We start from the raw sequence: 56651 nt of genomic DNA on the forward strand, positions 1-56651 counted from the left end.
GCCGCTGGGTGCACGTGGCCGGCCTCGGTCCCGGTGGCACCCCCTCGACCGCGTCGTCCTCGGCGGGCGCCGAGGACGACGACCTCCTCGCCCGCGCGGTCCGCAGCGGGGCGGTGGTGCGGGTGCTGGCCGTGGAGCCGGCGCACGTGGTCGCCGGCTACCGCGCCGCGACCGCGGCCCTGGTGGCCTGCCGCGACGACGCCGTGCTGGTGCTCGGCGCGTCCGGCCGCAGCGAGCGCCTCCTGGCCAGCTCCGACGGCGCCGTGCGCACCACCGCGCACCACCTCGTGACGGTCCTGGAGGCCGCTTCCCCGCTGTCCTCGTCCTCCGCCGCAGCGGCGGGCCTGGCGGTCACGGGCTCCGTCGAGGGCCCGGTGGTGGACGAGCTGCGCGCCCTGCACGCCGTCCAGGAGCTCACCGGCGCTCTGCGCCGCTCGCCCTCGGAGGCGGTGGAGCGGGTGGCGCACGTGCTGCTCGACGCGCTGGGCTGCCGGCTCGCGGCGGTCTGGCTCGACGGCGGCCCCGCCGCCGTGGTGCGCAGCGCCACCCCGCCGCCCGGGGGAGGCGAGGGCAGCAGCGCCCTCGAGCGCTCCGACGACGCCGCGGTGCTGGCGGCTGCCCGTGCCGCCGTCGCCGGCCCGGCGCCCGCCGCCGGCGGCGGGCCAGCTGGCGCCCCGCTGCGCCCGGAGGACGGCGCCGTGGCCGTCCTCGTGCTGCCGCTGGGCGGGGCCGAGCACCCCGGCGGACCCACGGGCGGGGTGCTCGCCGTGCGCGCCGGCGCCAGCGCCCAGCCCTTCAGCCCGCTGCGCCGCCGCATCGCCACCCAGCTCGTGCACACCGCCGGAACGGTGCTGGCGGTGGTGCTGGCCCGCCAGAAGGTGGAGCAGCAGCTGTCGGACACGCGCCTCCAGCTCGGCCGCGACGCGCTCACCGACGTCGGCAGCCGCCACCGCTGGGACTCCGAGCTGGCCGCGGCCCAGGGCCTGGTGGACGCCGGCGTGCCGGTGGCGGTCGCCCTGCTCGACCTCGACGACCTCAAGCGCGTCAACGACTCCCACGGCCACGCCGCCGGCGACGAGCTGCTGCGCACCTGCGGCGCCGCCCTGCGGGCCTGCCTGCGCGACAGCTCCGACGTGGTGGCCCGGGTCGGCGGCGACGAGTTCGCCGTGCTCGTGCCCCGCGTGGGCGACGTCGACGCGCTGGTGGCCCGCCTGCGCGCCGGGGTGGAGGCCGCCCGCACGGCTGACGGCATCCCGCTGCGCGTCTCCGTGGGCGCGGCGCGCGCCGAGCCGGGTCGGACGGTCGCCGAGGCGGTCACCGCGGCGGACGCGGCCATGTACGAGGACAAGCGCCGCCGCCGGGAGCAGCGCGCCCGCTCCGGAGAGCGCTCCGGCCGGTGAGGGCGCGGCTGCTGCTCGCCGCGGCCGTGGTGCTCCAGCTCGTGGTGCTCTACGCGCCCCGCGCGCCGTCCACCGACCAGGTGCCGCTGGTGGGCCCGGTGGTGGACAAGGCCGTGCACCTGGCCGTCTTCGCCCTGGTGGCGTGGACGGGCCGGCGGGCCGGCCTGCCGGTGCGCGTGCTCGTCGTCGTCCTGCTGGCGCACGCGGTGGTCTCCGAGCTGCTGCAGCACTGGGTGCTGCCGCACCGCAGCGGCGACCCGCTCGACGCGCTGGCCGACGCCGCTGGCGTCCTGGTGGGGCTGCTGCTCGCGGCGCGGCCGGGCACACGACGGGGCAGACTGGGCGCGTGACGCTCGGGAAGGGCGAGGAGAAGGCCGGTGCAGGGGTCGACGGGTGGTCGATGACCGGCCGCCTGCTCGTGGCCACGCCCGCCCTGACCGGCGAGGAGTTCCGCCGCAGCGTCGTCCTCCTGCTCGACCACACCGCTGACGGCGGCGCCTTCGGGGTGGTGGTCAACCGCCCGACAACCACGGCCGTCGACGCCGTCCTGCCGGACTGGCAGCCGTACACCACCGCCCCCGGCCAGCTCTTCCGCGGCGGGCCGGTGGGTCTCGACTCGGCGCTGGGCCTGGTCCGCGCCCCCGGCGACGACGCCGAGCCGCTCGGCGTGCGCCGCATCGTCGGGTCGGTCGGCGTGGTCGACCTGGACGCGCCCCCGGAGGTGGTCGCCCCCGGCGTGGCCGGTCTGCGGATCTTCGCCGGCTACGCCGGCTGGAGCGCCGGGCAGCTCGAGGAGGAGGTCGCCGAGGGCTCCTGGTACGTCCTCGACGGCGAGGCGGGGGACGCGTTCACCGCCGCCCCGCAGGACCTGTGGGCCGCGGTGCTGCGCCGGCAGGGCGGCAGGCTCGCCTGGGTGGCGTCCTACCCCTCGGACCCCGCTCTCAACTGAGGCTCATGCGCCGCCGTTGATGGAGGTGCTCTTCAGGGCGCCGCCCGCCACGTCGTACTTCTTGAGGATCCTGTCGTAGGTGCCGTCGGCGATGGCGTCCTGCAGCGCCCGCTGGAGGGCGTCGCGCAGCGCGGTGCGGTCCTTGGCGAAGCCGTACCCGTAGGGCTGGGGCTGCAGCTGGTCACCCAGCACCTTGATCTTCCCGCCGGAGTTCGCGGCCAGGTAGACGGCCGCGGGGAGGTCCTCCACGCCGAAGTCGGCCCGTCCTGCGAGCACCTCGTCGACGCTCTTGGTGTACGGCACGTCGACGAAGGTCACCGGAGGCTGGCCCGCCCGGGCGCACAGCTGCGACTGGGCGAGGATGATGTCGCCGTCGGTGGTCCCGCCGGTGCTGGCGCCCCGCCGCCCGCACCAGGAGGACGGCGAGGTGAGGTCCGGACCGTCGGAGGCGACGAGCACCTGGGCGCCGGCCACGAAGTAGTCGACGAAGTCGACGTCGGCCTGGCGGTCCGCCTTGTCGGTCATCGAGGAGCCGACCACGTCGATGGTGTGGGCGGCTGCGGCCGGGCGGAGGTCGGCGAAGGCCACGTCCTCGAACTCCGCCTTCAGCCCGAGCCGCTTCGCGAGGTCGGTGAGCAGCTCCGCGTTGACGCCCTCGAGCTGGCCGCCCTCGCGGTACTCCATGGGCGGGTAGGTGGCGTCGATGCCCACGGTCAGCACGCCGTCCTGGACGAGCTGCAGGTCAGCCGGCCTCGTGTTCGCCGGGGCCGCCCCAGCGGACCCGCCGCAGGCGGAGAGCGGCAGGACCGCGGTGACCGCGAGGACGACGGCGGTGAGGGCGCGCGGACGGTGGGTGCGGATCACGGGGTCCTCCTGGAGCGTCGGCGGGGTCGTGGCGGAGGGCTGGGCGGAGCGCTGGGAGGTCGGTGGCGTGCGCATCAGACGGTGAACTTCTTCAGCTCGGTCTCCAGGGAGGCCGCCGCCGAGGCGACCCGCTGGGCGGTGGCTGCGGCCGTCCCGGCGTCTCCGGTGGCGAGGTCCGCCTCGGAGGCCATGGCGGAGATGGTGCGGGTGACGTCGACGGAGCCGTTGGCGATCTCGTCGATGTTGCGGACCATCTCCCGGGTCGTGGCGGTCTGCTCCTCCACCGCGGAGGCGATGGTGGCCTGCAGCGCGCTGATCCTGTCCACCACGTCGCTGATCTGCGTGATCGCCGCGCTGGCGGCGGTGGCGTCCTGCTGGGCGGCCGCCACCTTGGCCACGATGCCCTCGGAGGTGCGCGCCGACTCGGTGGCGAGCTCCTTGACCTCGGTGGCCACCACGGCGAAGCCCTTGCCGTACTCCCCGGCGCGAGCGGCCTCGATGGTCGCGTTGAGGGCCAGCAGGTTGGTCTGCTCGGCGATCGAGGTGATGACGCGCACGATGTCGCCGATCTCCGCGGAGCTCTGCGCCAGGCCCGCCACGGTGCGGGTGGCGGCCTCGGCGGCGCGCACCGCGTCGGCGGCCACGGTGCTGGCCTCCTCCGTGGCGGCGGCGATCTGCTCGATGGCCCGCGACATCTCCCCGCTGGAGTCGGCGACGCTGCGGATGGTCACTGAGATCTCCTCGGAGGCCGCCGAGCCGGCGGCGGCCTGGGCGGCGGACGTGCCGGCCCGGGACTCCAGGGAGCCGGAGACCTGCGTGAGGTCTCGGGCGGAGGCGGCCATGTCGTCGCTGGCGCGCGCCACCTGCGACATGAGGCGGCTGAGGTGGTCGAGCGCCGTGTTGAGGGAGCTGACCATCTGGCCCACCTCGTCCTGGGCGCCCACGTCGCCCCGGCGGTCCAGGCGGCCGTCGGCGACCTCCCGGAGCAGGCCGACCGTGGCCTGCAGCCGGCGCCGCAGGGAGCGGCGCAGGGTGAGGGAGACGCCGGCGAGCACGGCGGCCGCCAGCAGCGCGGCGATCGCCGTCTGCCACAGGGCGGCCGACCGGGCGCCTGCTGCCTCGTCGAGGGCCGCCTGGCGCGCGGCCGAGGCGGCCTCGCGCAGGGCTGGGACGGCGCCGCTGACGGCGTCCGCCTGCGTGGTGAAGGCCGGCAGGGCCTTCCGGGCGGCCACCTGCTGCGGGTCGGTGACCTGGAGGTTGGCGAGGGAGACCACGCGCTGGGCCAGCGTGACCAGCTGCTCGGTCTGGGCGAGCAGCTGTGTGGTCTGCTGACGGGTGCTCCCGGTGGACGAGCCTTCGAGCTGGCGCAGGGCGTCGCGCAGCTGGGTGGCGTCGGCGCCCAGGGCGGCGATGGCCGCCGCACGCTGCTTGACGTCGTCGGTGACGAGGGGGACCACCACGTCGCCGCGCAGCTTGGCCTGACGGGCGTCCACGGTCTCGGCCAGCGCAGCGGCGCGGTCGGCGCGGACCAGCGCGGTCTGCGCGGTGCCCTGCCGGTCCAGGCCCTGCAGACCGATGAGGCCGACGACGACGACGCCCGCCACGCCGGTGGCGGCGAGCACGAGCAGGCGCGCGGAGATGCTGGTGGCGCGGCGTGCGGCCGGCACGGCGGTGGCCGGGGCAGCAGCGGGCGCGGGGCTCGACGTCACAGGCGTGTCCTCACGGGTCGTGCGGCGGCGCGGTCGGCTCCACGCTCCTCCCGGGGATCGGCACCCGCGGGGGGTCGCTTGAGGGGTCCGGGGCGCGGATGCCCACCACGTCCGGGACGTACGCTGGGGGCATGAGCGAGCCGCTGTCGGACCCCAGCGCCAGCCCCGCGACGGCGGACCCGCGGACCTCCTCCTCGGGCACCGCCCTGCTCGACCGCGAGCTGGTGGAGCAGCCCGTCGAGCCGGGCGACCACGAGCGCTACGCGCACTACGTCCGCAAGGAGAAGGTGCTCGAGTCCGCCCTCACCGGTGAGCCGGTGATCGCGCTCTGCGGCAAGGTCTGGGTGCCCGGACGGGACCCGAACAAGTTCCCGGTCTGCCCGATGTGCAAGGAGGTCATCGAGGGCATGCGCTCCCGCGAGGGCGGCTCCGGCGGCAAGGGCTCGGGCGAGGGCTCCGGCGCCGGGGAGTGATCCGCGGCGAGCTGCGGGTCGCGCTCGCCGGCATCGTCGCGCTCGTCACGCTGGTCGCCTTCGAGGCGATGGCGGTCAGCACGGCCATGCCCGTGGTCGCCGACGAGCTGGGCGGCCTGAGGCGCTACGGCCTGGCCTTCTCCCTCTTCCTCACCGCCAGCCTGCTCGGCACGGTGCTGGCCGGCGGCTGGGCCGACGCGCACGGACCGCGCACCCCCGTGGTGGGCGGCCTGCTGGCGTTCGCCGGAGGTCTCGTGCTGTGCGGCACCGCCCCCACCTTCACGGTGCTGCTGGTGGGCCGGGCCGTCTCGGGGCTCGGTGGCGGCCTGCTGGTGGTGTCGCTGTACGCCGTGGTCGGCGCGGTCTTCGAGGAGGCCGTGAGGCCCCGGGTCTTCGCCTGGATCAGCTCGGCCTGGGTGCTGCCCGCCGTCATCGGTCCGCTGGCCGCGGGCTGGCTGGCCACCGCCTGGAGCTGGCGGGCGGTGTTCCTGCTCGTCGCGCCGCTGGCCGTGGTGGTCGGAGCCGTGCTCCTGCCGCGCCTGTGGCACCTGGGCGCACCCGCGCCCGAGGCGGGCGCGCCGGAGCGTCCGGGACTGCTCAGCCAGCGCGCCCGGGCGGTGCGCGGCCTGGGCGTGGCCGCCGGCGCGGGCCTGGCGCAGGCCGGGGCCGCCGAGCTGGTGCCGCTGCGGGTGCTGCCGGTGGTGTCGGTGCTGGTGGGCGTCGTCGCCGTCCTGGTCGCCCTCCCCGCGCTGCTGCCCGGGGGCACGCTGCGGGCGGAGCGCGGGCTGCCCAGCGTCATCGCGGTGCGCGGCATCATGACCGCGGGCTTCTTCGGGGCGGAGTCGTACGTCCCTCTCATGCTCGTGCTGGAGCGCGGGCTGCCCGTGACGCTCGCCGGGCTGGCCCTCACCGGCGCGGCGATGGGCTGGACCCTCGGTTCCGCGCTGCAGGGCCGGCAGGGGCTGCGGATGGACAGGTCCCGGCTGATGGCGGTCGGCGGGCTGCTCGTCGCGTGCGCGGTGGGCCTGCTCGTGCTGCCGTCGCTGCACCTGCTGCCGGGCATGGCCGTGCTGGCCGTCTGGGCCGTGGGCGGGCTCGGCATGGGCCTGACCCTGTCGAGCACCAGCGTGCTCACCCTGTCGATGAGCCCGCCGGACCTGCGCGGCCGGCACAGCGCCGCGCTGCAGCTGTCCGACGCGCTCGGCGCGGTGGTGGGCATCGGGGTGGCCGGGGCGGTCTTCGCCGCCCGCCTGGGCTCCGCGCCCGACCTCCACGCCACGGCCGCGACCGGGGACCTGGCCGGCGCGAGCTCCGACGGCGGTGTGACGTTCGCCCTGGTCTTCGGCGGGCTGTCGCTGGTGGGACTGCTGGCTGCGGCCGTGGCGCTGCGGGTGCGCCCCGCGGGCGGCTGGGAGAACGGCCCCGGGACGGGCGCGCGAGCGGCTAGCGTGGCCGGGTCGTGAGCACCTCCCCGCTCCAGCGAGCACGTCTGACCGCCTCCGCGCACCTGGCCGCGGAGGCCCCGGGCGACCCCGGCGCGGTGGTCGGGCCGGTGGAGTCCCACGGCGGCCGGCCGCTGCGCGCCTGGCAGTCGGAGGCGCTGGGCCGCTACGAGGCCGAGAAGCCGACCGACTACCTCGTCACGGCGACGCCCGGCGCCGGCAAGACGACGTTCGCCCTGACGCTGGCGGCCCGCCTGCTCGCCCGGCGCGAGGTGGCGCGCGTCGTCGTCGTCGCCCCCACCGACCACCTGCGCACGCAGTGGGCCGAGGCGGCCCACGCCGCGGGGATCGTGCTGGACCCCACGCTCACCAACGCCGTCGGGCCCGTGCGGGCGGGCACCAGGGGCTACGTCACCACGTACGCGCAGGTGGCGGGCAAGCCCGCCCTGCACGCCGCCCGGTGCACGGCCGCCAAGACGCTCGTCATCCTCGACGAGGTCCACCACGCCGGTGACGGCCTGAGCTGGGGCGAAGCCGCCGAGGAGGCCTTCGACAGGGCCGCCCGCCGCCTGTGCCTCACGGGGACGCCGTTCCGCACCAAGCCGGGGGAGCGGATCCCCTTCGTCAGGTACGCGGAGGTGCCCGACGGAGAGCCGGGAGAGCTCCGGTCGTCGGCGGACTACACCTACGGCTACCGCGAGGCCCTGCGCGACGGCGTGGTCCGCCCGGTGGTCTTCGCCGCGTACACGGGCACGGCTCGCTGGCGCAACAGCGCCGGCGAGGTGGTCGCGGCGTCGCTGTCCGAGCCGAGCACGAAGAGCGTCGAGGCCAACGCCTGGAAGACCGTGCTGGACCCCAAGGGCCAGTGGGTGCCGCACGTCATCGCCGCCGTCGACGAGCGCATCACGCACCTGCGCGCCCACGGCATGCCCGACGCCGCCGGCCTGGTGCTGGCCAGCGACCAGGACGACGCGCGCGCCTACGCCGCCATCGTCAAGAAGGTCACCGGCCAAAAGCCCGAGCTGATCCTCTCGGACGACCCGAAGGCCTCGCAGAAGATCGAGAAGTTCGGCGCGGGCACCACGCGCATCGCGGTCTGCGTGCGCATGGTCTCGGAGGGCGTCGACGTGCCGCGCGCCGCCGTGCTCGCCTGGATGACGAGCTACCGGACGCCGCTGTTCTTCGCGCAGGCGGTCGGCCGCGTGGTCCGCAGCCGCGGTCCGCACGAAGCCGCCACGGTCTTCCTGCCCGCCGTGCGACCGCTGCTCACGCTGGCCGCCTCCATGGAGGAGGAGCGCAACCACGTCATCCCGCCGCCCGCGGAGCCCAGCGAGGACCTCGACCCGCTGCCGCGGCCCGAGCGCGCCGCGGCGGAGACCCGCGAGTGGCGCGCGCTCGACGCCGACGCCCAGTTCGCGCACGTCCTGCACGGCGGCCGCGCGGTGCTGGCCGGTGCCGCGCCGGCGCTGACCGAGGAGGACGGCGAGCACCTCGGCCTGCTCGCGGGCATGCTCACCCCGGAGCAGACCGCCGCCCTGCTGTCCCAGCGCGACGACGAGCACCGCCGCGCCGCGGCCGCTGCCGCCGTGCAGGACGACCTCTTCGGCGGACTGGGCGACGACGACGGCGGCCTCGGCGGCCGCGGTGCTGCCGGAGGCGAGACGGGGCGCTTCGAGCCCGATGAGGGGCAGGCCGGCTGGCGCGCGGCCGCGGAGCTGCGCCGCGAGGTGAACCAGCTGGTGGCGCGGGTGGCGTCGCGGTCCGGCGAACCGCACGCCCGGGTGCACGTGGCGCTGCGCAAGGCGGTGCCGGGGCCGGCGTCGGCGTCGGCGTCGGTGGAGGTGCTGGAGAAGCGCCGCGACTTCCTGCTCGCCCAGCTGTGACGCCGGTCGAGGAAAGTACTTGCCAGTGTGGAAAGTAGTTGCCACACTCGTGGCATGAGCGAGCACGCCCCCCTCACCGCTGACCAGGCCCGCGCCGCCCTTGCGGGCGCCGACACCGCGCGCCGCGGCCTCACCGCCCGGGGACGCTGGCTCGCCGGGTACTTCGGCGCCTTCGCGGTCGGCAGCGTCGTCGTCGTCCTCCTCATCGGGCTCGGCGGGGACACCGGGACGACGCTGGCGATGATCGGCTGGGTGCTCCTCGTGTCCCTCGGCGTCGGGTACGCCGCCACCCGCCCGGTGCGGCTGCGCCGCGAGGGACGGCTGCACGCCCTGGCCTGGCTCTCCTGGGGCGTCGTCTACGCCGTCGCCCTGCTGGGGGGTCACCCCCGGCACGGCGAGCTGGCCTACTGGCTGCCCGCAGCCCTGGTCACCGCGGTGCCGCTGCTGGCCACGGCGGTGCTCGCCCTGCGGTGGTCGCGCCGATGACGAGCGCGAGCAGCACGAGCAGCGCAGGAGCGCACCCCCGCCACCAGCTCGACGACGTCATCCACTCGCCCGTGCGCCTGTCGGTGGTCTCCGCCCTCTCCGGTGTCGACCGCGCGGAGTTCGGCGAGGTCCGCGACGCGGTGGAGGTCTCCGACTCGGTGCTGTCCAAGCAGGTCGCGGCCCTGGAGGCCGCGGGCTACGTCGAGGTGACCAAGGGGCGGGTCGGGCGGCGCCCCCGCACGTGGCTGGCGCTGACGGAGGACGGCCGAGCGGCGCTGAGGGCCCACCTGGACGCCCTGCGTGCGCTCCTGGGCCACGGCCTGGGCTGACCGTCCCGGTGCGCGGGGTGGCGCACCGCGCCCTCGCCCCGCCCCCGGGAGTGCGCTTCGCCCGGCCCTCGCCCACAGTGGACCGGTGCCGACGATCGAGGCCTCCACCGACCTCCCCGGCGACGTGGCCACCGTGCTCGCGGTCTCCCTCGACCTCGACGTCGAGCGAGCCGCCGGTCGGCGACACCGGGTGCGCCCGGTGCCCGCGGGGCCGGGGAGCCGCACCAGCGGCCGGATCGGCGCGGGGGAGCGGGTGCGCTGGTCGCTGCGCCTCCACGGCCTCGTCCCGCTGCGCCACACCACCGAGATCCTCGAGGTGGACGAGGCGACACCTGGCGGGGGAGCGCGCTTCGTCGACGCGATGGTCTCCGGTGCCTTCGCCGCCTTCCGCCACGAGCACCTCTTCGACCCGCTGCCGCCCTCGCCGACCGGTGCGCCCCGCACCCGGTCCACGGACCGGATGACGTGGACGAGCCCGCTGGGGCCGCTCGGGCGGGTCGCCGACGCGGTGCTCGTGCGGCGGACGCTGGAGGGCCTGCTGGCGGACCGGAACGCCGAGATCGCGCGCCGGCTCAGCGCCTGAGGCCAGCGCCGCAGGTCAGCGGCTGAGCGATCCTCGGGCGGCGGCGTCGGCGCGGACCGCCCCGGCCACGAGCGCCGCGGCCCCGAGCACCGCGCCCCCCACGACGACGGCGGCGAAGGGGCCCGGCGCGCCGGTGGTCGCGCCCACCACGAGCGCACCGAGCCCGGACAGCGCGAGCAGCGCGCCCGCCACCGCGGCCCAGGGGCGCGCGGCGGCGTGCCCGGTGCGCCAGCCCGCGTCACCGGCGAGGGTGGCGGGGGTGCGCACGCCCACCCAGCGGTTGCGGCGCAGCCGCCCCGCGGCCGCGCGGGCCACCACGTAGGGCACCAGGCCGCCCGCGGCGAGCAGGACGGCGCCCACCAGCACCACCGTCCACACCGGCACCGAGTCGTCCACGCGCCGAAGGGTACGCGGGGCGCACGGGGACCCCGGCCGTCTGGGAGACTGGCGCGCCGCGGGGCTCGACCCGTGACCGGGCCGGTGGACAGGAGCGGGTGTGGAGCGGGTGCGGGTGGCGCTGCTGGGCTGCGGCTCGGTGGGCAGCCAGGTGGCGGTGGCGCTGGCGCCGGGCTCGGAGAGCGTGGCCGAACTGTCGGCCCGCGCCGGGGTGGCGATCGAGCTGGTCGGGATCGCCGTGCGCGACGCGAGCGCGCCGCGCGAGGGCGTGGACGGGGTGCTCGACCGCGCGCTGCTCACCGCCGACGCCGATGCGCTGGTGACCCGCGCCGACGTCGTCGTCGAGCTGGTGGGGGGTCTGGAGCCGGCGCGCAGCCTGCTGCTGCGGGCCTTCGAGCACGGCGCGAGCGCCGTCACCGGCAACAAGGCCCTGCTGGCCGCCCACGGGCGCGAGCTGCACGCCGCCGCTGACGCCGCCGGGGTGGACCTGTACTTCGAGGCGGCCGTGGCCGGCGCCATCCCGATCATCAGGCCGCTGCGGGAGTCGCTCGCCGGCGACCGCGTCGAGCGGGTGCTCGGCATCGTCAACGGCACCACCAACTACGTGCTCGACCAGATGGACTCCCGCGGCGAGACGTTCGACGCCGCCGTGGCCCGCGCGCAGGAGCTGGGCTTCGCCGAGGCCGACCCCACCGCGGACGTCGACGGGTGGGACGCCGCCGCCAAGGCCGCGATCCTCGCGACGCTCGCCTTCCACACCCCTGTGACCATCGACGACGTGCACCGCGAGGGGATCCGCTCCGTGTCCGCCGAGGACGTGGCGGCGGCCCGCGAGGCCGGCGCCGTGGTGAAGCTGCTGGCCGTGGCCGAGCGCACCACCGGCGTCGACGACGCCGGGAACGAGGTCGAGGGCGTGCAGGCCCGCGTGCACCCGGTCCTGCTGAGCCGCGAGCACCCGCTGGCCAGCGTCCGCGGCGCCTACAACGCGGTCTTCGTCGAGGCCGCCGGAGCCGGTGACCTCATGTTCTACGGCCAGGGCGCGGGCGGGCGGCCCACGGCCAGCGCCGTCCTGGGCGACCTCGTGACGCTCGCGCGCCACCGCCAGGACGGCAGCCAGGGCCCTCGGGTGCTCGGCCACGCCGACCTGCCGGTGCTGCCCACGGACGCGGTGCGCACCCGCTACCAGGTGCGCCTCGTGGTGGCGGACCGCCCCGGGGTGCTCGCCGCGGTCGCCCAGGTCTTCGCCGCCCACGGGGTCTCCATCGAGACCGTGCGCCAGCGGCCGTCCGCGGGAGCGGTGGCCGGCGAGGGCGGGTCGGCCTCGCTGGTCGTCGTGACGCACACCGCCGCCGACGCCGCCCTGGCCGGGTGCGTGGCGGACCTGTCGGAGCTCGACGCCGTGGCCTCGGTGGCCTCGGTGCTGCGTGTGGAAGGGGACAGCTGATGGCGCACCAGTGGCGCGGGGTGGTCGAGGAGTACCGGGAGCGCCTGCCCGTCGTGGCAGGAGCGCCCGCGGTGACGCTCGGCGAGGGGGGCACGCCGCTCGTGCGCGCCCGCCACCTGTCGGAGCTCACCGGCTGCGACGTCCGGCTCAAGGTGGAGGGCTGCAACCCCACCGGCTCCTTCAAGGACCGCGGCATGACGGTGGCGATGACGCGCGCCGCCGCCGACGGCGCCCGGGCCGTGATCTGCGCCTCCACGGGCAACACCTCCGCTTCGGCGGCCGCCTACGCCACCGCCGCGGGCCTGTCCTGCGGCGTGCTCGTGCCCGACGGCCGCATCGCCATGGGCAAGCTCAGCCAGGCGGTCGCCCACGGCGCGACGCTGCTGCAGGTGGACGGCAACTTCGACGACTGCCTGCGGCTCGCCCGCGAGCTCGCCGAGGCCTACCCGGTGGAGCTGGTGAACTCCGTCAACCCGGCGCGCATCGAGGGGCAGAAGACGGCGGCCTTCGAGGTGGTGGACGCCCTCGGCGACGCCCCCGACGTGCACTGCCTGCCCGTCGGCAACGCCGGCAACATCACCGCCTACTGGCGCGGCTACACGGAGTACGCAGCCACCTCGGGCCAGCCGGGCCCCGCCACCCGGCGTCCGCGCATGTGGGGCTTCCAGGCCGCCGGTGCCGCGCCGATCGTCGAGGGGCGTCCGGTGGAGTCGCCCGACACCATCGCCACCGCCATCCGCATCGGCAACCCCGCCTCCTGGGACCAGGCCGTCGCCGCCCGCGACGAGTCCGGTGGCGTGGTCGAGGCGGTGACCGACGAGGAGATCCTCGCGGCCCACCGGCTGCTGTCCTCCCGTGACGGCGTCTTCGTGGAGCCCGCTTCCGCCGCAGGCGTCGCCGGTCTGCTCAAGCGCCACGCGGCGGGTCTGGTGGAGCGGGGGCTCACCATCGTCGTCACGGTGACCGGCCACGGCCTCAAGGACCCCCAGTGGGCCCTGCGCGAGGCCGACGGCAGCGAGGTCCGCCCCGTCCGGGTCGGCGTCGACGCCGACTCCGCCGCGGGTGCGCTCGGCCTGGAGCGGGCGCGGGCGCTGGCGTGAGCACCCCGGTCCTCGGACGCCGGGTGCGCGTGGTCGTCCCCGGCTCCAGCGCCAACCTGGGGCCCGGCTTCGACGCCCTGGGGCTGGCGCTCGGACTGCGCGACGAGGTGGTCGTCGAGGCGCTGGCCGGGACGGCGCGCGGCGGCGACGAGGCGTCCAGCGCGGAGGTGGAGGTCAGCGGCGAGGGCTCCGGCTCGATCCGCGGCGGTGAGGGCAACCTGCTGGTCAGGTCGGTGAGGGCGGCGCTGCACGCCGCCGGCGTCGCCGCCGCCGACCAGCCGCGCCTGCGCGTGACCAGTCGCAACGGCGTGCCCCACGGGCGCGGCGTGGGCTCCTCGGCCGCCGCGGTGGTGGCCGGGGCGGCCGCCGGGTCGGCGCTGCTGGACGAGCCGCTGCCCCGCGAGGTGCTGCTCGACCTGGTCTGCGGGATCGAGGGCCACCCCGACAACGCGGCGGCCTCCCTGCTGGGCGGCCTCACGCTCGGCTGGCGCGAGGGCGCCCACGGCCCCTGGCGCGCGGTGCGGGTCGACCCCTGTGCTGACGTGGTGCCGGTGCTCTGCGTGCCCGACGTCGAGCTCTCCACCGCCCGCGCCCGCGCCATGCTGCCGCTGCACGTCACCCATGGTGACGCCGCCCACACCGCTGGCCGCGCAGCCCTGCTCGTGGAAGCCGTCACCCGCCGGCCGGACCTGCTGCTCGCCGCCACCGAGGACCGCCTCCACCAGGAGCAGCGGGCGGCCGCCATGCCCGCCAGCGCCTCGCTGCTCGGCGACCTGCGCGCCGCCGGGCACGCCGCCGTCATCTCCGGCGCGGGCCCCTCGGTGCTCGTCCTCTGCGCGGGCGACGCAGCGGCCGCCGGTGCTCGTGCGCTGGTGGGAGCCCGTTCCGGCTGGCTCGCGCTGGAGCCCGGAGTGGCGCGCGAGGGCGTCGCCGTGGAGGTGCTGGCCGGCTGACGGCAGGACCCGTCGCCGCGAACACCTCAGAGAGCGCAGTGGTGCGCCGATGGGACGTGCGGGGACACCGGAGGGCTTCGCGGCCGTTCGGGTGGTGTCTCGACGACGCCGGAGCTGCCGCTTCGAGCACGAGGCGGCTGCTCTGACCGGGTGCTAGTGTGGGTCCAGCCCTGCTGGCCTTCGCGCGGCGCCGCTGTCGCCGCCATCTGCTGGCCCCACGGGTCGACACATCTGCCGTGGAGATCCACGGGCCCTCTCCGCTCTGCCGGACCTGCGCACCGCGCATGTCTGCGATCGGAGTCCCGCACGGCGTCACTCCGCACCGGCCTCTGCCCGGTGACCCGCCTCTGGTGTCCACCGAGGCGCTGACGAGGGGGAAGGACCTTCGTGACCGACACCACCGAGATCGCCGCACCGGCGCAGTCCGGCGCAGCGACCGAGCCCGGCGCGCGCCGCGCCGGGCTCACCGGCCTCCGCCTGCCCGAGCTGCAGGCGCTGGCGGTGCAGCTGGGCGTCTCCGGAACGGCCCGGATGCGCAAGAGCGAGCTGCTCGACGTCATCAAGGCCGCCCAGGCCGGCGGTCAGCCCAGCACCGGGACCGGCGCCGCTGCCGCTGCTGGTGGCGAGGCCGCGCCCGCCACCCGCACCAGCGCCGTCCGCCGCCAGCGCCGCTCCCCGGAGCAGTCGCCCGCCGAGACCGCTGCACCTGCTGCCTCCGCCGCCGAGATCGTCGCCGAGCCGGCAGCTGCGCCGGTCGTGGAGCCCTCCGCGCCGGCCGCCGAGGCGCCCGAGCAGCGCAGCGACGAGCGTCCCGCCCGTCGCACCCGCGCGCCTCGCGAGCGCGTCGAGCGGTCCGCTGGTGCCGACCGTGTTGAGCGCGCTGACCGTCCGGAGCGCGTCGAGCGGTCCGCTGGTGCCGACCGTGTTGAGCGCGCTGACCGTCCGGAGCGCGTCGAGCGGTCCGCTGGTGCCGACCGCGCTGAGCGCGCTGACCGTCCGGAGCGCGTCGAGCGGCCCGCTGGCGCCGACCGCGCTGAGCGCACCGACCGTGCTGCGCAGCCCGCCGCCGACGCCCAGGCGCTGCTGCCCGACCTCGCCGAGCTGGCCGAGGCGCGCGTCGAGCGCACGGACCGCGTCGAGCGCACGGACCGCGTCGAGCGCGCGGACCGCGCCGACCGGGTCGAGCGCCCCGAGCGCTCGTCCCAGCGCGACGCCCGCGACCGCGCCGAGGAGGTGCGCCTCGACCTCGACCGCGCCCTCGCCGAGCGCAGCGAGCGCAACGACCGCGCGCGTCGTGAGCGCGGGGAGCAGGTCCGCACCGAGGAGCGCTCCGCACCCCTCCAGCGCACGTCCGTCCCGCCGCAGCAGCGCCTCGACCAGGCCGTCCCCGGCGAGGACGAGGACGACGACGACCTGCGCGGACGCCGCGGACGCCGTGGGCGCTACCGCGACCGCGACCGCAAGGGCCGCCGCGGGCGCACCGATCCGGGCCTGGAGGCCGAGGCTCCCGTCGAGGTCTCCCCGGACGACGTGCTCGTCCCGGTGGCGGGCATCCTCGACGTGCTCGACAACTACGCGTTCATCCGCACCTCCGGCTACCTCGCCGGCCCGAACGACGTGTACGTGCCGCTCGGCCAGGTGAAGAAGTCCGGGCTGCGCCCGGGCGACGCCGTCACCGGTGCCGTCAAGGCCCCCCGCGACGGTGAGCAGGCGCAGCAGCAGGCCGCTGGCGGGCGCGGGGCGCAGAAGTTCAACGCGCTCGTCCGCCTCGACAGCGTCAACGGCATGTCGCCCGACGAGGCGCGCCGCCGTCCGGAGTTCAGCAAGCTCACGCCGCTGTACCCGAACGAGCGCCTGCGCCTGGAGACCGAGCCGGGCATCACGGCGACGCGCATCGTCGACCTGGTCGCCCCCATCGGCAAGGGCCAGCGCGGTCTCATCGTCTCGCCGCCCAAGGCCGGCAAGACCCTGATGATGCAGGCGATCGCCAACGCGATCAGCATCAACAACCCCGAGGTCCACCTCATGGTCGTGCTCGTCGACGAGCGCCCCGAAGAGGTCACGGACATGCAGCGGACCGTGAAGGGCGAGGTCATCGCCTCGACCTTCGACCGGCCCGCGTCCGACCACACCGCTGCCGCCGAGCTCGCCATCGAGCGGGCCAAGCGCCTGGTGGAGCTGGGGCACGACGTCGTCGTGCTGCTCGACTCGCTGACCCGCCTGGGCCGCGCCTACAACCTCGCCGCGCCGGCGAGCGGGCGCATCCTGTCCGGCGGTGTCGACGCTGCCGCGCTGTACCACCCGAAGAAGTTCTTCGGTGCTGCCCGCAACATCGAGAACGGCGGCTCGCTGACGATCATCGCCTCGGCGCTCGTCGAGACCGGCTCGAAGGCCGACGAGGTCATCTTCGAGGAGTTCAAGGGCACCGGGAACATGGAGCTGCGGCTCGACCGTCGCCTGGCCGACAAGCGGGTGTTCCCCGCCGTCGACGTGAACCCCTCCGGCACGCGCCGCGAGGAGATCCTCCTGGGCCGCGAGGAGCTGGCGGTGATGTGGAAGCTCCGCCGGGTGCTCACCGCGCTCGACAGCCAGCAGTCCCTCGAGCTGCTGCTCAGCAAGATGCGCGACACGAAGAGCAACACCGAGTTCCTCATGCAGGTGAAGGCGCAGACCCCGACGGCCGGCGGCGCCCGCCCGCCGGCGAAGGACTGACCTCCACCGCTCAGGGGACGCCCCTGGTGCAGCAGACCCCGCGGGAAGCCCCGCGGGGTCTGCTGCGTTAGGAGGAGTGCCAGTCCTGCTGGCAGACTGCTCGCCGGCTCCGGCTCACGTGCGCTCCGTTCCGAGGGGGCAGCACGACCCGGCGGCCACCGACACTCGAGGAGATGCTGTGAAGAGCGAGATCCACCCGGACTACCACGAGACCACCGTGACCTGCACCTGCGGGAACACGTTCACCACGCGCAGCTCCGCGCCCGGCACGGAGATCCGCGCCGACGTGTGCAGCGCCTGCCACCCGTTCTACACGGGCAAGCAGAAGATCCTCGACACCGGCGGCCGCATCGCGCGCTTCAACCAGCGCTACGCGAAGAAGAGCTGACACCGGCTCCCTCGAACGCCGGCCCGCCCCGAGCAGGGGAGGGCCGGCGTTCGTCGTGCCACCCCCACGCAGCACCCCCCACACGCCAGGAGACCCCGTGACCAGCCCCACCGGTGGTGAGCGGTCACCCGACCGCCTCAGCGAGATGCTCGCCGAGCACGCCGAGGTCGAGCGCCAGCTCGCCGACCCCGCCGTCCACGCCGACGCCTCCCGCGCCCGCGCGCTGGGGCGCCGCTACGCCGAGCTGGGGCGGGTGGCCGTGGCCGCCGCCGCCCGGGAGGCCGCAGAGGAGGACCTGGCGGCGGGCCGCCAGCTGGCCGCGGAGGACCCCGCCTTCGCCGAGGAGCTGCCGGCGCTGGAGGAGGCCGAGCGCACCGCCGCGGACCGCCTGCGCGAGGTGCTGGCGCCGCGCGACCCGGAGGACGGCTCCGACGTCATCCTGGAGGTGAAGGCGGGGGAGGGCGGTGAGGAGTCCGCCCTGTTCGCGGGGGACGTGCTGCGCATGTACCTGCGGTGGGCCGAGCGGTCGGGCTGGCGCACCGAGGTGCTGTCGTCCACCGACTCCGACCTGGGCGGCTACAAGGACGTCTCCGTGGCGGTGAAGCGCCGCGGTGGCGACGACGGCCTCGACGGGCCGTGGGCGCGCCTGAAGTTCGAGGGTGGGGTGCACCGGGTGCAGCGCGTGCCGGTCACGGAGTCGCAGGGTCGCATCCACACCTCCGCCGTCGGCGTCGTGGTGGTCCCGGAGGTGGAGGACGCGGGCGAGGTGGAGATCAGCCAGAACGACCTGCGCATCGACGTCTTCAGGTCTTCGGGACCCGGCGGCCAGAGCGTCAACACCACCGACTCCGCCGTCCGCATCACCCACCTGCCCACGGGCACCGTGGTGAGCTGCCAGAACGAGAAGAGCCAGCTGCAGAACCGCGAGCAGGCGATGCGCATCCTGCGGGCGCGGCTGCGCGCGGCCCAGCAGGAGGCCGCTGAGGCGTCCGCGTCCGCTGCGCGCCGCTCGCAGGTGCGCACGGTGGACAGGTCCGAGCGGATCCGCACGTACAACTACCCCGAGAACCGCATCAGCGACCACCGCACCGGGTACAAGGCCTACAACCTCGACCAGGTGCTCGCCGGAGACCTCGACCCCGTCGTGCAGTCCTGCGTCGACGCCGACCTCGCCGCCCGTCTCGCCGACGCCGGTGCCTGACCGCGTGGACGACCTCGCGGGCACCTCGGTGGACGACGAGCGCCGCGGCGGCGACCTGGGAGCCGTGCTGCGCGCCGCGAGAGCGCGCCTGGCAGCGGCCGGCGTCCCCTCGCCGGCCGTCGACGCCGACCTCCTGGCCGCCGGAGTGCTGGGCCTGGGGCTGGGGGAGCTGCGGGCCGCCGCCCTGCGCGGCACCGCGCTGACGGCCGGCCAGGCCGGGCGGCTGGCCGCGCTGGTGGCGCGGCGGGAGGCGCGCGAGCCGCTGCAGCACCTGCTCGGCACCGCGCCGTTCCGAGGTCTGGAGCTCCTCGTCGGCCCCGGTGTCTTCGTGCCGCGCCCGGAGACCGAGACCACGGCCGGCCTCGCCGTCGAGGCCGCCGCGCAGGTCGCGCGCAGCGGGCGCCGCCCGCTCGTGGTGGACCTCTGCACCGGCTCGGGGGCCGTGGCGCTGGCGGTCGCGTCGGAGGTGCCGTCCGCCGTCGTCGTCGCCGTCGAGCTCGACCCGGGCGCGCACGCGTGGGCGCGCCGGAACGTCGACGCGCACCGGTCCGCTGAGCGGGTGCGGCTGGTCCTGGGCGACGCGACGTCGGCGGAGGTGCTCCCCGAGCTCGACGGGACGGTGGACGTGGTCGCCTCCAACCCGCCGTACGTGCCCCCCGGTGCCGTCCCCCGAGAGCCGGAGGTCCGCGACCACGACCCGGCGCTCGCGCTGTGGGGCGGCGGCGAGGACGGCCTGCTCGTCCCGCGCGGCGTGGTCGCGCGGGCGGCGGCGCTGCTGGCGCCCGGCGGGTTCGTCGTCGTCGAGCACGCCGAGGTGCAGGGAGAGTCGCTGCGCGGGCTGCTGGCGCCGCCCGCCTGGGAGGGCGCCACCACCCACGACGACGCCGGCGGCAGGCCCCGTGCGACGAGCGCCCGCCTCGCCCGGCCTGCTGGCACCTGCGCGCCGCCAGGATCCGCCCCGTCGCAGTGACACACTGGCGTCCGTGAGCAGCCGCTACGACTGCACGGACCCCTCCGCCCGCGAGGCGGGCCTGCGCCACGCCCGTGACGCCCTCGCCCGCGGCGAGCTGGTGGTGCTGCCGACCGACACGGTGCACGGCATCGCCGCCGACGCCTTCGACGCCGAGGCCGTGACCCGCCTGCTGGCTGCCAAGGGCCGCGGCCGGTCGATGCCGCCGCCCGTGCTCGTCTCCGACGTCGCCGTGCTGGACGGACTGGCCACGGGCGTCCCGCCGGAGGCCCGGGCGCTGGCCGAGGCGTTCTGGCCCGGCGGGCTGACGCTGGTGTGCCGCGCCCAGCCCTCCCTGCGGTGGGACCTCGGCGACACCGGCGGCACCGTGGCCGTGCGGGTGCCAGACCACGACCTGGCGCGCGAGCTGCTGCGCTCCACCGGGCCCCTCGCGGTCAGCAGCGCCAACCGCACCGGGCAGCCCGCGGCGACCACGGCCGCCGAGGCCGAGGCGCAGCTGGGCGACGCCGTGGCCGCCTACCTCGACGACGGCGAGGCCGCCCGCGCCGACGCCCCGCCCTCCACCATCGTCGACGCGACCGGCGAGCGCCTCAGGGTGCTTCGCCGCGGCGCCGTGCCCACCGCGGCGCTCCGCATGGTGGTCCCGGTGGACGACGAGGACGAGCCTCCAGGGTGAGGGCCTACCTCCTCCTGCTGCTCCTCGCTGCGGGCACCACCTACCTCGCCACCCCCCTCGCCCGGCGCATCGCCGAGAAGGCGGGAGCGATGACGGCGGTGCGCGACCGCGACGTCCACTCCGTGCCGACGCCGCGCCTGGGCGGCCTGGCGATGCTCGCCGGGGTGGTGGTCGCCTTCGTGGCGGCGAGCCAGATGCCGTTCCTGTCGGACCTGTTCCGCGACAACCGCGCGCCCTGGGCGGTGCTCGCCGGGGCGGCCATCGTCGGCCTGCTGGGCGTCGCCGACGACGTCTGGGGCCTGGACCCCCTGACCAAGCTGGCGGGCCAGGTGCTGGCGGCGGGGCTCATGGCCTGGCAGGGGGTGCAGCTGTACAGCCTGCCCTGGGGCGGCGGGCTCATCGTGGGGTCCGCCGGGCTCTTCCTGGCGGTGACGGTGCTCGCCGTCGTCGTGGGGATCAACGCCGTCAACTTCGTCGACGGGCTCGACGGTCTGGCGGCCGGCGTCGTCGGCATCGGCGGCGCCGCCTTCTTCGTGTACTCCTACCTGTTCACCCGCACCGTCAACACCGACAACTACGCCAACCTCGGCTCCCTCACGGTGGCGGTGCTCGTGGGCGTCTGCCTGGGCTTCCTCCCGCACAACGCCCACCCGGCGCGGATCTTCATGGGCGACTCCGGCTCGATGCTCATCGGCCTGCTGCTCGCGGCCTCCGCGGTGTCCGTCACCGGGCAGGTCGACCCGGCCAGCATCAGCCAGATCAGCGGTGCCCAGGTGGCCCCCGTCTTCCTCCCGGTGCTCCTGCCCATCGCCGTGCTGCTGCTCCCGCTGACCGACCTCGTCTGGGCGGTGGTGCGCCGCGTGCTCGCGGGGCAGTCACCCTTCGCCGCGGACAAGCTGCACCTGCACCACCGCCTGCTCTCGCTCGGCCACACGCACGGCAGGGCGGTGCTCGTGCTGTGGCTGTGGACGGCGGTGGTGTCCTTCGGCGCCATCTCGCTGGCCTTCGTCCCGCTGAGGACGGCGCTCGTGGGCTGGGGGGCTGCGCTCCTCCTGGCGGTGCTCGTGACCCTCGGGCCGGCGCGCCGCAGGGCCCGCACCCACGGCCCCCTCCTGCTCCGGCAGCGTGGCGGCGCGCCCGCCGCCGGGAAGGCCGCTGCGGCCGATCGGGTGAGGCGTCCGTCACGTCCGCAGCACCCGGCGGGCCCGCAGCGCAGCACCGGGAAGCCACCCGAGCGGCGGTCCGCGCCGACCGGGGGACCGCCTCCCCGCGTCTAGGATCGGCAGTCCCGCCCCCTGACGTCTGGAGACACCGTGCAGGCCGCGCGCCCGCAGGACCCGTACCGCGCCATGCTCAAGGGCGGCTCGCTCCCCGCCGCCGTCGTCGCCGTCGTGGCGGTGGTGGTCTTCTGGGTGGTGCAGGGCGGCCTCGGAGCCTCCGGGGCCGTGACGGCTGCGCTGCTGGTGGGGGTCACGTTCGCCGCCAGCACGCTGGTGCTGCAGAAGGTGCGGCACCTCGAGCCGGTGATCGTGCTGGGCATCGCCATGGTCGGGTACATGACGGTGGTGCTCCTGCTGGGGCTCTTCCTCATCCTCTTCCGTGACGCGACGTGGCTCTCGCCCATCGCCTTCGCCATCTCCGCCTGCGCGGTGTCACTGGCCTGGACCGTGGGGCAGGTCGTCGCGTTCACCCGGGTGCGGACGCTCCTGTTCGACGAGCAGCCCGCTCCGGACTCCGCGGATCCGTCGTCGCCGCGGTGACGAGCACCCGGACGGTCGGGAGCACCTCCTCCGTCCGATACGGTGTTCCCGCTCACGCAGGTGGTGCTCAGGGATGCGGACGACGTAGCCCGCTCGAGATCGCACCCACCCGGCCGCACTTCGACCGAGAGGATGCCCACGGATGATCGGTGTGCCGACTTCAGCGGGCTTCGTGCCCCCGAGTCCCGCCGACTTCTGGCAGCCGCTGATCGGTGACGGCGCGTTCGCCATCACCCGGCCCATGTTCGTCATGGCGCTGACCACGGCGGCCATCTGCCTCGTCCTGGTGCTCGCCACCCGCCGGCTCTCGCTGGTGCCCGGCCGCGGACAGTGGGCGCTCGAGGGCGTGTACGGCTTCGTGCGCAACTCGGTGGGGCGTGACGTCATCGGCGCGGCCCACGTGCGTCCGTACCTGGGCCTGCTGCTGGCGATCTTCACCCTGGTGCTCGTCAACAACCTGATGGGCATCACGCCGTTCGTCCAGTACCCCACGTTCAGCCGGATCGGCTTCCCGCTGGTCCTGGCGATGGGGGTCTGGGTCGTCTACATCGGCGCCCAGCTGCGCCGCAACGGCGTCGGCGGGACCCTGCGCCACCTCGTGCCCGCCGGGCTCCCCATCGCGGCCGTCCCGGTCGTCTTCGTGCTCGAGCTCCTGACCTTCCTGGTCATCCGCCCGGTCACGCTGGCGCTGCGCCTCTTCGGCAACATGTTCGCGGGCCACACCCTGCTCCTGCTCTTCGCCCTGGGCGGGGAGTACATGCTGCTGCACGGCGGTGCGTTCCTGAAGGTCGTCTCCATCCCGACCTTCGCGATCTTCCTCTTCATCACGGCCTTCGAGATCCTCGTCTCGTTCCTGCAGGCCTACGTCTTCGTCCTGCTGACCTCGCTGTACATCGCTGAGGCCTACGCGGACGACCACTGAGAGACACCACAGGACCCACCACCACCCACCACGACCGCTCGGTCGCACGATCGCGGCGGGAATCGAGAGGAACGGATCTATGACTGGCAGCCTCGGGATCGTCGGCTACGGCCTGTCCGCCATCGGGCCGGGCGTCGGCGTCGGCCTGATCTTCGCCGCCTACGTCAGCGGCGTCGCACGCCAGCCGGAGGCGCGCGGCATGCTCCAGACGATCGCCATCCTCGGCTTCGTGCTCTGTGAGCAGTTCGCCATCTTCGGCATCGCGCTCGCGTTCGTCTTCGGCTGACGCAGGCCCTTTAGCAAGCAGGAGGAGCGCAGAGCATGACAACGGTCCTGACCGCGGAGACGGGCTTCTGGGCTGAGGCCTACCCCGTCATCCCGCACCCGGGCGAGATCATCGCCGGGACCATCTGCTTCATCATCCTCCTGGTGGTCGCCTACAAGGTCGCCGTGCCGCGTCTGGAGACGATGCTGGCCCAGCGCCAGGCAGCCATCCAGGGCGGCATGGAGAAGGCCGAGAAGGCGCAGGCCGAGGCCGCTGCGGCGCTGGAGGAGTACCGCGCCCAGCTCGCCGACGCCCGTGCCGAGGCCGCGCGCATCCGCGAGGAGGCGCGCGCCGAGGGCGCCAAGATCATCGTCGAGATGCGCGAGCGCGCCGCCTCCGAGGCGGAGCGCATCACCGAGTCGGCGGGCCGTCAGGTCGAGGCCGAGCGCCAGGCGGCCGTGACGTCGCTGCGCACCGAGCTGGGCGGCCTGGCCACCGAGCTCGCCGGTCGCATCGTCGGTGAGTCCCTCACCGACTCCGCGCGCCAGTCGCGCATCGTGGAGCGCTTCCTCACCGAGCTCGAGCAGTCCTCGCCCGAGGAGGTGCGCGCCAGCGCCACCACCGCGGACCAGGGCGCCCCGAGCACGGGTGGGGCCACGGGCTCCCACGCCGCGCCGCGAGGCACGGGCCGCTGATGCGCGGCGCTTCGCGAGACTCCCTCGCCGCCGCCCAGGAGCGGCTCGAGCCGCTCCTGGCGCGGGGTGGGGCCTCAGCCCTCGGCCAAGAGCTGTACGCGGTGGCCGGCCTGCTCGACTCCTCGGTCGGGCTCCGCCGCGCGCTGACCGACAGCAGCCGCACCGAGGCCGACCGCGCAGCGCTGGTCCAGCGCCTCCTGGCCAGCCAGGTCTCCGGGCCCACGCTCGACGTGGTGTCCGGGCTGGTGCGTGCCCGCTGGTCCGAGCAGCGCGACCTCGGCGACGCCCTCGAGGCGCTCGGCACCCAGGCCATGCTGGCCGGCGCCGAGTCCGACGGGGTCCTCGACAGCGTCGAGGACGAGCTGTTCCGCTTCTCGCGGCTGGTCGCGGGAGACCGCGCCCTCACCGCCGCCCTCGACGACGGCCGCGCCACCCCGGCGCAGCGCGGTGCCCTGGTCGACGACCTGCTGGCCCGCCGCGCCGACCCCACCACCGTCGCGCTGGTGCGCCAGGTGGTCACCGCTCCGCGGGGGCGCCGGGTCTCCGGCGCCCTCGACGACCTGCTCGAGGCGGCCGCCTCCCGGCGCGCGCGCCTGCTGGCCGTCGTCACCGCCGCCGTCCCGCTCACCGCGGTGCAGCAGGACCGCCTCGCAGCCGGGCTCGCCCGCGTGTACGGCAAGCGGGTGCAGATCCAGGTGGAGGTCGACCCCGAGGTGCTCGGCGGCCTGCGCGTGCAGGTCGGCGGCGAGGTCCTCGACGCCACCACCGCCAGCCGCCTGGCCGCCGCCCGCCGCCGCGTGGTCGGCTGACCCCGCTGCGGCGGGGACACTAGACACACTGACGAACCACCCACGAACAGGGAGCAGGGACAGACGATGGCGGAGCTCACCATCCGGCCTGAGGAGATCCGCGGTGCGCTGGAGGACTTCGTCTCCTCCTTCTCGCCCAGCGGCAGTTCCCGCGAGGAGATCGGCACGGTCAGCGAGGCCGGCGACGGCATCGCCCGCATCGAGGGCCTTCCGGGCGCCATGGCCAACGAGCTGCTCCGCTTCGAGGACGGCACCCTCGGCCTGGCGCTGAACCTCGAGGAGCGCGAGATCGGCGCCATCGTGCTCGGCGAGTTCGCCGGCATCGAGGCCGGCCAGCCCGTGCACCGCACCGGCGAGGTGCTGTCCGCCCCCGTGGGCGACGCCTTCCTCGGCCGGGTCGTCGACCCGCTGGGCAACCCGATCGACGGCCTCGGCGAGATCAAGGCCGAGGCGACGCGCGCCCTGGAACTCCAAGCCCCCTCGGTGGTGCAGCGCAAGTCGGTGCACGAGCCGCTGCAGACCGGCATCAAGGCCATCGACGCGATGATCCCGATCGGCCGCGGCCAGCGCGAGCTCATCATCGGTGACCGCCAGACCGGCAAGACGGCGATCGCGCTCGACACGATCATCAACCAGAAGGCCAACTGGGAGTCCGGCGACCCCAAGAAGCAGGTCCGCTGCATCTACGTGGGCATCGGCCAGAAGGGCTCCACGATCGCCTCCGTGCGCGGCGCCCTCGAGGAGGCCGGCGCGATGGAGTACACGACCATCGTGGCCTCCCCGGCCTCGGACCCGGCCGGCTTCAAGTACCTGGCGCCCTACACCGGCTCGGCCATCGGCCAGCACTGGATGTACGGCGGCAAGCACGTCCTGATCATCTTCGACGACCTGTCCAAGCAGGCCGAGGCCTACCGCGCCGTGTCGCTGCTGCTGCGCCGTCCGCCGGGTCGCGAGGCCTACCCCGGTGACGTCTTCTACCTGCACTCGCGGCTGCTCGAGCGCTGCGCGAAGCTCTCCGACGAGCTGGGCGCGGGCTCGATGACCGGTCTGCCGCTCATCGAGACCAAGGCCAACGACGTGTCGGCGTACATCCCGACCAACGTCATCTCCATCACGGACGGGCAGATCTTCCTCCAGTCGGACCTGTTCAACGCCAACCAGCGCCCCGCCGTCGACGTGGGCATCTCGGTGTCCCGCGTGGGCGGTGACGCGCAGATCAAGGCGATGAAGAAGGTCTCCGGCACGCTGAAGCTGGAGCTGGCGCAGTACCGATCGCTGCAGGCGTTCGCCCTGTTCGCGTCCGACCTCGACGCTGCCAGCCGCAACCAGCTGGCCCGCGGCGAGCGCCTGACCGAGCTGCTCAAGCAGCCCCAGTACTCGCCGTTCCCCGTCGAGGAGCAGGTCGTGTCCGTCTGGGCCGGCACCAACGGCAAGATGGACAAGATCCCGGTCGAGGACGTCCGCCGCTGGGAGACCGAGCTCCTCGAGCACCTGCGGCGCAACGACATCGCCCTGGGCACCATCCGGGAGACCGGCCAGCTCGGGGACGACACCGTCGCGGCGCTGCACAAGGCCGTGGACGACTTCAACGCCGGCTTCCGCACCTCCGAGCAGGGTGGTGGCGCTGAGGACGCGTCCGGCGAGGACGCCCTGGACGACGTCCAGAACGAGCAGATCGTCCGGCAGAAGTCCTGACGTGACCGCCACGACGATGACGACGACGACGAGAGGAGGCTCCGGTGGGCGGGCAGCTGCGTGAGTACCGGGGTCGCATCAAGTCGACCCAGTCGATCCAGAAGATCTTCCGCGCGATGGAGCTCATCGCGACGTCGCGCATCGCCAAGGCGCGGCAGGCCGTGGCCGCCTCGAGCCCCTACGCCCGCGCTCTGACCCGTGCCGTGTCGGCGGTGGCCACCTACACCGACGCCGAACACCCGCTCCTCACCGAGCGGGAGGACCCGAAGCGCGCTGCGGTGCTCGTCGTGACGAGCGACCGCGGCATGGCGGGGGCGTACTCGTCCAACACGCTGCGCGAGGCGGAGCGGCTCATCGCGACGCTGCGCGAGCGCGGGGTGGAGCCCGTGCTGTACGTGCTCGGCCGCAAGGGCGTGACGTACTTCCGCTTCCGCCGTCGCGCCATCGAGGCCGACTGGACCGGCTCCTCGGAGTCGCCCACGTACGAGCTGGCCGACGAGGTCGGCGAGGCGCTCGTCGCAGCGTTCCAGCGCGGCGGGACCGAGGGCGGGGTCGACGAGATCCACGTCGTCTCCACCCGGTTCCTGTCGATGGTCACGCAGGAGCCGCAGGCGCTGCGGCTCCTGCCGCTCGAGGTGGTCGAGGGCGTCGAGGCGCCCCCGTCCACCGAGGTGCTGCCGCTGTACTCCTTCGAGCCGGACCCCGAGACCGTGCTCGACGCGCTCCTGCCGCGCTACATCAGCGCCCGCATCTTCAACCTGCTCCTGCAGGCGTCCGCCAGCGAGCACGCCGCTCGCCAGCGCGCGATGAAGGCCGCCGGTGACAACGCCGACGACATCATCAAGGACTTCACCCGACTGGCGAACCAGGCCCGCCAGGCGGAGATCACGCAGGAGATCTCCGAGATCGTCAGCGGCGCTGACGCCATGACCTCGGCCCGCTGACCACCGCCTAGATCGTCCGCTGAGAGGACCGCACCGAGATGACCGCGACCACCACCGAGCGCCCCCACTCCGCCGCAGCTCCGGCGTCCGGCCGCATCATCCGGGTGACCGGACCGGTCGTCGACGTCGAGTTCCCCGCGGACGGGATGCCCGACATCTACAACGCCCTCACCATCGACTACACGCTGCTGGGCGAGTCCACGCAGCTGACCCTCGAGGTCGCCCAGCACATCGGTGACAACCAGGCCCGCGCCATCGCCCTGAAGCCGACCGACGGCCTCGTGCGCGGCATGACGGTCCAGGACACCGGCAGCCCGATCTCGGTACCGGTGGGCGACGTCACGCTGGGACACGTCTTCAACGTCAACGGCGTGCCGCTGGACCTGGCCGAGGGCGAGACCCTCGAGATCACCGACCGCTGGCCGATCCACCGCAAGGCCCCGGCGTTCGACCAGCTCGAGTCGAAGACCACGATGTTCGAGACCGGCATCAAGGTCATCGACCTGCTGACCCCCTACGTGCAGGGCGGCAAGATCGGTCTGTTCGGCGGCGCGGGCGTGGGCAAGACCGTGCTGATCCAGGAGATGATCCAGCGCGTCGCCCAGAACCACGGCGGTGTGTCGGTGTTCGCCGGCGTCGGTGAGCGCACCCGCGAGGGCAACGACCTCATCGCTGAGATGGAGGAGGCCGGCGTCTTCGACAAGACCGCGCTGGTCTTCGGCCAGATGGACGAGCCGCCGGGCACCCGCCTCCGCGTCGCCCTGAGCGCCCTGACGATGGCGGAGTACTTCCGCGACGTCCAGAACCAGGACGTGCTGCTCTTCATCGACAACATCTTCCGCTTCACGCAGGCAGGCTCGGAGGTGTCGACCCTGCTGGGCCGCATGCCCTCGGCCGTGGGCTACCAGCCCAACCTCGCCGACGAGATGGGCGTCCTGCAGGAGCGCATCACCTCCACCCGAGGTCACTCGATCACCTCGCTGCAGGCGATCTACGTCCCCGCGGACGACTACACCGACCCGGCTCCGGCGACGACCTTCGCGCACCTCGACGCGACGACGGAGCTCTCCCGCGAGATCGCGAGCCGCGGCCTGTACCCGGCCGTGGACCCGCTGAGCTCCACGAGCCGCATCCTGGACCCGCGCTTCCTCGGCCAGGACCACTACCAGACCGCGACGCGCGTCAAGCAGATCCTCCAGCGCAACAAGGAGCTGCAGGACATCATCGCGATCCTCGGTGTCGACGAGCTGTCCGAGGAGGACAAGGTCGTCGTCAACCGCGCGCGCCGCATCCAGCAGTTCCTCAGCCAGAACACGTACATGGCGGAGAAGTTCACTGGTGTCGAGGGCTCGACCGTGCCGCTCAAGGAGACCGTCGAGTCGTTCCGGATGATCGCTGACGGCGAGTACGACCACGTCGCCGAGCAGGCCTTCTTCAACGTCGGCGGCATCGAGGACGTCGAGAAGAAGTGGGCGCAGATCAAGAAGGAGACCGGCGAGTGAGCCTGCAGGTGCAGGTCGTCTCGGCCGAGCGCGAGGTGTGGACGGGCGAGGCCACGATGGTCATCGCCCGCACCCTCGAGGGCGAGGTCGGCATCCTCACCGGGCACGAGCCGATGCTCGCGGTGCTCGCCGAGGGCGAGGTCCGCGTGGACGGCGTCGGTGGGGGCGTGACCGCCCACGTCGACGGTGGCTTCCTGTCCGTCGAGCACGACACCGTGCTCGTCGTCGCCGAGCGCGCCCGCGTGGGCGAGCGGGCCTGACGCTGACGGCCAGCTGACGGGGGTGCCGCTCGAGGCCGTGCTCCTGGACGTCGCGGTCGCCGCGGCGTCGGGCCTGGTGCTGCTCGCGCTCCTCCTCGTCGCGGTGGCGCTGCGCCGCCGGGCGCTCGTCAAGGTGCCGGGGAGCTTCGAGTGCGCGGTGCGCCGTCGTGGTCGGGCGTGGTCCGTGGGCATCGGCAGGTTCGACAGCCACCACGTGCGGTGGTGGAGCGTCCTGTCGCTGCGCCCCGGGCCGCGCTCGACGTGGGCGCGCACCGACCTCGAGGTGGTCGGGCGCCGCTCACCCGGCGCTGAGGAGGGCCTGGCCCTCCAGCCCGGGGACGTCGTGGTGCGGTGCACGCACCGCGGAGCCTGCCTGGAGCTGGGCATGAGCCCTGACGCTGCGACGGGCTTCACGTCCTGGCTCGAGGCCGCTCCGCCCGGCGCCCCGGGCCACCCGGCCCTCTAGGCGCCGCGGCTGCTCCTCACGCCGCCTCGAGCAGGGCCCTGGCGACGCTGGCGTCCTCGGGGAACACGAGCACCCGCGGTCCGTCCGTGGTGGGGGCGAGGGTCGCTCGAACGCCCGCCGCGACCAGTCGTTGCCGGTCGACCTCGGCCTCGACGAACGTGCCGGGCTCGCTGACCACCACGAGCAGCCCGTACTCGCTGGACCTGCCCGTGCGGGGCTTGCGCTCCACGAGGGAGTGGCCTCGCGAGAACGTCCAGCGCAGGGCGAGCACGAGCACTCCGAGCATGAGCAGGGACAGGGCGAACGTCGTCCAGGCCCCGAGCGCCGTGCCGCTCGCGCTCCACCCCATCCGCACATGGTGCGCCAGCAGCGCCCGCCGCACCAGACGTCGCCGTCGTCGGGCCCCGGGGTGGGCCCCTCAGAAGAGCCGGGACTCCACGTCGTCCACGCCGCGGAGCGCGTCGTAGTCGAGCACGAGGCAGCGGATGCCGCGGTCGGTGGCGAGCACCCGCGCCTGAGGCCGGATCTCCTGCGCGGCGAGCACGCCCTCGACCGGCGCGAGCAGCGGGTCCCGGTTGAGCAGCTGCAGGTAGCGGGTGAGCTGCTCCACACCGTCGATCTCGGCCCGGCGCTTGACCTCCACCGCCACCGTGCCGCCGTGGGGAGAGCGGACGAGCAGGTCCACCGGACCGATCGCCGTGGGGTACTCGCGGCGCACCAGCTGGTGGCCCTCGCCCAGGAGCTCCACCTGCTCTGACAGCAGCTTCTGCAGCTGGGCCTCCACCCCGTCCTTCACCAGCCCCGGGTCGGTGCCCAGCTCGTGGGTGGAGTCGTGCAGGACCTCGTGGACGGCCACCACGAGCCGGTCCTCCGTCTTGCTGGACCTCACGGTCCACACCTCCTGGGCGCCCGCCTCGGCGTGCGGGCCGCCGGCCGGCTCCACCGCCAGGGTGCACGGAGGGCTCATCCAGTTCAGCGGCTTGTAGGAGCCGCCGTCGGCGTGGACGAGCACGCTGCCGTCGGCCTTGACGAGCAGCAGGCGGGTGGCGAGGGGCAGGTGGGCGTTGAGCCGCCCCTCGTAGTCGACCGAGCAGCGGGCGATGACGAGGCGCACGAGCGCGCACGTTACCCATCGGCGCTGATGGCGGAGGATGGGGACGTGCCGCGCCGCCGTCCTCAGCCCAGCCCGCGCACCGGCGGCCGCCGCGGGGCTCGGTCCGAGCGGCGCCAGGTGGGCGCCGCAGAGCCCGCGCGGCCGGTCGGGTGGGCCACCGGCGAGAGCGCCCCCGATGGCGAGTGGCTGGTGCGGGCGGTCCCCGGCGCCGCGGCCCTCAAGCCCTACCGGTGCCCCGGGTGCGAGCAGGTGATCCCGCCGGGATCTGCCCACGTGGTGGCGTGGCCCGCCGACGCCGCCCCCGGTGCCGGGCCCTCCGAGCGACGCCACTGGCACCGCTCCTGCTGGCGGGCGCGGGCCAACCGCCGGCCCCGCTGAACCACCCCCGCTGAACCACCCGCGCTGAACCACCCGCGCTGTGGGCGGCGCATGGCTACCGTGGGGCGCATGCTCGTCGCGTTCTCCGTCTCTCCCAGCTCCGCCAGCGACGACGACGGCTCGGTCACCGAGGCGGTCGCCGCCGCGGTGCGCGTGGTGCGCTCCAGCGGGCTGCCGCACCGGACGGACGCCATGTTCACCACCCTCGAGGGCGAGTGGGACGAGTGCATGGACGTGGTGCGCCGGGCCTGCGAGGCCGTCGCCGCGGCCAGCCCCCGGGTCTCCCTGGTGCTCAAGGCCGACATCCGCCCGGGCCGCTCGGGGGAGATGCAGGGCAAGCTCGACAGGCTCGAGGCCGCCATCGAGCGCGCCGAGGGCGAACCCGGTCGCGGCCAGTGAGCCGGTGAGCGGGCTCCCCACCCGCCGCGAGACCCGTCGAGAGGCCCACCCGCAGCCGCGCCGCGCCGCGCGCCGGGAGAGGCGTCCGATCAGCCGCCGCTGGTCCCGAGGCCGTCCGGCCGCACTGGCGCTCCTCTCGGTGCTGCTGCTGGCCGCGGGAGCGATGCTGGCCACCGTCGCGCGTCCCGTCGAGCGCACCACCGCCGAGCTCCCGAGCGGCGCGCTCTCCGCGCCGCTCGTGGTGCTCTCCCCGCAGCTGCTGGGCGCGCACGGCGGTGAGGTGGTGGTCAGCGCGCGCGGTGACGGGCCCGTGCTCGTGGCCAGCGGGAGCGCCGGTGACGTCCAGGCGTGGAGCCGTGGCACCACCACGTCCTCGGCCACCGGTCTCGACGACGACGGCGGCGTGCGCGTGGAGCGCGCCGACGGCTCCGCACCCGCCCCCGACCCCGCCGGCAGCGACCTGTGGACGGCGCGGCAGCGCGGTGACGGGAGCGCTCAGCTCGCCCTGGACGCGGCGACCGCACCAGGTCCGGCGGCCCAGGCGGTGCTCGTGGCGTCCGACGGCACCGCACCGGCTCCCTCCCGGGTGGAGGTGACCTGGAGCAGCCGGCCGGTCCCGCTGCTCGCCGTGCTGCTCCTGGCCGCCGGGGCGATGTGCGGAGCAGGGGCGGTCCTCAGCGCCCTGACCAGCGCAGGCCTGCTCCGCCGTGGTCAGCGCACCGGCACGGAGGTCCTGTCGTGAGGCGCGCGCGCGTCGTCGTCGGTCTCGCCGGTGTGGCCGTCGCCGCAGTGCTGGCGGCGCTGGGCGGCTGCGCGGGCGCACCGGTGGGTGCCGAGCGCGCCGCCAGCGCCCGGACGGCAGCTCCCGCCGCCGTGGCCGCGCCCCAGGTGGCCCACATCCTCGGCGCCGTGGCGCAGGTCCGGACCGACGGCCTGGACGCGCGCTACGCCGGAGCCGAGCTCGAGGTCCGCCGGGCGGCGCTGGCGGTGCGGGCGCAGGTGCCGACGAGCCCCGAGCCGGTGCCGCTGGCCGGACGGCGCCTCCTCACCGCGGTCCCCCCGCAGGGGGAGTGGCCGCGCTGGTTCCTCACCGCGCTGCAGCCGGGCGGTGGCGCCGTCCCGCAGGTGGTGGTGCTCGTGCAGGACGGCCCGCGCGACCCCTACCGCGTGGTGGCCTCAGCGACGCTGCTCCCCGGGGCCTCCCTCCCGCAGCCCGCCGCCAGCGGCGGCGCTGCCGAGCCCCTCCCCGCCGACGCCGCTGGTCTGGCCGTCACGCCCGCGCAGGCGCTGGAGGGCTACGCGGACGTCCTCACCCGTGGCGCCGGCGCCCCGGCGGCCGCCACCCTCGCCGAGGACCCCCTGCGCGCGCAGGTGCTCACCGAGCAGCAGGCCGAGCGGGACGGCGTGTCCGCGTACGTCGACTACGCCGCTGCCCACACGCCGCGGGAGGGCGCCCTGTGGGCCCTGCGCACCACCGACGGTGGCGCGCTCGTGGTGGGCGTGCTCTCCGGGAAGCGCACGTTCACGCCTCGCGGAACGGGTGTCAGCCAGTCGCTGCCCCCCGACCTGGCGGCGCTGGCGGGACGGACCACGGCGCCGAAGGGGCTGGAGGTGAGCACCGCCGAGGTCGTCGTCCTCAGGGTCCCCACCTCGGGCCAGGTGGCCCTGGTCGCCGGCCAGCGGGGGACCACCGGGGTGGTCGTCCGCTGAGCGGCCTGGGGGAGGATGGAGCCATGAGCACCCCGGCGAGCCGCCCCGGCCCGCGCCTGAACCTGCGCGGCGCCGTCGACCTCTCTGGCCTGGCCAACCGCCCCCAGCGCCCTGCCGCCCCGGCCACCCCTCCCGGTGGCCCTTCGGACGGACCGGGCCCCGCCACCGACCAGGCCGCCGACCAGCCCGCAGCGGGTGGTGCGAGCGTCGTCCTGGACGTCTCCGACGCCGAGTTCGCCTCGCTGGTCCAGCTGTCGGCGCAGGTGCCGGTGGTCGTGGACCTGTGGGCCACCTGGTGCGGGCCGTGCAAGCAGCTCTCGCCGGTGCTGGAGCGCCTCGCCGAGGAGTACGCGGGCGCGTTCCTGCTGGCCAAGGTCGACGTCGACGCCAACCCCCAGATCGCCGCGGCGTTCCAGGTGCAGTCCGTCCCCACCGTGGTCGCCGTGCTCGCCGGTCAGCCGGTGCCGCTGTTCCAGGGCGCCTACCCCGAGCCGCAGGTCCGCCAGGTGCTCGAGGAGCTGCTCAAGGTGGCCGCCGCGAACGGCGTCACCGGGCGGGTGCCCGGCGTCGGCGCGCCTGGTGACGACGGTGAGCAGGCCGCCCCCGCCGAGCCGCCCGTGCCCCCCCTGCACGCGGAGGCGCGCGAGGCCATCACCCGCGGAGACCTCGACGCCGCCGCCGACGCCTACCGCCGCGCGCTGGCCGAGGCCCCGGCGGACGCCGAGGCCGCCATCGGCCTGGCCAGCATCGAGCTGCGCCGCCGCACCCGCGGCACCCAGGCCGCTCAGGCCCTGGCCGCCGCCGACGGCGCCCCCGGCGACGTCGACGCTGGCCTGCTCGCCGCGGACCACCAGGTGCTCGCCGGGGACGCCGAGGGCGCGTTCGGCCGTCTCGTGGCCCTGGTGCGCACCACCTCCGGCGATGATCGCGACCGCGTGCGCGCCCGCCTGGTGGAGCTGTTCGACGTGGTCGGCGCCGAGGACCCGCGCGTCGCCGCCGCTCGTCGCAACCTCGCCGCCGCGCTGTACTGAGCCCGTCCGGGCCCCTCGCCCGGACGACGACGGCGCCCCGCCGCTGACCTGCGTCAGCAGCGGGGCGCCGTCGTCCGTCGGGAAGCCTCAGGCCTTCTCGTCCGCGGACTTGAGGTACTCCGGCGGGTCGGCGGTCACCACCAGCTCGTCGAGCGCTGCGCCCTCGGTCCCGCGGACCTGCGCCTCGGAGGCGTCAGCCACCGGCTGGGTCGGAGCCTGGGGCTCGGACTGACCCGTCGTCGAGGCAGCCGACGACAGTCCCTCCGCCGGGGGCCACTGCTCGGGGGTGAACCACACCGAGCCCAGCGGCGGGATGCGCACCAGCGCCGAGGCCGGCTGGCCCCAGTGCGGTTCGGCGGCCACCTCCACCGAGCCGCCGTTGGTGACGCCCGAGCCGCCGTACCTCGCGTCGTCGGTGTTGACGACCTCGGTCCACCGGCCGGCGCCGGGGAAGCCCAGGCGGTAGTCCTCGTGGGGCACGCCCGCGAAGTTGACGATGAACACCAGCGGGCGGCGCTGGGCGTCCCAGCGGATGAACGAGAACGTGTTGTGCGCGGAGTCGTCAGCGCTGACCCAGGAGAAGCCCGCGGGGTCGGTGTCGAGCTCGTACAGCGCCGGCGTCTCCTTGTAGACGCGGTTGAGGTCGGTGAGGCACTCCAGGACGCCGGCGTGCAGCGGCTGGTCGAGCAGCCACCAGTCCAGGCCGCGGGCCTCGGACCACTCGGCCTCCTGCCCGAACTCCTGGCCCATGAAGAGCAGCTGCTTGCCCGGGTGGGCCCACATGAACGCCAGGAAGGCGCGCAGCGTGGCCACCTGCTGCCAGCGGTCACCGGGGGCCTTGCGCAGCAGCGAGCCCTTGCCGTGCACGACCTCGTCGTGGCTGATGGGCAGCACGTAGTTCTCGGAGTAGGCGTAGACCATCGCGAAGGTCATCTCGCCGTGGTGCCAGCTGCGGTTGACCGGGTCCTCGCCGAGGTAGCGCAGCGAGTCGTGCATCCAGCCCATGTTCCACTTCAGGCCGAACCCGAGGCCGCCGGCGTCGGTGGGGCGCGTCACGCCCGGCCACGCCGTGGACTCCTCGGCGATCATGACGATGCCGGGCACCTTCTTGTACGCCGTGGCGTTGACCTCCTGGAGGAACTCGATGGCCTCCAGGTGCTCGCGACCGCCGAAGCGGTTGGGCACCCACTGCCCGCTCTGGCGGGAGTAGTCGAGGTAGAGCATCGAGGCGACCGCGTCGACGCGGAGGCCGTCGATGTGGAACTCCTGCAGCCAGTAGACGGCGTTCGCCACGAGGAAGTTCCGGACCTCCGGACGCCCGAAGTCGGGCACGAGGGTGCCCCAGTCGGGGTGCTCGCCCTTGCGGGGGTCCGGGTACTCGTACAGCGGCTCGCCGTCGAAGCGCGCCAGCGCCCACTCGTCCTTCGGGAAGTGCGCGGGCACCCAGTCGAGGATGACGCCGAGGCCCGCCTGGTGGAGCCGGTCCACGAGGTACTTCGCGTCGTCGGGGGTGCCCAGGCGCGAGGTGGGGGCGTAGTAGCCCGTGACCTGGTAGCCCCAGGACCCGCCGAAGGGGTGCTCGGCGATCGGCAGCAGCTCCACGTGCGTGAAGCCGGCCGCCGAGGCGTACTCGGCCAGCTGGTCGGCGGCCTCGCGGTAGCTCAGCCCGGGCCTCCAGGAGGCCAGGTGCACCTCGTAGACGCTCATGGGGGAGGTGGTCGCGTCGGTGCCGGCGCGCTGGGCCAGCCACGCGTCGTCGTTCCAGGTGTAGTGCGACTCGGTGACCACCGACGCCGTCAGCGGCGGAACCTCGGTGGCGCGCGCCATCGGGTCGGCCTTCTCCACCCACCCTCCGGACTGGGTCTGGATGCGGAACTTGTACCGGGTCCCCACGCCCACCTCGGGCAGGAACAGCTCCCACACCCCTGAGCTGCCGAGGGAGCGCATCGAGCTCTGGCGGCCGTCCCAGCCGTTGAAGTCGCCGATGACCTGCACGGCGCGCGCACGGGGCGCCCACACCGCGAACGACGTGCCGCGCACCTCGCCCATCACCCCCGGCCACACGTGCACGTGTGCGCCCAGGACGGTCCACAGCTCCTCGTGGCGCCCCTCGGAGATGAGGTGCAGGTCGAACGGGGTCAGCGTGGGGAGGAAGCGGTAGGGGTCGTCGACGACGCGGGCGTCCTCGCCCGGCATCGTCACCTCGATGCGGTAGTCGGTCACCGCCTCACCCGGCATCACCGCCGCCCAGACGCCCTCCGCCTGGTGCACGAAGGGGGTGCGCGCGTCGCCGGGCGTGAGGAGCACCACCTGCTCGGCCATCGGCTTCAGGACGCGGACCGTGATGGTGCCGTCCGGGGCCAGGTGGGCTCCCAGGACGTCGTGCGGGAAGGGGCTCTCACCCCGCGCCACCTGGCGCAGGAGCTCGGTGTCGAGGCTTGCGGGAGCCGGGCTGGTGTCCATGACCCTCACCCTGGCACGAGGTCCGCCGCCCTGCTACGCCGCGGTGCTCCCCTCCAGCAGCCTGTCGACGGCCGCCAGCGGCACCGCCACCCAGGCCGGCCGGTTGCGGACCTCGTAGACCACCTCGTAGAGGGCCTTGTCGAGCTCGAGGGCGTCCAGCAGCGCCCCCGCCTCGCGCGGGTCCGCACCCGTGACGGAGGCGTAGCCCTCGCAGAACGCCGCGCGCGCCGCGTCGGCCCACGCGGAGGCCGCCGCGCGCGCCTCCTCCGCCGAGGCCTCCTCGGCGAGCCCGACGGTGGTCTGGCGGGCGGCGTAGTCGAAGGAGCGCAGCATGCCCGCGACGTCGCGGAGGGCCAGGTCGGGCAGGGTCCGCTCGGCCAGCGGCCGCAGCGGCTCGCCCTCGAAGTCGAGCAGCACCCACCCGCGGCCCGGGACGTCGAGCACCTGCCCCAGGTGGTAGTCGCCGTGGACGCGCTGCAGCACCCCCAGGGCCGCCGCGTCGAGCGCCGCGGAGGTGGCCACGCGCTCGCGCAGCGCGTCGGCGCGGTCGGCGAGGACGTCGGCCTCGGACAGGGCCCACTCCAGGCGCTGGCGCCAGCCGTCCGCGAGGCGGCGCGCGTCGTCGTCGGCGGCGGAGCGGCTGGGCAGCTGCTCCGCCAGGGCGGCGTGCACCTGGGCGGTCGCGGCGCCCAGGGCCCGGGCGCGCTCGGAGAAGTCGGTGCCGGCCACCACGGCCGCGGTGGCCTCGCGCCAGGCGTCCTGGGCTCCGACGAGGAACTCGCTGGCCACGGCCAGGTCACCGGAGACCAGGGGGGCCGAGGCGTCGGCGGAGGCCGGCCACGCGCCCTCCACCCAGCCCGCCAGCGCCGGGACGGCGCTGACGCCGGCGGGGGACAGCGAGGCCTGCACCTCCACGTCGGGGTTGCGCCCCGGGTGGAGCGTGCGGAAGACCTTGACGATGACGGGGGCGGAGCCGTCCTCCGGCTCCACGATGATCGAGGTGTTGGACTGCTCCCCGCGCAGCACCCGCGCCGGGCTGCCGGGCTCGGGCGGGGTGGCGCCCGCGGGGTGGTGGCCCACGGCGGTGCCGGCGTGGTCGGCCTGCTCGCCAGAGGCGTCCAGGGCCACCCCGCGGATCTGGCCCGACAGCAGCGCCAGGAGCGCCTCCACGTAGGCGGGGTCGTGCGGGCCGTCGTAGACGTACCAGCCGATGCCCTCGGGGTCGGTGAGCACGCCGAGCAGCGCCGCAGCGGCGTCCGGCCCGGTGCGGGGCGCCCGGCGGTGCACCAGCGGCACCTGCACCACGTCGACGTGCCCGGTGCTCCCCGCCGGGCCCCCGGCCGCGGTGGTCACCCGGACGACGTGGACGAGCACGCGCACGTCCTCCGGGTCGGCCCAGGGCAGCAGGATCCTCCCGACCACCTCGGTGCGCGCCTCGCGGCCCTTGGCCGGGTACCAGCGCTGGTGGGGGACCCACGGACCCAGCAGGTCGTGCAGGTGCGTGCCCGTGGTGGGGGCGACGGCGCCGGTCTGCGCGCTCACGCGCCCGTCCCCTCGGTCTCGGCGGTCTCGGTCACGCGCGTCACCGACACGACGTGGAACGGCGAGGTGTCGGGCCCGAGCTTGACGTAGGTGTTCTCCCACCAGGTCCACGAGTCGCCGCTGACGAGGTCGCGGGCGGTGAACGGGTCCCACGGGGCCAGGCCGAGGGCGGCCATGTCCAGGTGGACCGTGGTCTCGCGGGTGGAGTGGGGGTCCAGGTTGACGACGACGAGGACCACGTCCTCCGCGCCCGTCGGCGACTGCTCCGCCGGCACGCGGCGCGAGTAGACCAGCACGTCGTCGTCGTCGGCGGTGTGGAAGGACAGCCCGCGCAGGCGCTGCAGCGCGGGGTGGTGGTGGCGCGCGTAGTTGAGCTTGGCCAGCAGCGGCGCCAGGGACCGCCCGGCGGCGGCCGCGCCGTCCCAGTCGCGCTGCTTGTACTCGTACTTCTCGTTGTCGACGTGCTCCTCCGCGCCCGGGCGCGCCACGTTCTCCACCAGCTCGTAGCCGGCGTAGATGCCGTAGGTCGGCACGGCGGTGGCCGCGATGACGGCGCGCAGGGCGTGCGCGGCGGGCCCGCCGTACTGCATGTACGGCGTGAGGATGTCGTGCGTGGTGGGCCAGAAGCTGGGCCGCAGGTAGTCAGCGGTGCCGCCGTGGGCGGCGTCGCCCTCGCCCGGCTCGTCACCGCCGGTGGTGAGCTCGAGCAGGTAGTCGGTGAGCTGCGCGCGGGTGGTGCGCCAGGCGTAGTAGGTGTAGCTCTGCGCGAAGCCCACCTTGGCCAGCGCGCGCATCATGGCGGGCTTCGTGAAGGCCTCGGACAGGAACAGCACGTCCGGGTCGACCTCGCGGACCTTGGCGATGAGCCACTCCCAGAACACCACCGACTTGGTGTGGGGGTTGTCGACGCGGAAGAGCTTCACGCCGTGCTCGACCCACAGCAGCACGATCCGCAGGACCTCGGCGTAGATGCCCTCGGGGTCGTCGTCGAAGTTGACCGGGTAGATGTCCTGGTACTTCTTGGGCGGGTTCTCCGCGTAGGCGATCGAGCCGTCGGAGCGGCGCGTGAACCACTCCGGGTGCTCGCGCACCCACGGGTGGTCCGGCGAGGCCTGCAGCGCGATGTCGAGCGCCACCTCCAGGCCGCGGTCGTTGGCGTACCGCACGAAGTGGTCGAAGTCGTCGAAGGTGCCCAGGTCGGGGTGGACCGCGTCGTGGCCGCCGGCCTCGGAGCCGATGCCGTAGGGGGAGCCCGGGTCTCCGGGCTCGGCGACGAGGGTGTTGTTGCGGCCCTTGCGGTTCGTGGTGCCGATCGGGTGGATCGGCGTGAGGTAGATGACGTCGAAGCCCATCGACTTGGCCCTGTCGACGGCGGTGGTCGCCGTGCGCAGCGTGCCGCTGTGCCAGGCGCCGAACTCGTCCCGCCAGGCGCCCTCGGAGCGCGGGAACACCTCGTACCAGGCGCCGACCAGCGCTCGCTCGCGCTCGACGCGCAGCCGCATCACCGGCCCGGGGGAGACCATGTCGCGCAGCGGGTGCTCGGCCAGGGCGGCCCTGACCTCGTCGGCGGTGCCCGCGGCCAGGCGCGCCTCGGCGGGCCGGCCGGTGTCGCGCAGCGCCCACGCCGCGCCGTGGAGCAGGCGGACCACGTGCTCGGGCAGGTCGTCGCGGGCGGCGGCCCGCTCGAGCAGGAGGGCGCCCTCGACGAGCATGAGCTCGACGTCGACCCCGGCGCGCACCTTGATGGTGGCGTCGTGGTCCCACGTGCCGTAGGGGTCGCTCCACCCCTCCACCCAGAACGTCCAGTCGCCCGGGGCGTCCGGCACCACCCAGGCCTCCCACCGGTCGGTGCCGGGGGCGAGCGCGGTCATCGTGGTGCGGGTGCGGACCGAGCCGTCGGGGCGGGCGAGCACCGCGGAGGCGCTCACGGCGTCGTGGCCCTCGCGGAAGACCGTGGCGCGCACCGGCACCGCCTCACCCACCACCGCCTTGGCCGCCCAGCGGCCGCCGTCGACCGACGGGCTGGTGTCGATGACGGGGATGCGCCCCAGCCCGCTGGGGGAGGGGGCGATGAGGGGCTGGCGGGGCTGCTGCGGGCGCGCCGTGGCGTCGGCCGAGGGCTCAGCGGTCACGACCGCGAACCTATCGAGGCGCTGGTGCGGGCGACAGCCGAGATCAGGGGCGAGCGGGGCGCGGCGCGCCGCCGTGCCCGGGCGGAAGCGCCTGATCACCCCTCGCCGACCCGCGCGGGACTGGCATAGGTTCGTCGGCTGTGAGAGCGATCCGACGGTTCACCGTCCGCACCGCCCTGCCGGAGCAGCTGGCACCCCTCGGCGAGCTGGCCACCAACCTGCGGTGGTCGTGGCACGCCCCGACCCAGGACCTCTTCGCGAGCCTCGACCCCGAGCGCTGGCGGGCCCTGCGGCACGACCCCGTCGCCCTGCTCGGCGCGCTGTCTCCCGAGCGCCTCGAGGAGCTGGCCGCCGACCGCTCCGTGGTGGCCGCCGTGGAGGCCGCCCAGGAGGACCTGCAGGCGTACCTCACCGGTGACCGCTGGTACCAGGAGGAGGTCGCGGCCCACGGGGGCCCGCAGGCCATCGCCTACTTCTCCCCGGAGTTCGGGATCACCTCGGTGCTGCCGCAGTACTCCGGCGGCCTGGGCATCCTCGCCGGCGACCACCTCAAGGCCGCCTCCGACCTCGGCGTCCCGATCGTCGGCGTGGGCCTGCTCTACAAGTCCGGCTACTTCAAGCAGGCCTTCTCCCGCGACGGCTGGCAGACAGAGACCTACCCGGTCTCCGACCCCGACGGGCTGCCGCTGACCCAGCTGCGCGAGGCCGACGGCACGCCCGCGGTCATCTCCCTGCCGCTGCCCCACGGCCGCACCCTCCTCGCGCACGTGTGGAAGGCCGACGTCGGCCGCGTCCCGCTGCTGCTGCTCGACTCCGACGTCACCGGCAACGACGAGGCCGCCGCGAACGTCACCGACCGCCTCTACGGCGGCGGCGGGGACCACCGCCTCCAGCAGGAGCTGCTGCTCGGCGCCGGCGGCGTGCGCGCGCTGCGCCTGTGGTCGCGCCTGTCCGGCGCCCCGGAGCCGGCGGTCTACCACACCAACGAGGGGCACGCCGGCTTCCTCGGGGTGGAGCGGATCCGCGAGCTGACCGCCCAGGGCCTCACCTTCGACGAGGCCGTCGAGGCCGTCCGCGCCGCGACCGTCTTCACCACCCACACCCCGGTGCCCGCCGGCATCGACAGGTTCGGCCGCGACGCCGTGGCCGAGCACCTCGGCGGCTCCGGCTTCCTGGGCGACGTGCCGCTCGACAGCGTGCTCGCGCTCGGTGCCGAGGACTACGCCGGTGGCGACCCCTCGGTGTTCAACATGGCCGTCATGGGCTTCCGCCTGGCCCAGCGCGCCAACGGCGTGTCCGCCCTCCACGGCGAGGTCTCCCGCGGCATGTTCTCCGGCCTGTGGCCGGGCTTCGACGCCCAGGAGACCCCGATCACCTCCATCACCAACGGCGTCCACGCGCCCACCTGGGTGGACCGCAAGGTGGTCGAGCTGCTGGCCGCCTCGGGCGGTGGCGAGGACGCCTCCAGCCAGTCCGGTGGCGCCGCAGCCCTCGACGAGGGCGCGCTGTGGGCGCTGCGCGGTGAGCTGCGCGCCCAGCTGGTGGCCGACGCGCGCCGGCGGGTGCGCTCCTCCTGGCTGCGGCGCGGGGCCTCCCCGGCCGAGCTCGGCTGGGTGGACGACGCGCTCGACCCCGACGTGCTCACCATCGGCTTCGCCCGCCGGGTGCCCACCTACAAGCGCCTCACGCTCATGCTGCGCGACCCGGAGCGCCTGAAGGCGCTGCTCACCCACCCCGAGCGCCCGGTCCAGCTGGTCATCGCCGGCAAGAGCCACCCCGCCGACGACTCCGGCAAGCGGCTCCTGCAGCGCATGGTCCAGTTCGCCGACGACGCCGGCGTGCGCCACCGCATCGTCGTCCTGCCCAACTACGACATCCGCATGGCGCAGACCATGTACCCGGGTGTCGACGTGTGGCTCAACAACCCCCTGCGACCCCTCGAGGCGTGCGGCACCTCCGGCATGAAGGCCGCCCTCAACGGCGGCCTCAACCTCTCGATCCTCGACGGCTGGTGGGACGAGTGGTTCGACGGCGAGAACGGCTGGGCGATCCCCACGGCCGACGGCGTCGAGGACCCCGACCGCCGCGACGACCTCGAGGCCGCCGCCCTGTACGACCTCGTCGAGACGCAGGTGGCGCCGCGCTTCTACGACCGCGACGCCGACGGCCTGCCCGGCCGCTGGCTGGAGATGGTCAAGCACACCCTCGCCACCCTGGCGCCCAAGGTGCAGGCCACCCGCATGGTGCAGGACTACGTGAACACTCTCTACGTGCCAGCGGCCACCTCCGGCGCAGCGCTCGCGGCCGGGGACTTCGCGGGGGCCCGCGACCTCGCCGCGTGGAAGGGCCGCGTCCGCGCGACCTGGGGCGGCGTGCGCGTCGACCACGTCGAGTCCGGTGGCGTCAGCGACTCCCCGGAGGTCGGCGACGAGGTGCGCGTGGCCGCCTACGTCACCCTCGGGCAGCTCTCGCCGTCCGACGTCGAGGTGCAGGTGGTGCACGGCCGGGTGGACGTCGACGACGAGCTGCTCGAGACCTCCACCGCCCCGCTGGCGCTGGAGGAGAGCTACGAGGAGGGCCGGCACCTGTTCAGCGGCACCGTGGTGCTGCGCCGGTCCGGCGCCTTCGGCTACACCGTGCGCGTGCTGCCGCGCCACGGCGCGCAGGCCAGCTCCGCGGAGACCGCGCTCGTCACGAGCGCATGACCAGCCGCTCCACCCCGTCGCTGGACCGGCGGTGATCGACGTCCGCGGCCTGCGGCGCGCCTACCCGGGCGCTGCGGGTCGCGGGCCGGTCCAGGCGCTGGCGGGTCTCGACCTGCACGTGCCCGAGGGCAGCTTCACCAGCGTCATCGGGCCGAGCGGCTGCGGGAAGTCGACGCTGCTGCGCGCCGTCGCCGGCCTGGAGGACCCCGACGACGGCGAGGTGCTCGTCTGCGGGCGCCCGCCCGGTGCCGCCGCCGCGGACAAGGAGATCGGCCTGGTCCCGCAGACCCCGGCGCTGCTGCCGTGGCTGACCGTGCGCGGCAACGTGGAGCTGCCGGCGCGGGTCAACCGCGCCGCCGACCGGCGCCGCAGCCGCGGTGGCGCCGCCGTCCAACGGGGCGACGCCGCCGAGGTGCTGCGCGAGGTGGGCCTCGGCCAGGTGCTGGACCGCTACCCCCACGAGCTGTCCGGTGGCATGCAGCAGCGCGTGGCCCTGGCCCGGGCGGTGGCGATGCGCCCGCGCGTGCTGCTGCTCGACGAGCCGTTCAGCGCCGTCGACGAGATCACCCGCGAGGCGCTGCGGCGCCAGCTGCTGGCGCTGTGGGAGCACGTGCGCACCACCGTGCTCTTCGTGACGCATTCGGTGCGGGAGGCCGTGGTGCTGTCCGACACGGTGGTGGTGATGGCGGGGCCTCCGGGCCGGGTCGTCGACGTGGTCGACGTCGGTCTGCCGCGCCCCCGCGCCGGTGCCGACCTCGGTGGACCGGCGATGCACGCCGTGGAGGACCGGCTGCGCCGCGAGCTGGCCGCCGCCTGGGCCGCCGGCACCCCCGACGGCGCTCCCGCCGGGTTCCCGGAGACCCCGGCCGCCCCTTCCGCGCCCGAGCCGCCGGGGGGCCTGCGGTGAGCCGCTGGTGGCGCCCCGCCGTCTGGGCGCCCGCCGCGGTCGCGCTGCTCGTGCTCGCCGCGGCGTGGCAGCTGCTGGCCTCCCACCTCGTCGCGCGCGGGCAGACCTACCTCCTGCCGCTGCCCGGTGACGTGCTCGCCGCGCTGGCCGGCTCACCGCAGACCTACCTGTCCGACGCCTGGACCACCCTCTCGACGGCGCTGCTCGGCGTGGCGCTGGGCGGGGTGCTGGCCGCGGTGCTCGCCGTGGTGCTCAGCGAGGTGCCGCTGCTGGCCCGGGCGGTGCTGCCGCTGGCCGTGGTCCTCAACACGACGCCCGTGGTGGCCTTCGCCCCGGCGCTGGTGGTGGCGTTCGGGTTCGGTCGCACGCCGAAGGTCCTGGTCACCGCCGTCGTCGTCTTCTTCCCGGTGCTCGTCACCCTGCTGCAGGGCCTGCGCGCCGCCCCTCCGGACGCGCTCATGGTGCTGCGCTCGCTGCGCGCCTCCCGCGCCGAGGTCCTCTGGCGCCTCAGGCTGCCCTCGGCGCTGCCCTCGCTGTTCACCGCGCTGCGCGTGGTGCTGCCGCTGTCCGTGGTCGGAGCCGTGGTGGCGGAGTTCGTGGCGGCGGGCTCCTCCTCGGGGCTCGGCACGCTCATCACCACCTCCGCGGCCAGCTACCAGCTGGCGCCCGTGTACGCGGCGATCATCGTGCTGGCGGTCATGGGCGTGGCGCTGCTCGGAGCCGTGGTGGCCGTGGAGCGGCGCGTCCTGGCGCGCTACGCGCCCGGCCGCCGCTGACCCGTCGATGGCTCGCCGCCGGTCAGGAGGCGTGACGGCCGACGTGCAGAACCCCGCCGGAAGGGGTGCTGGGGCCTCCCCGGCGCCGGTTCTGCACGTCCGACGTCACACCCGGCGTGTCTCCGACCGAGACAGGAGCGGTGCATGAGCGCGGACGCACGAGGGCTCGGGCACGTGCGCTGGCTGGGCGGAGGCACTGGCGCTGCGAAGAGCTCGGTCTCGCGGGCGCTGGCGGTGCGGCACCCGGAGCTCGTCGTGGTCGACACCGACGCGCTCATGGCCGACCACGCCCGCCGCGCCGACCCGGCCACCGCCCCGGCGCTGACGCGGTTCGCCGCCGCGACGATGGACGAGCGCTGGCTCGGCACGAGTCCGCGGCAGATGCTCGAGGACCTCCACTGGTACCGCGGGGAGGCGTTCGACCTGCTCCTGGCCGACGTCGCCGCGCTGCCCGACGACCGGCCGGTGCTCGTGGAGGGTTTCCGCCTGCTGCCGGAGCTGGTGGCGCCGCTGCTGGCCTCGCCGTCCCACGCGCTGTGGCTGCTGCCGACACCGGCGTTCCGCCGGCGCGCGTTCACCGAGCGGGGCTCGCTGGATGACGTCGCGGGGCGCACCAGCGACCCGCCGCGAGCGCTCGCGAACCTCTTGGAGCGCGACGCGCTCTTCACCGAACGGCTGCGTGCGCAGTGCTCTGACTTGGGGCTCCCTGCGCTGGAGGTGGACGGCGCAGCACCCCTGGAGGCGCTCGTGGACCGCGTGGGCGCGGCGCTCTGGACCGGTGGCGCGCCGAGGTCTACCGTCCGGACATGAAGATCGCGTCGACACTGGTCAGGGCTCTGATCGCGCTCCCGCGGCGCGTGGGCGCGTACGCGTTCGGCATCGTCTTCGGCTTCCCCGACGAGCGCCGCTACGGCAACAACCCCGGCTACCGCAACGAGACGGCGAGCTCGCGGAGCTCCACCGACGCCCAGGTCGGTGACGCGCACCTGCGCGCGGTGGCCACGGCGATCGCGGCGGGCTCCGCAAGCTCCTGACGGCCGGCCCGAGCACCGTCTCCGAGGTGCAGCCCAGGGCCAGGATCGACCGGATCCTGACCCTGGACTGCGCCACGGAGGTCTGGCGCGGGGGGCTGCGTGCGCGCGGCGCTCTGGACGACAGGGAAGGCCGGGTCTAGCGTCCCGACATGACGATCGCGTCGGCAGTGCTCAGGGCTCTCGTCGCGCTTCCCCGGCGGGCGGGCGCCTACGCGTTCGGCATCGTCTTCGGCTTCCCGGACGAGCGCATGCGCGGCAACTACCCGAACTGCGCGGGTGGCCCCGGGAACCGGACCGCCGAGCGCGCGGACCTGCAGTCAGGAGACGCGGAGCGGCGCGCCCTCGCGACGCAGTGGATGACCGGCGGCACCACCAGCTGAGCCGGTCGTCTCCGCGGTGCAGCTCAGGGTCAGAGACGCGTCGTTCCTGACCCTGGAGTGCACCACGAGGGCGCGACCGCGACCTGTCGGGGACCGACTGGAGGCGCCAGGCCCGACAATCGGCGGTGTGACCACGCTCCGACGCCGCTCGCGGCTGGCCGCGCTGGCGGCCGCCTGCACCGCCGTGCTCCTGCTGTCCGCCTGCGCGGGCTCCTCTGACGGACCGTCCGGACCCGGCGGGTCTGCCTCGGCCTCGGGCAGCGGCGTCGTCGACGCCGACCGCTGCGCGAAGAACCGCGACGCGGGCACGGTCACCTACCTCACCGGGTACCAGTACCAGGCCTCCACGACGATCCTCGAGGCCGTCGCCGCGGAGTCGATGGGGTTCTTCGACGACGTCTGCCTCGACGTGACGCTCCAGCCCGGCAGCGGTGACACCGCCCAGGGCGCGCAGCTCACCGCCGCGGGCCGGGCGCAGCTGTCCGGCGTCGGCAGCGCGGCGGAGGCGATGCTCGCGGTGGCCGGGGGAGCTGACGTCGTCGGCGTCGCGACCTTCGGCCACGTGCCGATCGCCACCCTCATGACCGAGCCGAGCGTCACCGACCTCAAGCAGCTCGACGGCACCACCCTCGGCCACAAGGGGAGCCTGCCCGCACCCCTGCGCGCCATGCTCGTCAGCGCCGGCGTCGACCTCGGCTCGATCACCCAGGTGAAGGTCGGCTACGACCCGACCGTGCTCGTGCGCGGCCAGGTGCAGTCGCTCACCGGCTACAAGTCCAACGAACCGCTCACGCTGGCCGCCGCGGGCGACCAGGTCACGCAGTGGAACCCCGAGGACTACGGGGTGACCGGCTCCTTCGGGCAGCTCATCGCCAACCCCGCCTTCGCGAAGGCCCACCCCACCGCCGTGCAGGACTTCGTCCGGGCGCTGCTGCACGCCCACGAGGTCTGCCAGACCCAGCTGCAGCAGTGCGTGCAGGCGGCCGCGGAGAAGTCCGGCAGCGGCTTCGACGTGACCCACAACGAGCAGGTGTTCACCACCGAGTCGAAGCTCGTCGCGGACTCCACCCCCGCGGGGCAGCCGATCGGCTTCGTCGACCCGGCCGCCCTGACCGCGGAGGGCCAGGTGCTGGTCGGGTCCGGTGAGCTCGAGAGCGTCCCGGACCCGGCCAGCGTCTTCGACGACTCCTACCTGCGCGCCGTGGTCGGCGCCGACGGAGCGGTGCTCTGGCCCGCAGCCGGCTCCACGGCGGCGGAGGCGTCGCCGTCGTCGTCCTGAGGTGACGCGAAGGGCCGGTACAGGCGCACCGACAGGGCGCTGACCGGCACCTTCGTGCCCACGTCGTCGAGCCCGCCGAGCGTTCCCGCGGGGTAGCGCTCCACGGCGCTGTCCCACAGGAGCCGGTAGCCGGCCACGCCGGCCTGGGGCGGGAGCACGAGGACGCCGTCGTCGAGGTCTCCGGCGAGGACCAGCAGGAGGTCCTCCCCGCCGGTCTGGTCGGCGCCCAGGTGCACCTGCACGGTGCGGTTCTGCGGGTCCTGCCAGTCCTCGGGGTCCATCGGACCGCCCTCGGCGTCCCACCACGTCAGCTGCGGTGCGCCGGCCACCGGCGGCTGGCTCGCCGGGCGCGGGGGCTGCTCGGCGCGCAGCACCGGGTGCGCCGCGCGCAGGCCGAGCAGCTCGCGGGTGCTCTCCAGCAGGTCCTCCTGCCACGGCGCGAGCCGCCAGTCGACCCAGGAGGTCTCGTCGTCGAGGCAGTAGGGGTTGTTGTTGCCGCCCTGCGTCCGCCCGACCTCGTCACCCGCGGTGATCATGGGGACGCCGGCGGACAGCACCAGCGTGGCCAGCAGGTTGCGCATCGAGCGGCGGCGCAGCGCGGCCACCATGAGCTCGTCGGGGTCCACCGCGGCCGGGCCGTCGGCGCCCACTGCCCCCAGCAGCGGACCGGCGGCGGTACCGCCCTCACCCGGCCAACCCTCCATGCCGTGGTTCCAGGAGCGGTTGGCATCCGTGCCGTCGCGGTTGTCCTCGCCGTTGGCGTGGTTGTGCTTGTGGTCGAAGGCGCACGCGTCGGCGAGGGTGAAGCCGTCGTGCGCGGTGATGAAGCTCACCGACGCGAGCGGCCCGCGGTCGTTGGGGCCCCCGCCGAACCTGTCGGCGGACCCGGTCAGCCGCAGCGCCAGCTCACCCAGCCCCGACCCCGTCGGCTCCCCGCGAGAGGCGCGCCCGGGCACGGCCAGCCAGAACTCGCGGGCGCCGTCGCGGAACCTGTCGTTCCACTCCCCGAACGGCACGGGGAAGTCCCCGGTCCGCCACCCGTCCGGTCCGAGGTCCCACGGCTCGGCGATGAGCTTGACGTCGGACAGCACGGGGTCGGCGCCCATGGCCAGCAGCAGCGGCGCGTCGGGCCGGTAGGCGCCGTCGAGCCCGCGGCCCAGGGTCGGCGCGAGGTCGAAGCGGAAGCCGTCCACGCCGAACGCCGTGACCCAGTGGCGCAGGGAGTCCATCGCCAGGCGCACGCACTGCGGCCGCCCGAAGTCGAGGCTGTTGCCGCAGCCGGTGGAGTCGACGTCGCGGCCGTCGCCGTCGAGGCGGTAGTAGCCGGCGGCGTCGATCCCGCGCAGCGACAGCGAGGGGCCGTCGTGCGCGTGCCCCTCGCAGGAGTGGTTGTAGACGACGTCGAGGAGCACCTCGAGGCCGGCCTCGTGGAGCGCGGCGACCGCGTCGCGCACCTCGGCGAGCACCGCCGCCGGACCGGCGGCGCGTGCCGCTGCGGTGGCGTAGCGCGGCTCAGGGGCGAACCAGCTCAGCGTCGAGTAGCCCCAGTAGTTCGACTGGCCGCGACGGGCCAGGGAGATCTCGTTGCCGATGGCCTGCACCGGCAGCAGCTCCACCGCGGTGACGCCCAGGCGGGTGAGGTGCTCGACGACGGCGGGGTGCGCCAGGCCGGCCCACGTGCCGCGCAGCTCCGGCGGCACGTCGGGGTGCAGCACGGTCAGGCCTCGCAGGTGCGCCTCGTAGACCGCGGTCCGTGACCACGGGGTGCGCGGGCGCGCGGCCTGGTCGGCCGCGGGGGCGTCCACGACGACGCCGACGGGGACCCGCCCGGCGCTGTCGAGCCCGCTGCGCCTCTGGTCGGGACCGTGGGCCTCGCGGGGCAGCCACTGCGGGCCGTCCACCTCGTGCGCGAACAGCTCCGGACCCCACTGCACCTCGCCCTCTACGGCGAGGGCGTAGGGGTCGAGGAGCAGCTTGGACGGGTCGTGGCGCAGCCCGGCCCGCGGGTCCCAGGGGCCGTCGACGCGCAGCCCGTAGCGCTGGCCAGCCCGCACGCCGGGCAGGTCGCCGGTCCACAGGCCACCGGGCCGGCGGGTCAGCGGTACGCGCCGCTCCGACCACCCGGAGGCGCCGTCGGGGTCGAGCAGGCACACCGCCACGGCGTCGGCGCGGGTGGCGACGACGGCGGCGTGAGCACCCGTCCCGGACAGGCGCACGCCGAGCGGCAGCGCCGGTGTGCTCACCGCGCCGCTGGAGGGGCTGCTCGTGCTGCTCACGAGGGAGGACTCTGCCGCATGGACGTACCCTCGGTCGTGTGACGGCGTACCTTGACCACGCTGCCGACACGCCCGTGCTGCCCGCCGCGGCCGAGGCGATGCTCGCGGAGCTCACCCGCTCCGGCAACGCCTCCGCCCTGCACAGCTCGGGGCGCGCCGCGCGGCGCGTCGTGGAGGAGTCCCGCGAGGAGGTCGCGGCCGCGCTCGGCGCGCGCCCCGGCGAGGTGGTGCTCACCGGCGGCGGCACGGAGAGCGACAACCTCGCGGTGAAGGGCCTGTTCTGGGCCAGGCACGGCGAGGACCCGCGGCGCACGCGCGTGCTGGTCTCCGCCGTGGAGCACCACGGCGTGCTCGACCCGGCGCACTGGCTCGGCGAGCACCCCGCCGGCCTGGGCGCGCAGGTGGAGGAGCTGCCCGTGGACGGCGAGGGCCGGCTGCGCCTGGACGCGCTGCGCGACGCCGTCGAGCGCGACCCCGTCTCCGTGGCGCTGATCAGCGTCATGTGGGCGAACAACGAGGTGGGCACCCTCCAGCCGGTGGCCGACGTGGTGGAGCTGGCCGCCCGGCACGGCATCCCCGTCCACTCCGACGCCGTGCAGGCCGTGGGCCAGGTCCCCGTCGACTTCGCCGCGTCCGGCCTGGCGGCGCTGTCCTTCACCGGCCACAAGCTGGGCGGCACCACCGGCGTCGGCGGGCTCGTCCTGCGCCGCGGGACGCCCCTGGTCCCGGTCCTGCACGGCGGGGGACAGGAGGGGGGCGTGCGCTCCGGCAGCGTCGACGCGGCCGCCGCCCGCGGCCTCGCGGTGGCCACCTCGGCCGCCGTGGACTCCCTCGCCGAGCGAGCGCTGGCGCTGAGGACCCTGCGCGACCAGCTCGAGGCCGCCGTGCTCGCCGCCGTCCCCGACGCCGTGGTCCGCGGCGCCGCCCGTGCCGAGGACCGCCTGCCCGGGATCCTCCACGTCACCGTGCCGGGCGCCGAGGGCGACGCGCTGCTCTACCTGCTCGACGCCCGCGGCGTGGAGTGCTCCACCGGCTCGGCGTGCACCGCCGGCGTGCCCCAGCCCAGCCACGTGCTGCGCGCCATGGGCCTGACCGACGCCGACGCGGCGGGCGCTCTGCGCTTCAGCCTGGGCCGCACCTCCACCGCCGCCGACGTGGCGCTGGTCGGGGAGGTGCTCGGCCCGGTGGTGGAGCGGGCGCGCACCGCCGGTCTCGCGCTCGCGGGCTCGTGAGCGCGAGACCGTGGAGGTGACGCTGTGAGGGTCCTCGCCGCGCTGTCGGGAGGCGTGGACTCGGCCGTGGCCGCGGCGCGCGCCGTCGACGCCGGCCACGAGGTGGTCGCCGTGCACCTGGCCCTGGCCAGCGCCTCCCCGAGCGCGACGCCGGGACGGGCGCGGGGCTGCTGCACCGTGGAGGACTCCCGCGACGCGCGACGCGCGGCCGACGTCATCGGCGTGCCCTTCTACGTGTGGGACCTGTCCGAGCGCTTCGGGCGCGACGTCGTCGACGACTTCGTGGCCGAGTACGCGGCGGGCCGCACCCCCAACCCGTGCGTGCGCTGCAACCAGAAGGTGAAGTTCGCCGCGCTCGCCGACCGGGCGCTGGCGCTGGGCTTCGACGCCGTGGCCACCGGCCACTACGCCCGGATCGCCGACGGGCCCGGCACGAGCACCGGCGGCCGCGAGCTGCACCGCAGCCACGACCTCGCCAAGGACCAGTCGTACGTGCTCGCCGTGCTCCCGCCGCAGCGCCTCGCCACCGCGCTGTTCCCGCTGGGCACCGCCGCGAGCAAGGACGAGGTCCGCGCCGAGGCCGCCGCGCGCGGCCTGGCGCTGGCGGACAAGCCCGACAGCACCGACATCTGCTTCGTGCCCGACGGCGACACCCGCGCCTGGCTGGGCTCCCGCCTGCCCGCCGTCGAGCCGGCCGCGACGCAGCCGGGTGAGGTGGTGGACAGCTCCGGCCGCCAGGTGGGGACCCACGACGGCGCCGCCGGGTACACCGTGGGGCAGCGCCGTGGCCTGCGCCTGGGCGTGCCCGCCGCCGACGGCAAGCCGCGCTACGTGCTGTCGGTGTCGGTGGCCGATCGGCGCGTGGTGGTCGGTTCCGCCGACGAGCTCGACGTCGACGTGCTCACCGGCGACGGCGTCGTGTGGTGCGGTCCGGCTCCCGCCGCGGGCCAGCGGCTGGGGGCCCAGGTGCGCGCCCACGGCGCCGAGCTGCCCTGCACCGTCGAGTCGGTCGGTGGTCTCGAGGGCCTCGACGACGAAGCGTCCGGCCCGACCAGCGGTGCGGTGCGCGTGCGGCTCGACGAGCCTGTTCGCGGCGTGGCCCCCGGGCAGCTGCTCGCCCTGTACGACGGCACCCGCGTGGTGGGCTCGGCCACCCTCACCGCGGCCGTGCGCGCCGAGCACGCGACCCTGGGGGCATGAGAGCCACCGCCACCGGGGCCTGGCCGGGGGAGCACCCCCTGGAGGCCGCCCGCGCCGTCCTCGGCGAGCTGGGCGGGGACCACCTGCCCTTCGCCCCTGAGCTGCCGGCCCGCGGCCCGGGCGCCGACCCGACCGGGCGCACCGCGGCTCTGCTCGTGGACATGCCCGTGGACCTCCAGCCCGTCGGCTGGCGCCTGGTCGACCACCCGGGCCGCGACGCCCAGCGCGCCGCGTCGCTGCGCACCGCTGACCTGGACGCGCTCGCCGAGGCCGCCGACGGCTACACCGGGCCCCTGAAGCTGCAGGTGGTGGGGCCGTGGAGCCTGGCGGCCTCCGTCTGGCTGCCGCGCGGGGAGCGGGCCGTGGTGGACGATGGCGCCGCCCGCGACCTGCTGGGCTCCCTCGTGGAGGGGCTGCTGCGCCACACGGCCGACGTGCAGCGCCTCGTGCCGGGCGCCCAGCTGCTGGTGCAGGTCGACGAGCCGTCGCTGACCGCCGTCCTCGAGGGCCGCGTGCCCACGGCCAGCGGCTGGGGCCGGCTGCGCGCCGTCGACGCGCAGCGCGCCCGCGACGCCCTGCGCGACCTCACCGGTGCCCTGCGCGCCGCGGGCGTGAGGACTGCGCTGCGCTGCACGGCGCCCGCAGGGCGCGCAGGTGGCACGGCGCCCGCGGGGCCCTCGAAGGACGGCGCGTCGTCGTCCTCCTCGACCTCGCCGTGGCCGCTGCTGCGCACCTCCGGGGCGGACGCGCTCGTGGTGGCCGGGCCGCCGTCCCGGCCGCTGAGCAGCGCCGTGTGGGAGGAGCTCGCCGAGGCGCTGGAGGCCGGCCACGAGCTGCACCTCGGCGTGCTCGACGTGCCCGCCCTCGCGGGCGGGGCGCCGCTGCCGGAGGTCTCCGCGCTGCTGGCCGCCGTGCGCGGTCCCTGGGACCGGCTCGGCCTGTCCGCCTCCCAGCTGGACCAGGTGGTGGTGACCACGTCGACCGGGCTCGCCGCGCTCTCGCCCGCCGCCGCCACCGCTGCGCTCGGACGCCTCGCGGCGGCGGCCGACGCGCTGCGAGAGGTGCACGCCGAGGGCTGACGCGCCCGGCAGGGTGGAGCCGTGCCACCCGCTCGCTCCTCGGGAGACCGGCTGACGGGCGACCTCGCCCGCGCCGCCGCCTCCTGGGTCTCCCTCGTCCTCGCCCTCGGGCTGTCAGGGGTCGCCCTCGCCGCCGCCCGCGACGCCGGGGCCTCCGGCGACGCCGCCCGCGCGGTGCCGGCCGCCGTCGTCCTCTCGGTGACCGCGCCGCTGGTGCTCCTCGCCCACGGCCGCTCCCGCTGGCAGTCCGTGCTGGCTCTGCGGCGGCCGGTGCTGGCGCTGGCCGGGGCGGCTGTCGGGCTGGGCGCGGCGGGGCTGGTGCTCCTCGCCGACCACCTGGCCGGCGGTGCCGCGGGCTTCGCGGTGACCGGCGTGGACCCGTGGCGGCTGGTGCAGTGGCTCGTGGTGGCGCTGCTGCTGGCCGCGGCGATGGAGGCGGTGCCCCAGGAGCTGGCGCTGCGGGGCGGGGTCTTCGGCGGCCTGCGCGGGCACCTGCCCGGGTGGCTGGCGGGCCTGGTGACGACGGGGGCGGCCGTGGCGGCTCCGGCGTGCTCGGTCTGGGCCACCGCGCAGCTGGGGGAGTGGATGGACGTGGCCGTGCCGCCCGCGACCTTCGCCCCCGCCGGTCAGGACCCGGTCTCCCACGCCGTCCTGCTGGCGGCGCTCGGCACGGTGCTGCTGCTGGTGCGGTCGGTGGTGGGGTCGGTGTGGGCCTGCGTCGGCTTCCACCTGGCCTTCGGCGCGGTCAGCGGGCTGCTGCTCGGCGACCCGGCCACCACCGGGCTGCCGGTGCAGACGGGTGAGGGCGCCGAGCTGCTCGTCGTGGCCCACCTCGCCGTGACCGCTGCGGTGCTCGGGGCGGTGCTGCTGCGCCGCCGGGGTGGCCGTCGGTAGCAGCCGGTGGGTGCGGCTCGCGCTGTCGGTGGGCCTCGGCAGACTGGGCGGGTGACCCAGCAGGAGACGGCGGACCAGACGACGCCGGAGTCGGTGCAGGGGGCCGTGCAGGACCTGCCCAGCGCCCCGCCGGAGGCGCGCCGCGAGTGGGACGAGCTGGCCGAGCGGGTGCGCGACGCCCGCTTCGCCTACTACGTCCGCGACGCCCCGACCATGGCCGACGGTGAGTTCGACGCGCTGCTGCGCCGGCTGGAAGCCCTCGAGGAGGCCCACCCCGACCTCCGGGTGCCCGAGTCGCCCACGCAGGTGGTCGGCGGGACCTTCAGCACCGAGTTCACCGCGGTCGACCACCTCGAGCGCATGCTCAGCCTCGACAACGTCTTCAGCGGCGAGGAGCTCGCCACCTGGGTGGCGCGCGTCCAGCGGGACCTGTCCGACGGCCGCGAGGACGCCCCGCCCGTGCGCTGGCTGTGCGAGCTGAAGATCGACGGCCTCGCCGTGAACCTCCGCTACGAGCGGGGCCGGCTCGTGCTGGCCGCCACCCGCGGTGACGGGCGCACGGGCGAGGACGTCACGCACAACATCCGCACCATCGACGCGGTGCCGCAGCAGCTCACCGGCGACCCCTCGAGCTTCCCGGAGCAGTTCGAGGTGCGCGGCGAGGTGTTCTTCCCCGTGGCCGACTTCGAGGCGCTCAACGCCTCGCTCGTCGAGGCCGGCAAGGCGCCCTTCGCCAACCCGCGCAACGCCGCCGCCGGGTCGCTGCGCCAGAAGGACCCCCGCGTCACCGCCTCCCGGCCGCTGTCGATGATCGTCCACGGCCTGGGCGTGCGCGGCGGCCTGGAGCCGGCCAGCCAGTCGCAGACCTACGAGCTGCTGCGCTCCTGGGGACTGCCCACCTCCCCGGCCTTCCGGGTGGTGGAGTCGCTGGAGGAGGTCCAGGCCTACATCGACCACTACGGCGAGCACCGCCACGACGCCGCCGCGATCGCGCACGAGATCGACGGCGTGGTGGTCAAGGTCGACGAGGTCTCCCAGCAGCGACGCCTGGGCGCCACCTCGCGCGCGCCGCGGTGGGCGATCGCGTGGAAGTACCCGCCCGAGGAGGTCACCACCAGGCTCCTCGACATCCGCGTCAACGTCGGCCGCACCGGCCGGGTCACCCCCTTCGCGCACATGGAGCCTGTCAAGGTCTCCGGCTCCACGGTGCAGCTGGCCACGCTCCACAACGGCAGCGAGGTGGTGCGCAAGGGCGTGCTCATCGGCGACACCGTGGTGGTGCGCAAGGCCGGCGACGTCATCCCCGAGGTGGTCGGCCCCGTCGTCGACCTGCGGGACGGCTCCGAGCGCGCCTTCGAGATGCCCACCCACTGCCCCGAGTGCGGCACCGAGCTGCGCTTCGAGAAGGAGGGCGACGCCGACCTGCGCTGCCCCAACGCCCGCACCTGCCCCGCGCAGCTGCGCGAGCGGGTCTTCCACCTGGCCGGGCGCGGCGCCTTCGACATCGAGGCCCTGGGGTACGAGGCGGCCACGGCGCTCACGGAGAAGGACGACGACGGCCACCAGGTGCTCCCCGACGAGTCAGGCCTGTTCGCCCTCACCGCCGAGGACCTCCTGGCCCTGCCGCTGTTCACCCGCGCGCCCAAGAAGGGCGAGGGGGACGTGCGCGTGCTCAACGCCAACGGAACCCGGCTGCTCGCCAACCTCGACGCCGCGAAGGACCGGCCGCTGTGGCGCGTGCTCGTGGGCCTGTCGATCCGTCACGTCGGGCCGACGGCCGCGCGGGCCCTCGCGCAGCGGTTCGGGTCGATGGAGGCCCTGCGCGCCGCCTCCCAGGACGAGCTCGCCGCAGCCGACGGCGTCGGCCCCACCATCGCCGAGGCGGTGGTGGAGTGGTTCGCCGTGGACTGGCACGCGGCCGTCGTCGACGCCTGGGCCGCCGCCGGGGTGTCGATGGAGGACGCCCCGGTCGCCGGCGTCGAGAAGACGCTCGAGGGCCTGACGATCGTCGTCACCGGGTCGCTGTCGAGGTTCAGCCGCGACGAGGCCAAGGAGGCGGTCCTGTCCCGCGGGGGCAAGGCGTCGTCGGCGGTCTCGAAGAAGACGTCGTTCGTGGTGGTGGGCGACAGCCCCGGGAGCAAGGCCGACAAGGCCGAGCAGCTGGGCGTGCCGGTGCTCGACGAGGAGGGGTTCGAGGCCCTCCTCGCCGACGGGCCGCCGCCTCCGGCGGAGGAGCCCGCCGAGGAGGACGACGAGGCCTCCACCGGGGAAGCCGCGGACGCCGGTGCCTGAGCGGGTCGTCCGCTCGCGCGAGCACCTCCGGGCCGACTGCACGCGCTGCGCGGCGCTGTGCTGCGTGCTGCCCGCCTTCAGCGCTTCGGCCGACTTCGCCGTCGACAAGCCCGCCGGGACGCCGTGCCCGAACCTGCGCGCCGACGCGCGGTGCGGCATCCACGACCGGCTCGTGCCCAGCGGGTTCCCCGGGTGCGTGGCCTTCGACTGCTTCGGCGCCGGCCAGCGCGCCGTGCAGGTGGTGTTCGGGCAGCGACCCGGAGGACCGCCGGCACCGGCTGAGCTGCTGTCCGAGGCCCCGGACCTGCCGGGCGTGCTGGCGGCGCTGCGCGGCCTCCACGAGGTGCTGTGGCACCTCGAGGAGGCGGAGTCGCTCCTGCGGCCCGGTGTGCTGCGCGACCAGGTGGCGGACCTGCGGGTCCGCGTGGAGGGCCTGGCCGGGGCCGGTCGCAGCGAGCTGTCCGCGGTGGACGTCGGCGAGCAGCGCCGCGCTGCCGGGCCTGTTCTGGAGCACGCCAGTCGCGCGCTGCGCGCCGAGGTGCCCGGCCGCAC

Annotated in this window: 55 protein-coding genes (2 of these 55 running past the window's edge); 46 read left to right on the plus strand and 9 right to left on the minus strand. The window is 75.3% G+C overall.

Annotated elements, in window-relative coordinates; all coding sequences use genetic code 11:
* The 3 genes in view from FMM08_RS15535 to FMM08_RS15545 are tightly spaced (at most 50 nt apart) and all read left to right on the plus strand, a layout consistent with a single transcriptional unit that may run on beyond the window.
* On the plus strand, positions 1–1400 hold the 3' portion of the coding sequence (locus FMM08_RS15535; protein WP_147927287.1) for a GGDEF domain-containing protein. It extends 94 nt beyond the left edge of the window; 1400 of the gene's 1494 nt are visible here — the last part of the coding sequence; the start codon falls outside the window, past its left edge; the stop codon is at positions 1398–1400.
* Positions 1397–1750, plus strand: coding sequence for a VanZ family protein (locus FMM08_RS15540; protein ID WP_222710832.1), 354 nt, complete (start codon positions 1397–1399; stop codon positions 1748–1750). Before FMM08_RS15535 ends, FMM08_RS15540 begins: the two co-directional genes overlap by 4 nt.
* A 50-nt stretch (positions 1751–1800) precedes the next feature.
* A complete protein-coding gene (locus FMM08_RS15545; protein WP_147927396.1) occupies positions 1801–2349 on the plus strand; it encodes a YqgE/AlgH family protein in 549 nt (182 codons plus the stop codon).
* Positions 2350–2352: 3 nt separating this feature from the next.
* On the opposite strand, the gene FMM08_RS15550 is transcribed toward FMM08_RS15545, so the two are convergent.
* Together FMM08_RS15550 and FMM08_RS15555 are read right to left on the minus strand one after the other, a co-directional pair.
* Positions 2353–3213, minus strand: a complete 861-nt coding sequence (locus FMM08_RS15550; protein ID WP_187279785.1) for an ABC transporter substrate-binding protein — start codon at positions 3211–3213, stop codon at positions 2353–2355.
* A 74-nt stretch (positions 3214–3287) separates the two neighbouring features.
* Positions 3288–4922, minus strand: a complete 1635-nt coding sequence (locus FMM08_RS15555) for a methyl-accepting chemotaxis protein (protein WP_147927289.1) — start codon at positions 4920–4922, stop codon at positions 3288–3290.
* Between the two features lie 131 nt (positions 4923–5053).
* On the opposite strand from FMM08_RS15555, the gene FMM08_RS15560 reads away from it, so the two are divergent.
* From FMM08_RS15560 to FMM08_RS15585, 6 genes are all read left to right on the plus strand, one after another.
* Positions 5054–5395 carry a DUF3039 domain-containing protein gene (locus FMM08_RS15560; protein ID WP_147927290.1) on the plus strand — a complete coding sequence of 114 codons (342 nt, stop codon included), beginning with the start codon at positions 5054–5056 and terminating at the stop codon, positions 5393–5395.
* A complete protein-coding gene (locus FMM08_RS15565) occupies positions 5392–6858 on the plus strand; it encodes an MFS transporter (protein WP_147927291.1) in 1467 nt (488 codons plus the stop codon). The genes FMM08_RS15560 and FMM08_RS15565 overlap by 4 nt, the downstream gene beginning before the upstream one ends.
* An 89-nt stretch (positions 6859–6947) precedes the next feature.
* The gene (locus FMM08_RS15570; RefSeq protein WP_439653566.1) at positions 6948–8720 is read left to right on the plus strand and encodes a DEAD/DEAH box helicase; all 1773 of its coding nucleotides are present in this window, start codon (positions 6948–6950) and stop codon (positions 8718–8720) included.
* Between the two features lie 54 nt (positions 8721–8774).
* Positions 8775–9206, plus strand: coding sequence for a hypothetical protein (locus FMM08_RS15575; protein WP_147927292.1), 432 nt, complete (start codon positions 8775–8777; stop codon positions 9204–9206).
* Positions 9203–9535 carry a winged helix-turn-helix domain-containing protein gene (locus FMM08_RS15580; RefSeq protein ID WP_147927293.1) on the plus strand — a complete coding sequence of 111 codons (333 nt, stop codon included), beginning with the start codon at positions 9203–9205 and terminating at the stop codon, positions 9533–9535. Before FMM08_RS15575 ends, FMM08_RS15580 begins: the two co-directional genes overlap by 4 nt.
* Positions 9536–9620: 85 nt before the next feature.
* Positions 9621–10118, plus strand: a complete 498-nt coding sequence (locus FMM08_RS15585) for an SRPBCC family protein (protein ID WP_147927294.1) — start codon at positions 9621–9623, stop codon at positions 10116–10118.
* Positions 10119–10133: 15 nt separating this feature from the next.
* Here the strand turns inward: FMM08_RS15585 and FMM08_RS23115 are convergent, their stop codons facing one another.
* A complete protein-coding gene (locus FMM08_RS23115; protein ID WP_187279786.1) occupies positions 10134–10514 on the minus strand; it encodes an SdpI family protein in 381 nt (126 codons plus the stop codon).
* A gap of 100 nt (positions 10515–10614) precedes the next feature.
* On the opposite strand from FMM08_RS23115, the gene FMM08_RS15595 reads away from it, so the two are divergent.
* The 19 genes from FMM08_RS15595 to FMM08_RS15685 all read left to right on the plus strand — a co-directional run bounded on the left by FMM08_RS15595 (position 10615) and on the right by FMM08_RS15685 (position 29276).
* Positions 10615–11958 (plus strand): homoserine dehydrogenase, encoded by a 1344-nt coding sequence (locus FMM08_RS15595; RefSeq protein WP_147927296.1) that lies wholly within the window; start codon positions 10615–10617, stop codon positions 11956–11958.
* A complete protein-coding gene (gene thrC / locus FMM08_RS15600; RefSeq protein WP_147927297.1) occupies positions 11958–13058 on the plus strand; it encodes a threonine synthase in 1101 nt (366 codons plus the stop codon). Before FMM08_RS15595 ends, thrC begins: the two co-directional genes overlap by 1 nt.
* The gene (thrB, locus tag FMM08_RS15605) at positions 13055–14011 is read left to right on the plus strand and encodes a homoserine kinase (protein WP_147927298.1); all 957 of its coding nucleotides are present in this window, start codon (positions 13055–13057) and stop codon (positions 14009–14011) included. The genes thrC and thrB overlap by 4 nt, the downstream gene beginning before the upstream one ends.
* 387 nt (positions 14012–14398) lie before the next feature.
* Positions 14399–16723, plus strand: coding sequence for a transcription termination factor Rho (gene rho, locus FMM08_RS15610; protein ID WP_147927299.1), 2325 nt, complete (start codon positions 14399–14401; stop codon positions 16721–16723).
* Positions 16724–16901: 178 nt separating this feature from the next.
* Positions 16902–17111, plus strand: a complete 210-nt coding sequence (gene rpmE / locus FMM08_RS15615; protein WP_147927300.1) for a 50S ribosomal protein L31 — start codon at positions 16902–16904, stop codon at positions 17109–17111.
* Between the two features lie 145 nt (positions 17112–17256).
* Positions 17257–18312, plus strand: a complete 1056-nt coding sequence (gene prfA / locus FMM08_RS15620) for a peptide chain release factor 1 (RefSeq protein ID WP_147927398.1) — start codon at positions 17257–17259, stop codon at positions 18310–18312.
* Between the two features lie 4 nt (positions 18313–18316).
* Entirely contained in the window at positions 18317–19282 is a 966-nt protein-coding gene (gene prmC, locus FMM08_RS15625; RefSeq protein ID WP_255472454.1) for a peptide chain release factor N(5)-glutamine methyltransferase, read from the plus strand.
* Positions 19283–19295: 13 nt separating this feature from the next.
* Positions 19296–19958 carry an L-threonylcarbamoyladenylate synthase gene (locus FMM08_RS15630; RefSeq protein WP_147927301.1) on the plus strand — a complete coding sequence of 221 codons (663 nt, stop codon included), beginning with the start codon at positions 19296–19298 and terminating at the stop codon, positions 19956–19958.
* Positions 19955–21235 carry an MraY family glycosyltransferase gene (locus FMM08_RS15635; RefSeq protein WP_147927302.1) on the plus strand — a complete coding sequence of 427 codons (1281 nt, stop codon included), beginning with the start codon at positions 19955–19957 and terminating at the stop codon, positions 21233–21235. The genes FMM08_RS15630 and FMM08_RS15635 overlap by 4 nt, the downstream gene beginning before the upstream one ends.
* A gap of 36 nt (positions 21236–21271) precedes the next feature.
* Complete coding sequence (locus FMM08_RS15640; RefSeq protein WP_147927303.1) at positions 21272–21718, plus strand: Cg1360 family ATP-synthase-associated protein; 447 nt, start codon at positions 21272–21274, stop codon at positions 21716–21718.
* 142 nt (positions 21719–21860) lie between these two features.
* Complete coding sequence (gene atpB / locus FMM08_RS15645; protein WP_147927304.1) at positions 21861–22640, plus strand: F0F1 ATP synthase subunit A; 780 nt, start codon at positions 21861–21863, stop codon at positions 22638–22640.
* 79 nt (positions 22641–22719) lie between these two features.
* A complete protein-coding gene (locus FMM08_RS15650; RefSeq protein ID WP_147927305.1) occupies positions 22720–22926 on the plus strand; it encodes an ATP synthase subunit C-like protein in 207 nt (68 codons plus the stop codon).
* A gap of 35 nt (positions 22927–22961) precedes the next feature.
* Positions 22962–23600: a F0F1 ATP synthase subunit B gene (locus FMM08_RS15655; RefSeq protein WP_147927306.1), complete on the plus strand. Its 639-nt coding sequence runs from the start codon at positions 22962–22964 to the stop codon at positions 23598–23600.
* The gene (locus FMM08_RS15660; protein WP_147927307.1) at positions 23600–24409 is read left to right on the plus strand and encodes a F0F1 ATP synthase subunit delta; all 810 of its coding nucleotides are present in this window, start codon (positions 23600–23602) and stop codon (positions 24407–24409) included. The genes FMM08_RS15655 and FMM08_RS15660 overlap by 1 nt, the downstream gene beginning before the upstream one ends.
* 66 nt (positions 24410–24475) lie before the next feature.
* Positions 24476–26104, plus strand: a complete 1629-nt coding sequence (atpA, locus tag FMM08_RS15665; RefSeq protein ID WP_147927308.1) for a F0F1 ATP synthase subunit alpha — start codon at positions 24476–24478, stop codon at positions 26102–26104.
* Between the two features lie 44 nt (positions 26105–26148).
* Positions 26149–27048, plus strand: a complete 900-nt coding sequence (locus FMM08_RS15670) for a F0F1 ATP synthase subunit gamma (protein ID WP_147927309.1) — start codon at positions 26149–26151, stop codon at positions 27046–27048.
* 38 nt (positions 27049–27086) lie between these two features.
* The gene (gene atpD / locus FMM08_RS15675) at positions 27087–28550 is read left to right on the plus strand and encodes a F0F1 ATP synthase subunit beta (RefSeq protein ID WP_147927310.1); all 1464 of its coding nucleotides are present in this window, start codon (positions 27087–27089) and stop codon (positions 28548–28550) included.
* On the plus strand, positions 28547–28810 hold the full coding sequence (locus FMM08_RS15680; RefSeq protein WP_147927311.1) for a F0F1 ATP synthase subunit epsilon: 264 nt from the start codon (positions 28547–28549) through the stop codon (positions 28808–28810). The genes atpD and FMM08_RS15680 overlap by 4 nt, the downstream gene beginning before the upstream one ends.
* Before the next feature lie 22 nt (positions 28811–28832).
* Positions 28833–29276 carry a DUF2550 domain-containing protein gene (locus tag FMM08_RS15685; protein WP_222710833.1) on the plus strand — a complete coding sequence of 148 codons (444 nt, stop codon included), beginning with the start codon at positions 28833–28835 and terminating at the stop codon, positions 29274–29276.
* 16 nt (positions 29277–29292) lie between these two features.
* On the opposite strand, the gene FMM08_RS15690 is transcribed toward FMM08_RS15685, so the two are convergent.
* Positions 29293–29625: a hypothetical protein gene (locus FMM08_RS15690; protein WP_147927312.1), complete on the minus strand. Its 333-nt coding sequence runs from the start codon at positions 29623–29625 to the stop codon at positions 29293–29295.
* 69 nt (positions 29626–29694) lie between these two features.
* The gene (nucS, locus tag FMM08_RS15695) at positions 29695–30390 is read right to left on the minus strand and encodes an endonuclease NucS (RefSeq protein WP_147927313.1); all 696 of its coding nucleotides are present in this window, start codon (positions 30388–30390) and stop codon (positions 29695–29697) included.
* 45 nt (positions 30391–30435) lie between these two features.
* On the opposite strand from nucS, the gene FMM08_RS15700 reads away from it, so the two are divergent.
* From FMM08_RS15700 to FMM08_RS15720, 5 genes are all read left to right on the plus strand, one after another.
* Complete coding sequence (locus FMM08_RS15700; RefSeq protein ID WP_222710834.1) at positions 30436–30768, plus strand: Rv1322 family protein; 333 nt, start codon at positions 30436–30438, stop codon at positions 30766–30768.
* Between the two features lie 69 nt (positions 30769–30837).
* Positions 30838–31167: a thiamine-binding protein gene (locus FMM08_RS15705; RefSeq protein ID WP_147927314.1), complete on the plus strand. Its 330-nt coding sequence runs from the start codon at positions 30838–30840 to the stop codon at positions 31165–31167.
* A gap of 4 nt (positions 31168–31171) precedes the next feature.
* On the plus strand, positions 31172–31909 hold the full coding sequence (locus tag FMM08_RS15710) for a hypothetical protein (RefSeq protein ID WP_147927315.1): 738 nt from the start codon (positions 31172–31174) through the stop codon (positions 31907–31909).
* Positions 31906–32877 carry a DUF8094 domain-containing protein gene (locus FMM08_RS15715; protein ID WP_147927316.1) on the plus strand — a complete coding sequence of 324 codons (972 nt, stop codon included), beginning with the start codon at positions 31906–31908 and terminating at the stop codon, positions 32875–32877. Before FMM08_RS15710 ends, FMM08_RS15715 begins: the two co-directional genes overlap by 4 nt.
* 23 nt (positions 32878–32900) lie before the next feature.
* Positions 32901–33908, plus strand: coding sequence for a tetratricopeptide repeat protein (locus FMM08_RS15720; protein ID WP_147927317.1), 1008 nt, complete (start codon positions 32901–32903; stop codon positions 33906–33908).
* 87 nt (positions 33909–33995) lie between these two features.
* On the opposite strand, the gene glgB is transcribed toward FMM08_RS15720, so the two are convergent.
* From glgB to FMM08_RS15735, 3 genes are read right to left on the minus strand one after another with little or no spacing between them, the layout of a single operon-like run.
* Positions 33996–36371, minus strand: a complete 2376-nt coding sequence (gene glgB / locus FMM08_RS23435) for a 1,4-alpha-glucan branching protein GlgB (protein ID WP_147927318.1) — start codon at positions 36369–36371, stop codon at positions 33996–33998.
* 33 nt (positions 36372–36404) lie between these two features.
* Complete coding sequence (locus tag FMM08_RS23440; protein WP_147927319.1) at positions 36405–37913, minus strand: maltokinase N-terminal cap-like domain-containing protein; 1509 nt, start codon at positions 37911–37913, stop codon at positions 36405–36407.
* Positions 37910–40045, minus strand: a complete 2136-nt coding sequence (locus tag FMM08_RS15735; RefSeq protein ID WP_147927320.1) for an alpha-1,4-glucan--maltose-1-phosphate maltosyltransferase — start codon at positions 40043–40045, stop codon at positions 37910–37912. The genes FMM08_RS23440 and FMM08_RS15735 overlap by 4 nt, the downstream gene beginning before the upstream one ends.
* Before the next feature lie 140 nt (positions 40046–40185).
* Here FMM08_RS15735 and glgP point away from each other — a divergent pair, with 140 nt between their 5' ends.
* From glgP to FMM08_RS15770, 7 genes are all read left to right on the plus strand, one after another.
* The gene (gene glgP / locus FMM08_RS15740; RefSeq protein ID WP_147927321.1) at positions 40186–42750 is read left to right on the plus strand and encodes an alpha-glucan family phosphorylase; all 2565 of its coding nucleotides are present in this window, start codon (positions 40186–40188) and stop codon (positions 42748–42750) included.
* Between the two features lie 31 nt (positions 42751–42781).
* The gene (locus FMM08_RS15745) at positions 42782–43657 is read left to right on the plus strand and encodes an ABC transporter ATP-binding protein (protein WP_147927322.1); all 876 of its coding nucleotides are present in this window, start codon (positions 42782–42784) and stop codon (positions 43655–43657) included.
* Positions 43654–44433: an ABC transporter permease gene (locus FMM08_RS15750; RefSeq protein ID WP_147927323.1), complete on the plus strand. Its 780-nt coding sequence runs from the start codon at positions 43654–43656 to the stop codon at positions 44431–44433. Before FMM08_RS15745 ends, FMM08_RS15750 begins: the two co-directional genes overlap by 4 nt.
* A 144-nt stretch (positions 44434–44577) precedes the next feature.
* Positions 44578–45243, plus strand: a complete 666-nt coding sequence (locus tag FMM08_RS15755) for a P-loop NTPase family protein (protein WP_147927324.1) — start codon at positions 44578–44580, stop codon at positions 45241–45243.
* On the plus strand, positions 45240–45467 hold the full coding sequence (locus tag FMM08_RS15760) for a hypothetical protein (protein ID WP_147927325.1): 228 nt from the start codon (positions 45240–45242) through the stop codon (positions 45465–45467). Before FMM08_RS15755 ends, FMM08_RS15760 begins: the two co-directional genes overlap by 4 nt.
* A 149-nt stretch (positions 45468–45616) precedes the next feature.
* The gene (locus FMM08_RS15765) at positions 45617–45847 is read left to right on the plus strand and encodes a hypothetical protein (RefSeq protein ID WP_147927326.1); all 231 of its coding nucleotides are present in this window, start codon (positions 45617–45619) and stop codon (positions 45845–45847) included.
* Positions 45848–45974: 127 nt separating this feature from the next.
* A complete protein-coding gene (locus FMM08_RS15770; protein ID WP_147927327.1) occupies positions 45975–47126 on the plus strand; it encodes an ABC transporter substrate-binding protein in 1152 nt (383 codons plus the stop codon).
* Here FMM08_RS15770 and glgX read toward each other — a convergent pair.
* On the minus strand, positions 47036–49402 hold the full coding sequence (gene glgX / locus FMM08_RS15775; protein ID WP_147927328.1) for a glycogen debranching protein GlgX: 2367 nt from the start codon (positions 49400–49402) through the stop codon (positions 47036–47038). The two genes, FMM08_RS15770 and glgX, sit on opposite strands and share 91 nt — an antisense overlap.
* Before the next feature lie 98 nt (positions 49403–49500).
* Between glgX and FMM08_RS15780 the strand changes: the two genes are divergently transcribed.
* From FMM08_RS15780 to FMM08_RS15805, 6 genes are all read left to right on the plus strand, one after another.
* Entirely contained in the window at positions 49501–50634 is a 1134-nt protein-coding gene (locus tag FMM08_RS15780; RefSeq protein ID WP_439653567.1) for a cysteine desulfurase family protein, read from the plus strand.
* A 24-nt stretch (positions 50635–50658) separates the two neighbouring features.
* Positions 50659–51834: a tRNA 2-thiouridine(34) synthase MnmA gene (gene mnmA / locus FMM08_RS15785; RefSeq protein ID WP_147927330.1), complete on the plus strand. Its 1176-nt coding sequence runs from the start codon at positions 50659–50661 to the stop codon at positions 51832–51834.
* Entirely contained in the window at positions 51831–52913 is a 1083-nt protein-coding gene (locus tag FMM08_RS15790) for a uroporphyrinogen decarboxylase/cobalamine-independent methonine synthase family protein (protein ID WP_147927331.1), read from the plus strand. The genes mnmA and FMM08_RS15790 overlap by 4 nt, the downstream gene beginning before the upstream one ends.
* Before the next feature lie 21 nt (positions 52914–52934).
* On the plus strand, positions 52935–53807 hold the full coding sequence (locus FMM08_RS15795) for a CPBP family glutamic-type intramembrane protease (RefSeq protein WP_147927332.1): 873 nt from the start codon (positions 52935–52937) through the stop codon (positions 53805–53807).
* 93 nt (positions 53808–53900) lie between these two features.
* Positions 53901–56099 (plus strand): NAD-dependent DNA ligase LigA, encoded by a 2199-nt coding sequence (gene ligA, locus FMM08_RS15800; RefSeq protein WP_147927402.1) that lies wholly within the window; start codon positions 53901–53903, stop codon positions 56097–56099.
* Positions 56092–56651: the 5' portion of a pentapeptide repeat-containing protein gene (locus FMM08_RS15805; protein WP_147927333.1), read on the plus strand. Its footprint extends 310 nt past the window's final position; the window shows 560 of its 870 coding nt (coding positions 1–560); its start codon is at positions 56092–56094; its stop codon lies beyond the right edge, outside the window. Before ligA ends, FMM08_RS15805 begins: the two co-directional genes overlap by 8 nt.

Origin of the sequence: Quadrisphaera setariae, assembly GCF_008041935.1 — a bacterium.
Classification (GTDB): domain Bacteria; phylum Actinomycetota; class Actinomycetes; order Actinomycetales; family Quadrisphaeraceae; genus Quadrisphaera; species Quadrisphaera setariae.

Excerpts from the sequence above, each read along its gene's own strand:
- glgB (WP_147927318.1), bottom strand. The coding sequence starts at position 36,371 with ATGGACACCAGCCCGGCTCCCGCAAGCCTCGACACCGAGCTCCTGCGC.
- FMM08_RS15760 (WP_147927325.1), top strand. The coding sequence starts at position 45,240 with ATGAAGATCGCGTCGACACTGGTCAGGGCTCTGATCGCGCTCCCGCGG.
- FMM08_RS15755 (WP_147927324.1), top strand. The coding sequence starts at position 44,578 with ATGAGCGCGGACGCACGAGGGCTCGGGCACGTGCGCTGGCTGGGCGGA.
- FMM08_RS15660 (WP_147927307.1), top strand. The coding sequence starts at position 23,600 with ATGCGCGGCGCTTCGCGAGACTCCCTCGCCGCCGCCCAGGAGCGGCTC.
- atpA (WP_147927308.1), top strand. The coding sequence starts at position 24,476 with ATGGCGGAGCTCACCATCCGGCCTGAGGAGATCCGCGGTGCGCTGGAG.
- FMM08_RS15790 (WP_147927331.1), top strand. The coding sequence starts at position 51,831 with ATGAGAGCCACCGCCACCGGGGCCTGGCCGGGGGAGCACCCCCTGGAG.
- FMM08_RS15580 (WP_147927293.1), top strand. The coding sequence starts at position 9,203 with ATGACGAGCGCGAGCAGCACGAGCAGCGCAGGAGCGCACCCCCGCCAC.
- atpB (WP_147927304.1), top strand. The coding sequence starts at position 21,861 with ATGATCGGTGTGCCGACTTCAGCGGGCTTCGTGCCCCCGAGTCCCGCC.
- prfA (WP_147927398.1), top strand. The coding sequence starts at position 17,257 with ATGCTCGCCGAGCACGCCGAGGTCGAGCGCCAGCTCGCCGACCCCGCC.
- FMM08_RS15690 (WP_147927312.1), bottom strand. The coding sequence starts at position 29,625 with ATGGGGTGGAGCGCGAGCGGCACGGCGCTCGGGGCCTGGACGACGTTC.
- FMM08_RS15780 (WP_439653567.1), top strand. The coding sequence starts at position 49,501 with ATGCTCGCGGAGCTCACCCGCTCCGGCAACGCCTCCGCCCTGCACAGC.
- FMM08_RS15650 (WP_147927305.1), top strand. The coding sequence starts at position 22,720 with ATGACTGGCAGCCTCGGGATCGTCGGCTACGGCCTGTCCGCCATCGGG.
- FMM08_RS15765 (WP_147927326.1), top strand. The coding sequence starts at position 45,617 with ATGACGATCGCGTCGGCAGTGCTCAGGGCTCTCGTCGCGCTTCCCCGG.
- atpD (WP_147927310.1), top strand. The coding sequence starts at position 27,087 with ATGACCGCGACCACCACCGAGCGCCCCCACTCCGCCGCAGCTCCGGCG.
- FMM08_RS15560 (WP_147927290.1), top strand. The coding sequence starts at position 5,054 with ATGAGCGAGCCGCTGTCGGACCCCAGCGCCAGCCCCGCGACGGCGGAC.
- FMM08_RS15655 (WP_147927306.1), top strand. The coding sequence starts at position 22,962 with ATGACAACGGTCCTGACCGCGGAGACGGGCTTCTGGGCTGAGGCCTAC.
- FMM08_RS15575 (WP_147927292.1), top strand. The coding sequence starts at position 8,775 with ATGAGCGAGCACGCCCCCCTCACCGCTGACCAGGCCCGCGCCGCCCTT.
- FMM08_RS15545 (WP_147927396.1), top strand. The coding sequence starts at position 1,801 with ATGACCGGCCGCCTGCTCGTGGCCACGCCCGCCCTGACCGGCGAGGAG.
- FMM08_RS15720 (WP_147927317.1), top strand. The coding sequence starts at position 32,901 with ATGAGCACCCCGGCGAGCCGCCCCGGCCCGCGCCTGAACCTGCGCGGC.
- FMM08_RS15705 (WP_147927314.1), top strand. The coding sequence starts at position 30,838 with ATGCTCGTCGCGTTCTCCGTCTCTCCCAGCTCCGCCAGCGACGACGAC.
- thrC (WP_147927297.1), top strand. The coding sequence starts at position 11,958 with ATGGCGCACCAGTGGCGCGGGGTGGTCGAGGAGTACCGGGAGCGCCTG.